Genomic DNA, 57,671 nt, shown 5'->3' with positions numbered 1-57,671 from the left:
GAACAGCGCCCCGTAAAACGCCAATGACGGTTCAAGCATGACAGCAACACGGTCGCCCTTACCAACACCACGCCCGGCAAGATAGTGGGCGAACTGCGATGAAAGTTTCGCCAGCTCGGCAAAGGTGATGACTTCATCGCGGCCCTCGGAATGCGCAACACGTACAGCAACATTGTCGCCGTCAACGTGACGATCGACGCATTCATGCGCGATGTTGAAATCATCACGCGTTCCATCAAAAAGCGCCCAAAGGGCATCTCTTGAAAAATGCTTCTGGGCATCCCCGTAGGATCGAAAATCCGTCAAGCGGGTCATGTCCGGTCTCCTCCCGAATTGTTGTCCGGTTCGCCATCAGCGCCCCGAAGTGATCGTTGACAACGGTAGTGAGATCAGAACATCATTGTCAATATGATTCATTCATTGTATATAGACAACAAATTCACTGTATTTGAGACTGGACATGACTGACTCAGAAAAAGCTGCACCGAACAAAAGACAGGTCCCCGCCGTAACGCGTGCCTTGGCTATCCTGCGTTTTTTGGCAAAATCGAACGATCCGATCGGCGTTAATCCGATTGCACGCGAGCTGGGTCTTGTTCCCAGCACATGTCTGCACATCCTGCGCGTTCTTCAGGATGAGGGACTCGTTGAGTTTGAAGAGAAAACCAAACGTTATTCGATTGGCATCGGCATTCTGCCACTTGCCAGATCGGCCCTTCAGAAGAACACTTTCTCGGTTCTCGTACAGCCGCATCTGTCCGAACTTTCCAAGGAATTCGGGGTTACCGGCATTGCCACACAGATTTCCGAGCCCGGTCAGATGGTCGTGGTTGCCCTGTCGCAATCAAGCTTGCCATTCCGCTTGCAGGTCGACCTTGGCAGTCGTTTTCCCCTTTTGATTTCGGCAACGGGCCGTTGCTATGCGGCCTTCAACAATCCCGATCCGAAAGAGTTGCGAACAAAGTTCGACAAACTGGCCTGGGATCACCCGCCAAGCTTTGACGAATGGCAAAATGAAGTCGCAGATGTCCGCCACAACGGATATGCCGTCGATCAGGGGGCCTATATTTCCGGGGTTACCGTTGTTGCCGTCCCGGTCTTTGGATCGGATGGCAAAATGCTGCGATCACTTGTCGCAATCGGCATCAGTGAACGCCTTAGAAACGCGGAAATCCCCAAACTTGCCAACGCGCTTATAAAAATCCGCGATGATGTAAACAGCGTCCAAATCTAATCAGGGTAGTGCTTCAATGACAGGAAACGTATCAAGCCGGCATGATTGGCGAAAAGTCCCGATAGAGGGCTATGTCGATCTTATTGGACCGCTTCTTTCGCGCCGGGAAGAAGGCCGGAAAATCTATGGATTACACACCGGTCAGCAGCATCAAAATGCGCTGGGTTCTGTTCATGGCGGCGTCATTACCGGTCTGCTTGACCAGGTGATCGCGATGGAAGCCTGGAAGGCCGCTGACCGTCAGCCGACCGTAACGGTTCAGATGGATACCCGATTTGTCAGTGTGGCAAAGTCAGGCGATCTGATCGAAGCCCACGCCACCATCCGGCATGGCAGCGGATCAATGATGTTTGTCGATGCCGATCTTGTGTCGGGCGACCGGCTTGTTGCCACGGCAACGGCTGTCATGAAAATCGTGCGGAAGGCAGATTGATATGACGATGCAAAATCAAACCGAACATCGTTCAGGCCCGCTTTCGGGGGTCAAGGTTCTGGACTTTTCACGCATCCTGTCTGGCCCCTATGCCAGCATGGTGCTGTCCGATCTGGGGGCTGACATTATCAAGGTTGAACCGATTGAAAAAGGCGATGAAACACGCAACTTTCCGCCTTTTCATGGCCCGCTCAGTCACTATTTCATCGCGCTTAACCGCAATAAAAAAAGCATCAGTCTTGATCTGAAATCGGAACAGGGCATCGAGATCGCCAAAAAACTGGCCGCACAAAGCGACATCGTTCTGGAAAACTTCCGGCCCGGCGTTATGAACCGGCTTGGTCTTGGTTATGAAACCCTGAAAAAAGATCATTCGCGACTGATCTATTGTTCGATTACCGGCTTTGGCAAAAACAGCCCGCACGGCAACAAACCGGCATTCGATATTGTTGCCCAGGCCCTTTCGGGTGTGATGAGCATCAACCGTGAACCGGGACAAGCCCCGAACAAGCTTGGCCTGCCTTTGGGGGATATGGCGGGCAGTATTTTTTCATTATTTGGCGTGCTTGCCGCCCTGCATGAACGCAATCAGACCGGTCATGGACGCCACGTTGAAATCGCCATGCTTGATAGTCTGATTGCGATGCAGGGGTATCTTTCCCAGATTTACTTTGTCTCGGGCAAAAGCCCTGAACCGGTCGGTACCCGCCATCCCAGCATTGTGCCATATGGCTCGTTCCCGACATCGGACGGCTATGTGATTGTCGCCTGTTTGACCGAACGGTTCTGGCACAATTTTGCCCGTTGTCTGGATAGAGAAGATCTGATCACTGACCCACGTTTTGCACTTTATCAGGACCGGCTAACAAACCGCGATGAACTCGAACCGGTGATCCGTACTCGAATGCAGGAACACAGCACCGATTACTGGCTCGACCGGCTGAGTGAATTTGATGTGCCCAATGCTCCGATCCTGAGCATCGGCGACGCGCTTGATCAGGAACATGTCATCCGCCATGAACTGATTGAAACCGTCACCCACCCGGTTGCCGGTGACATGCGGGTCGTTCGCGGTCCGATCCGCTTTGACGGACAGGGCCCGGACAAATCAACACCGCCTGCGCTGCTGGGCGAACATACCAGCGACATCCTTAAAAACACGCTGGGCTACAATGACAGTGAAATCGAAAAAATGATCGCAACCGGCGCAGTCGCCAGCAGCAATTAGATCAGCACAACCAAAACATTTGCGGTCGGTCCGGCACCAAACCGACCGACCGCCCATGTGTTTTGCTGGCAGTTTCACCTCATCCGGACCCTACTGCCCGATAGCCGACATTGGCATCACACGGCGCATTTCACACATCCATTAACAATTTTGAATAGACCTGCCGGTCATTCAATTTCCCCGCGCACCTCAAGAATGGTACCCAAAATTATGCCTCTGCCCTGAACATCATTGGACAGAGCAGCACGAACATGGTTGCGGCGATCAAGACGTCGTCAAACGCAATTAGACAAAACAAATTGGCTTTCGTGGCACCGGCCGTCGTCGGACCCGGCATGCAAAGCCCCCAATCGTTGCGTAACACTCGGGAGGAAAATGATGTTTCGCAAATTACTGATTGCCGGTGTCATGACATCGGCACTTGCTGTCTCGTTCAATCAGGCACAGGCCGCCGACTATACCCTGCGCTTTTCGCATCAATGGCCGCCGGTTGCAGGCATGCAAAAGGACCTGTTCCAGGTCTGGGCCGACACCATCGCCAAGGAATCCGATGGCCGGATCGAAGTTGAAATGTATCCGTCCGCGACCCTTGCCGCACCGCCCGCACAATATGAAGCGGTCGAAGACGGCATTGCCGATGTTGCCGCCGCCATTCAGGGCTATACCGCCAACCGCTTTCCGTTGACCCAGGTGGTGGAGCTTCCGGGCCTGATCAAGAATGCCGCCCATGGTTCCTGCATCATCCAGAGCCTGTATGACGAAGGCCTGATTTCCGATGAATACAAGGGCACCCGGCCACTGTTCCTGTTCACCCACGGTCAGGGTCTTTTGCATACCGGGGACAAGCTGATTGCCACCCCGGATGATTTGGCCGGGCTTCGCATTCGCCGTCCGACATCTGTGGTTGCCAATATCCTTGAAGCAGCAGGTGCGCAACCGCTTGGCATGCCGGCCCCGGAATCCTATCAGGCCATGCAGCTTGAAGTGATTGACGGTGTTGCCCTTCCATGGGAAGGCGCATTGGCTTTCCGTCTTAATGAACTGGCCAAGGCCCATACCAGCGTCGGGGACCTATACACCCTGTCCTTCCTTGTCACCATGAACGAAGACAGCTTTGAAGACCTTCCCGAAGATCTTCAGGACGTGATTACGAAAAATTCGGGCATGGCATGGTCGGAAAAGGCCGGGAACCTGTTTGACACCCTTGATGCCAAGGGCCTGAAACAGGCACAGGATGCCGGTCACACCTTCCTGACGGTTGAAGGCGGCGTTGACAACCCGGCCTGGAAACCGGTTCTGGACAAAGCAACGGAAACCTATCTGGCCGATCTTGAAAGCCGCGGTCTTCCGGCCCGCAAAGTCTATGCCCGCGCCAAGGAACTTGCCGCGACATGCAAGTAAGCTCGACCACAGAGCCTGCCCGCAAGGCTTTCTTCCTTCTTGACCTGACCGACCGCATCGCCAAGGCGATGCGGATCGGTAGCGGGGTTCTTCTGGTCTTTATCATGACAGTCACGCTTGTCGATGTCATCGCACGCACGATCTTTGCCGCGACGAATGGCGGCATTGATGTCACCTTTACCGGGGCGGTCGAACTGGTCAGCTATGGCATGATGGCGATGGTTCTTCTGGCCTTCCCCTATGGCGTCGACAAGGGACAGGTGATTGTCGATCTGTTTACCGACAATCTGCGCCGCCGCACCAAAATGATCCTTGAAGCCGTTTACATGTTCGGCTTTGCCGCCCTGTCATCTGGCATGACGGTTCGGTTTTTCGAAGTTGCCGGTCGCATGCGACGGTCCGGTGAATCCAGTCAGGATCTTCTGATCCCCCTTCACATTGTCTACAGCCTTGCATCCTGCGCGCTGGCGTTCCTTGCCCTGCGCTGCACCCTGCTTGCAATTGACTATCTTGTTTCAGGAGCTAAACGACCATGAGCGCGCCCCTGATTGGTCTTATCTGCGTTGCGGTCATGCTGTTGCTGATTGCGTTTCGCTGCCCGATTTCACTGGCGATGTCGGCGGTCGGCTTTGTCGGCTTTGGCTTTATTGTCGCATTCAAACCGGCCTTTGCCCTGCTTGAAAAGGGACCGTTTGAAACCCTGACCGCTTATGGTTTCAGTCCGGTCCCGATGTTCATCCTTCTGGGTGTTTTTGCCTCCAAAGCCCGCATGTCGGCCGAACTGTTTAACGGTGCGAAGACATTCTTTGGCGGCTGGCGCGGCGGCATGGGATTGGCTGCTGTCACGTCCTGTGGCGTGTTTTCCGCCATTTCCGGATCGTCGCTGGCCACCGCGGCCAGCATGGCACGCGTTGCCCTGCCCGAAATGAAAAAGAACGGGTATGTGCCATCCTTTGCCGCCGGGACGCTTGCCGCGGGCGGCACCCTTGGCATCATGATCCCGCCATCAATTGCGCTTTTGCTATATGCGCTGATTACCGAGCATTCGGTTGGCCAGATGTTCATGGCCGGGATCATTCCGGGCTTGCTGGGTCTTGTGTTTTATTGCGCAACCATTGCTGCCATCGTGTTTTTCAAACCCGACGTTGCCAAACCCGGCCAGCCGACAACAATCATGGAAAAGATTATCGGCCTTAAGGGGCTTTTGCCGTTTGCGGTGATCTTTGCCTTTATCATTGGCGGGATTTATGGCGGGTTCTTTACCCCGACCGAAGCGGCGGCTGTCGGGGCGTTCTTTACCATGATCCTTGCCTTTGTCCGCGGCATGACCGGCACCCAGTTCATCGAGGCAATTGGCGAAACCCTGACCCTGTCGATCATGATTTTCTTCATGCTGGTCGGGGCGGAAATATTTGGCTATTTCCTGTCGGTGTCGCGCATTTCCCATTCGCTGGTCGAACTGGTAGCACAGCTTGACATGCCGCCTTATGCGGTTCTGTTCTGTGTGCTGGCCCTTTATGTCGTGCTGGGCTGTGTCATGGACAGTATTGCCATGCTGCTTTTGACCGTGCCGGTGGTTTACCCGATTGTCATTGCCGCCGGGTTTGATCCGGTCTGGTTTGGCATTCTGACCGTGATTACGGTCGAACTTGGCCTGATCACACCGCCTGTGGGCATGAATGCCTTTGTCATCAAGTCGGTCGCGCCCGACATCCCGATTGGTCAGATTTTCCGTGGTGTGATGCCGTTTGTCATTTCAGACATCGTGCGTCTTGCCGTGCTGATTGCTTTCCCGTCGCTGGTTTATGCACTTCTGTAACGCCGCGATCCGATAACGCCCATACTGAAAGGAAACGGACATGTCTGAACCCTGTTTTGATGTTGCCCATCTCGGTCATGTCGAGTTGCTGACCAACAAATTCAAAGAAAGCCTGGATTTCTTCGTCAATGTTTATGGTCTGACCGAAAGCGGTCGTGATGAAAATTCTGTCTATCTGCGCGCCTGGGACGATTACGAGTTCCACAGCCTGAAACTGACCAAATCCGACACCACCGGCGTTGGCCATATCGGCTATCGCGCAAGTTCCGAAGCCGCCCTGATGCGCCGCGTCAAAGTGATCGAGGAAATGGGATGCGGCATTGGCTGGGTCGATGGCGACATGGGCCATGGACGGGCATATCGCTTTACCGATCCGGATGGCCATGTGTTTGAACTTTATTACGACACGGTCAAATACCAGGCCCCGGAATCAGAAAAGCCGGCACTGAAAAACATTGCACAACGTTATCACGGCCGTGGTGTTGCCGTGCGCCGTATTGACCACCTGAACCTTCTGGCCACCAATGTCGAAGCCATTCGTGACTTCATGCAAAAGGCACTGGGATCACGCGTGACCGAACAGATCATGCTTGATAGCGGCGTGCTTGCCGGGTGCTGGTTTACGGTCAATAACAAGACATACGACATTGCCTATACCAAGGATGCGACCGGCACGCCGGGCCGTTTCCACCATGTGACCTATGCACTTGATCAGCGCGAAGATGTCCTGCGCGCGGCCGACATCTTCCTTGAAAACGATGTTTTCATCGAAACCGGCCCGCACAAGCACGCCGTTCAGGGCACGTTCTTCCTGTATGTCTATGAACCGGCCGGCAACCGGGTCGAGGTTTGTAACGCCGGCGCGCGTTTGATCCTGCAACCCGATTGGGAAACCGTCACCTGGACCGAAAGCGACCGCAAAAAGGGGCAGGCATGGGGACTGAAAACCATTCCGTCCTTCCATACCCATGGCACCCCGCCGGTGCCGGACGCCGCAGAGTAATCATCGGTAATCAGTGATCTGTAGTCTGCAAGCTTCATCCAGATACGACAAAGGCAGGGTGCGAACCCTGCCTTTTACATTTCCGGTCAAACTCAGAACGGATTTACTTCTTTGCCATCGCCTCAAGGATCATATCGGCCCGTTCGCGATAGCCAAGATCCCCGGCATCAAGCTTCAATTCACCAATGGTTCGCTGCCAATCGACAGTGGCCTTGGCCATACCGTTATTAAGGCCAAGTTCCTCGACCGTCAGTGCGACTTCTTCCATTTCGGCTGCACGACGAATGCCATGCGTCATGGACCGTTCAAGCATATAGGCGGCCTTTTCCATGAAGTCGAACCCCGGATAGGTTTTATCAAGCGATGCCAGCACGGTTTCATCAACACCGGCACGACGCCCGGCCAGAACACATTCAGCAAACAGTGCTTCGAGCCCTTTCATCATCACCGATCGCACCATCTTGATCGCCGATCCGGCACCGACGGTGTCACCGGCAATACCCGGCTCCATGCCAAGAGATTCCAGAACCGGTTTTGCAGCCTCGGCATGCGGACCGCTTAGCAGGATCGGGGTTTTGTGCAATTTCGGATAAACAGGTGCCATCACTGCCATATCAACATATTTCGCGCCTGCTGCTTCGATCAGTTCGGCATTTCGGCGTTTGGTGCCTGGCGCACATGAATTGCAATCAAAGAAAAACGCCCCCGGTTCAATCGATGCCGCGGCGTCACGGGCAACCGTTGCTGCCTGATCCGCCGTCACCAGCGAGAAAACAAGTTCCGCGCCCGAAAGGGCAACCTGGCCACTGACCGCACCGGTGACACCGGCAGCGACATAATCGGCATTCTTGGCTTCGCGGATGGCGGTATCGGCACTTGTTGTCTTGATGTCAAAAGCCCGTGTGACCGGCACGATGTCATGGCCCCAACCTTTTACAAAGGCCTGTGCAGCTTCGCCGAACCCCAGAAAGGCGATGGTATTGATGGTGACTGTCATGTTCTTGAAGTTCCCGATCTGATTTTTTGTTGTGATGGGCCGCCATAAGGCGGCAGATGTGAAGTCATTGCCTCACTGCTATCATTTCGTGGCTGTCAGGGAAAATTGATTGCCCGAAATCGGCATTCAAAATGCAAATAGGTCCGTTTTCCGGATCGGGCGTGCCTACCACAAAGTAGCAATGTTTTTGCTGATCGCTTCCAGGCGCTCTATCAGGTTTTGCTGTATCGATGTTGGCGACCAGCCTTTGCGCACTGTAAGCCCGATTGGACGTTCGGTATCGGGAAGATCAATCGGCAACATGGTCAGTTCACCGTATTTTTCTTCCTGCATGATCTGATGGCGCGAAATGATGGTCAGCTTGTCACTGGTCGACAGCATCCGCCGGATCAGGATCAATGACCCGGTTTCAACGATGCTTTGCGGGCGCAGACCACCATCAACCGGGAACATGGTTTCGAAATAATCCCGGGTCGGAGCCCCCCGTAACGGCACCGCCCAGCCATACGCGGCAAGATCGGCAGGTGTCAGCTTTTTCTGGCGAAGCAACGGATGATGAACCCGCCCGACAATTGCCAATGGATCATCAAACAATTTGTGCTGAACCACATCATCGACCGGCACCGGATCGCGCAGGGCACCGATCAGAAGATCGATGTCACCGTGCCGCAACCCGAATAACAAATCCTGATAAGGTCCGTCGACCACCCGCAATCGGGTATCGGGGAATTCTTCCATGATGGCATTGATCGCGTTGGGCAGGATCGCACTGCGCGCCAGCGGCATGCTGCCAATCACGATGCGGCCACCTCGCCCGCCCTTCCAGGATGCAATTTCGTCTTCGGCCTGCCCCAGTTCGACCAGTGCCAGTTTGGCAAACATCACGAATGTTTCGGCCTGTTTGGTCAAAAGGATGCCGGTACTGGCCTTTTCAAACAGCGGCACGGCACAAAGCTGTTCAAGTTCGCGTGCCGCCCGGTGCAAGGACGGCTGCGACACACCGACATTGCGTGCCGCCAGACTGAAACTGCCCGCCTCGGAAATGGCGATCAATGCGCGCAATTGCACGCCGGTAACCAGTTGATGCAATTTGACCTGATGACCGCGATTGCGCCGCCCGATGCGCATGATCTCGGCGGTCGCCTGAACAAGGTAATCCTGCAAACGTTCAACACGGCGAACAAATATCTTTCCCGGTTCGGTCACAAACACGCCTTCGGGCCTGCGATCAAACAGTTCCACCCCCAGAAGACGTTCGACTTTTGCCACTGCCTGCGTCACGGCGGGCTGGGACATGTAAACGTCTTCGGCAGCGGCACTGATGCTTTGACGGCGGGCCACTGCAAGACAGGCACGCAGATGTTTAAGGTTCGGATTTTGCAGGCTCATTAAGGACGTTCTCCCTGTGATCGCGCACACATTATAGAAAGAACTTATAGCAAATACCATTGGTTCTATTTCACCTGACGCGGCTTGGCACCTAGCATGATTTCACAAAACCAAACCAAGCTAGGGAGTCAGAAACGTGACCACCACCAAACCGACCGCACTGGTCATCAGTGCGCATTCTGCGGATTTTGTCTGGCGCTGCGGCGGCGCGATCGCGCTGCATGCCAAGAAGGGTTACGACGTCACGGTCGTTTGCCTTTCTTATGGCGAACGCGGTGAATCCGCCAAGCTGTGGAAGCAGGAAGGCTGCACGATGGAGCGGGTCAAAACCGAACGTCGCAAGGAAGCCGAAAACGCTGCCAAGGCGCTTAACGTTCATGACATCAAGTTCATGGATGTCGGTGATTACCCGCTTGAACTTTCCCGTGATCAGAAATTCGAACTGGTCGACACCATTCGTGCTGTTCAGCCGAAATTCATGCTGAGCCACAGCTTTGTCGACAATTACAATACCGACCATTCCTATGCGACGCGTGTGGCGATTGAATGCCGCATGATCGCACAGGCCTGGGGCCACAACCCGGGTGAAAAGGTTCTGGGTGCGCCGCAGCTTTATCTGTTTGAACCCCACCAGACCGAACAGATGGAATGGAAGCCTGATCATTTCCTCGATATCACCGATGTCTGGGATCAGAAATGGGCGGCGATCCAGTGCATGGAAGGCCAGGAACATCTTTGGCACTATTATGAAAATGTTGCTGAAAACCGCGGCAACCATTTCCGCCGCAATTCGGGCGGTCAGGCCGGTGGTCGTAACGCGAGATATGCCGAAGGTTTCCAGTCGGTCTATCCGCGCACCGTGGATGAACTGTAATGGGTGGCGTCGTTGTGCAAAATATTACCCGTACCGATCTTTCGATTGTGGACGGTCTGGGTAAATGCGGTGTTGCCACCGTTCACGAAGCACAGGGCCGGACCGGGCTTTTGCAGTCGCATATGCGCCCGATCTATCCGGGCGCACGCATTGCCGGAAATGCCGTAACGGTTTCCATCGCACCGGCCGATAACTGGATGATCCATGTTGCGGTTGAACAGTGTCAGGAAGGCGACATTCTGGTCGTATCGCCGACCTCGCCCTGTGATGCCGGGTATTTTGGTGAACTTCTTGCCCGGTCGCTGATGCATCGCAAGGTCCGCGGCCTGATCATCGAGGCCGGTGTGCGTGATGTGCTTGATCTTACCGAAATCAAATTCCCGGTCTGGTCCAAGGCCGTTTCGGCGCAGGGCACGGTCAAGGAAACGGTTGGTTCGGTCAATGTGCCGGTGACGATTGCTGGTGCCTTGGCAAATCCCGGCGATGTCATTGTCGCCGATGATGACGGCGTTTGTGTCGTCCCCAATGCCAATGCGGAAAATGTCCTGAAACAGTCGATCGCACGCGAAGAAAAAGAAGCCAAGACACGTGCCCGCCTGATGGCCGGGGAATTGGGTCTGGATATTTATGACATGCGCCCGCGCCTGGCTGCAAAAGGCCTGAAATATGTCTAGGGGGATCACGCAAACCGGCGGCATCCGCTGCATGTGGATGCGTGGCGGCACGTCAAAGGGCGGCTATTTTCTGGCAGAAGATGTGCCAAATGACATTGCAGAACGCGACGCGGTTTTGCTGCGTGTCATGGGATCGCCCGATGCCAAACAAATTGACGGGATGGGGGGCGCAGACCCCCTGACCTCGAAAGTTGCCATTGTCAAAAAATCTGACCGCACGGGCATTGATGTCGATTATCTGTTCTTGCAGGTTTTCGTTGATCGCGCCGTTGTGACCGATCAACAGAATTGCGGCAATATCCTTGCCGGGGTTGGGCCGTTTGCCATTGAACGGGGACTGGTTGCAGCTACATCCGGGCAAACCAAAGTTTCCATCTTCATGGAAAACACCGGACAGACGGCAACCGCAACCATCGAAACGCCAAATGGCAAACCGGTTTATGGCGGGGACGCCCGCATTGACGGCGTTCCCGGCACGTCTGCACCGATCCCGCTTTTGTTCAGTGACACTGCCGGCACGACCTGTGGTGCGTTGCTTCCGACCGGAAACGAAGTTGATGTGATCGACGGCGTTCCCGTCACCATGATCGATAACGGTATGCCGGTTGTTGTCCTGCGTGCGTCCGACATGGGAATTACCGGGCAAGAAAACCGGGAAGACCTGGAAGGCAATGCTGCCCTTCGCACCAAACTTGAAAGCATCCGCCTGAAATGCGGGCCGTTGATGAATCTTGGCGATGTCAGCGACGCATCCGTTCCCAAAATGACCATGGTTTCGCCCGCCCGAAATGGCGGTGCCATTTCCACACGGACCTTCATCCCGCATCGTTGCCATGCCTCGATCGGGGTATTGGGCGCGGTCAGTGTGGCAACGGCCTGTCTGCTTCCGGGATCACCGGCCGCAAGCGTTGCTGTTGGCAATATCGCCGATCTCAGCACGATTTCGGTCGAACACCCGTCCGGGGAAATGAGCGTGATCATCGAAAAGACCAAAGACGGTGCGGTCGAAAAGGCCGGCCTGCTGCGTACAGCACGCAAACTGTTTGACGGAACCGTTTTCATCGATTGATGACGATGCCCCGCCAAAAGCAAAAAACAATAATAACAAGAACAAACAAGGAAGTAGGAGGAAGCCCATGACGCGGAACCCGCGTGTGGCAAAACACACCAGCGCATTGTTTTCCGATGCGCGTCTGGCGACGATCCATTGCCTTTTGATCCCGCATCACGCCGGGGTCATGCCGATATGCGCAAAAGCGGGGGCACGGCCATGATCCATTCGGAATCCCTGCGCAATCATCTGATTACCGTGCTGGCATCAAGCATGGTGGTTGCCTGTATTCTTTGGAACCTTGAAGCACCGATCCGCTTGGGCTTTGCTGTCTTGCCACAACAATATATGGCCTTCCAGCTTGGCATGGCTTTGACCATCGCCTATCTGAAGTTCAATTTCCGCGGCGAGGAAAAGCAAACCATCGGCTGGTTCCACGGCACGGTTGCCGCGATCATATTTGCGGTTCTGATGTATGCGGCACTTGATTTTGTCTGGCTGCTGCAAGAACAGGCTTATCGTCCCTGGCAGATTACCCTGATTGGTGCAGTGGTAACACTTGGTGTGGTCGAAGGGATCCGTCGGCGGACCGGCTGGATGCTTTTTGCCATCGTCCTTGTTTTCATGGTCTATTCGTTGTTCGCCGACAAGGTGCCCGGTCAGTTGATCGGCAAGGCGCTGACCATTGAACGGATGGTCCAATATATCGGCTTTGACCCGAATGCAGTGTTTTCCACCCCGCTTGCGGTCGGCACGATCATCGTCATGCTGTTCGTCTTTTTTGGCAAATTGCTGTTTGCTGCGGGTGGCGGGAACTTCTTTACCGATCTTGCCATGGCGGCCACCGGTCGATCACGGGGTGGCAGTGCCAAAATCTCGGTTGTTGGATCGGCATTGTTCGGATCGATTTCAGGCAGTGCGGTATCGAACGTCGTCACCACCGGGGTGGTGACCATCCCGCTGATGCAGCGCGGCGGCTATACCAAGCGCGATGCCGGTGCGATTGAAGCCGTGGCGTCAACCGGCGGGCAGCTTACCCCGCCAATCATGGGGGCGGCGGCCTTTTTGATGGCCGAGTTCCTTGATATTTCCTATTTCACGGTCGCGGGTGCCGCACTTATTCCGGCCATCCTTTATTATCTGAGCGTCTTCACCCAGGTCGATCTGATTGCCGGACGCGATAATATTCAGCCTGCCGATACGGACACCATGACGGTTCGCGAGGTTCTGAAAGAAGGCTGGCACTTTATCATCCCGTTTGCTGTCCTTCTGGCTGCCCTGTTCTGGTGGCGAATGGATCCCGAAGATTCCGCACTTCTGGCGGCGGTTGCAATTGTCATTGTCGGTTTCGTGCGCGGGTATCGCGGATATCGACTGACACCCCGAATGCTGGGCCGGACCTTTGTTGAAACCGGAACGGGCATGGTTGACCTGATCCTTGTGGTGGCGGCGGCCGGGTTCGTGATCGGGATCCTCAACATCACCGGGCTTGGCTTTGCCCTGACACTGGTTCTGGTCGATGCGGTTGGATCAAACGCCTTCTTGCTGCTTGCCGTATCGGCAGTGATTTGTGTGATCCTTGGCATGGGCATGCCGACATCGGGCGTTTATGTCCTGTTGGCTGCATTGGTTGCACCATCCCTGGTCGAAGCCGGAATTGATCCGATCGCGGCACATCTGTTCATCCTGTATTTCGGGATGATGTCGATGATTACCCCGCCGGTCGCCCTTGCGGCCTTTGCCGCGGCAACAATCACCGAGGATGACCCGCTCGCCACCGGGATTGCGTCCATGCGCATTGGCTGGGCGGCCTTTATCCTGCCCTTCATCTTTGTCGAAACCCCGGCAATTCTGATGCAGGGAAGCTGGATCGATATTGCCCTTAACCTTGGTCTTGCGATCATCGGGGTGATTGCCGTAACCGCCGGGATTGTCGGGTATTGGTCGCGTGGTCTTGGGCCGATGTTGCGCATCGCCTTTACCATTCTTGGCTTTGCAGCCTTGCCGCTGGGCTTCCTGCCCGCCGCATTCAGCATTCAACTTCACATCATCGCCGCAATCGCAGCCATTTTGCTGGCTGTCGGCCTGCGGTTTCAGGGAACACACCAAAAGAACGAAGTGAAATCAGGAGGAAACTGAAAATGAACAAACTTACCAAGGCATTGTCTGCCGGGCTGATTGGCCTTGCAATCAGTGCAAGTGCCGTATCCGCCCAGGTCGTCACGGTCGCCACCGGCGCACAAGGATCACTTGCCTATAATTCCGGTCAGGCCGTTGCAAAAGTCGCCAATGATGCGGGCATCATCGCGCGGACCCAGCCGCTGGTCGGGTATTTGCCGCTGATCAATTCGGGCGAGGTTGATTTCGGTTTCTCCAACGGTGTCGAAGCGGAATATGCCTATCCCGGGACCGGCAACTATGACCGCGCCAATGGCAATATGCGTCTGGTCGGAACGATGTTCCCGCTGACCACCGGCCTGATGGCGCCTTGTGATCTCAACCTTAAATCGGTTGATGACCTTAAGGAACGGGCATCCGATCTTCGCATTGCCTCGGAATATACGTCATCGACCATCATCCCCTATTACATCATGGGTGGTCTCGCCAATGCCGGGCTGAAATACGAAGATTTCCAGATGGTTCCGGTTGCCAATTTTGTTGCCGGGATCAACGCCCTTGGTGACGGTCTGGTGGATATCGCACTTGTCAGCCTGAATGCCGGTGCCGGTCAGCAGGCCAGCGTGAAACTTCAGGACCGTGGCGGTCTTTGCTATATCTCGCTGGATAATTCCGTGATCGGCACGTCACTGTTCAAGGGCTTTTTACCCGCCGGCGATATCGTTTCGATGAAACAGAACGAAAAGATCAATGGCCTTCAGAACTATGACGTCAACCTGATGCAGATCCCGTGGGTTCTGATGACCAATGCAGATGTCAGCGACGATCTGGTTTACAAATTGACCAAGGCAATCGCCGAAGGACGCGATGCGCTTAAGGCAACCTTTGGTGCCTTTGCCCGTGCCCAACCAGAAAAGATGGCCCCGAAAAACCTGATGCCCTATCACCCGGGCTCGATCAAATATTATGAAGAAGCCGGCATTCCGGTCGGCAAATAACCGCGATCTATCATGCGTTACCGGTCTGATTTGCCGGTAACGCATTGACCATCACAGGCACAAGACAACAGGAACACATAACATGATGAAGACCATTACCGCATCGGATGGCCATTCGCTGAATTGCTGGTTTGAACCGGCCGTTGGCGAACGTCGCGGCGGGATTGTTATCCTTCAGGAAATCTTCGGCGTGACCGACCAGCTCAAAGGAGTTGCGGCCAAATATGCAGCCCTTGGCTATGAAGTTGCGATCCCGGCCCTGTTTGACCGTCAGGAACGCGATGCGGTAATTCCGTTTGATCAGGCCCCGCGTGGCCGCGACATGATGCTGGCATCGGATCTTGAGAAAACCGTTGCCGATATCGATGCCGCGGTCAAAGCACTTGCTGCCAACGGGGGCAAAGTCGGTGTGATCGGTTTTTGCTGGGGTGGCGGACTGGCCCTGCGCGCGGCACAGGATCTTGATATTGCGGCAGGTGTTGCGTTTTACGGCACGCGTTTGCCGCAATATCTTGACCGACCGCTCAAGGCTGCATTCCTTGGCCATTTCGGCAGCAAGGATGACCATGTTCCCGCCGAAATGCTTGATCAGGCCAAGGCATATTTGCCGGATATGGAAATTCACATGTATGACGCCGGTCATGCCTTTGCCAATGATGCGCGCCCGTCCTATGTCGCGGATGCAGCAGATGTGGCACATGCCCGCACGGCCGATTTCCTTGCAAAACATGTCGGGTGATCCGGCCCGACCAAGTTTTGGCTTTACCACCACTTGCCTTGATCCTGCGTCCCAGCACGGCCGCCAAATATGGCGCTGCCTGCCGGGCGCCTGACGATATTTACGAGGATACCCATGCCCCCATCGCCAGATTATCTGCCCTTCCATCCCAACCCGTCCAAACCGAAATTCACCCTGCCCGAAGGAACCTGGGATGCCCATTGCCATGTCTTCGGGCCAGAGGCAGATTTTCCGTTTGCACCGGAACGGAAATACACCCCGGTCGATGCCGGCAAGGACAAACTGTTTGAGTTGCACAAATATCTGGGCGTTGATCGATCCGTCATCGTTCAGGCGACCTGTCATGGTGCGGATAACCGCGCGCTTGTCGATGCACTTCTGGCATCAAATGGTCGCTATCGCGGCATTGCCACCGTCCGCCCGGATGTCAGCAAGGAACATCTTGATGAACTTGATGCGGCTGGCGTGCGGGGTGTGCGGTTCAATTTCGTCAAACGACTGGTTGATGATACGCCGCGCGACCATTTCCTCAAGATCGTTGAAAAGATCAAACCCTATGGCTGGCACATAGTTGTCTATTTCGAAGCCGCTGACCTGCCGGGGCTTGAGCAGTTCCTGATCGATATGCCGGTAACGGTGGTGATTGATCATCTGGGCCGCCCCGATGTGACCAAGGGCGTTGATCACCCGGACTTTGAGCGTTTCCGCAAACTGGTGCGCGAAAATGACCATATCTGGGTCAAGGTCACCTGCCCGGAACGCCTGACGGTTGCTGGCCCGCCCTATGACGATGTTGTGACCTTTGGCAAGGCGATCGTCGAAGACATTCCCGATCGCGTGATCTGGGGCACGGACTGGCCGCATCCCAACATGAAAAGCCACGTGCCAGACGATGGCAAACTGGTTGACCATATTGCACGCGTCGCCCCCAAACCCGAACAGCAACGCGCCCTTTTGATCGACAATCCGACCCGTCTTTACGATCCGAAATAACGCCGTCGACCCGGATCAAATGCAAACACCCGACAACCGCAACACCATGTGCGCGATTGTCGGGTGTTTGTTTGCAGGGCCTGTTATTCGGCCAGTTCGCGCATCACCGAAATCAGATCGGATTTGCCTTCAAACCCGATGCCGGGCAGTTCCGGCATGGTGATATAGCCCTGTTCGACCTTTACGCTATCAGGGAAACCGCCATAAGGCTGGAACAGATCGGGATAGCTCTCATTGCCACCAAGTCCCAGACCGGCTGCGATATTAAGCGACATCTGATGCCCGCCATGCGGAATGCAGCGTTTCGGCGACCAGCCGTGAACCTTAAGGACGTCAAGCGTGCGCAGATATTCAACAAGCCCGTATGAAAGCGCGCAGTCAAACTGCAACCAGTCCCGATCCGGGCGCATGCCGCCATGACGCAACAGGTTTCTGGCATCCTGATGGGAAAACAGGTTTTCCCCTGTTGCCATCGGGCCCGGATAAAAATCGGCAAGGGCAGCCTGAAGCTGATAATCCAGCGGATCGCCGGCTTCCTCGTACCAGAACAGCGGATATTCACGCAGCATCTTGGCATAGGCAATTGCGGTTTCCAGATCAAAGCGACCATTGGCATCGACCGCAAGCTGGGCCTCGTTACCGATTTCTTCCAGAACAGCTTCGATCCGGCGGCGGTCCTCGTCAATCGATGCCCCGCCGATCTTCATTTTAACAACCGTATAGCCGCGATTAAGGTATCCGCGCATTTCAGCACGCAATGCCGAAAGATCCTTGCCCGGATAGTAATAACCGCCCGCGGCATAAACAAAGACCTTGGGATCGGCTTCGACCCCGTACGTTTCGGCAAGCAGACGGAAAAGCGGCTTTCCGGCAATTTTCGCCACCGCATCCCAGACCGCCATATCCATGGTCCCGACCGCAACCGATCGTTCGCCATGCCCGCCGGGCTTTTCATTTTGCATCATCGCCGCCCAGATGCGATGCGGATCAAGGTTATCGCCCGCATCATTGATCAGGCTTTTCGGATCGGCCGACAACACGCGATCCCGGAACCGTTCACGGATCAGGCCGCCCTGTCCGTAACGTCCGTTGGAATTAAAACCATATCCGACCACCCGGCGGCCATCCCGCACCTGATCGGTGACAACCGCCACCAAGCTGGCCGTCATTTTCGAAAAATCGATATAGGCATTGCGGATCGGGGATGCGATGGGTTTTGTAACTTCGACGATATCGACGATTTGCATGACCAGCTCTCTGTAATGGGCGTCGGTAAATATGATGAGTGACCACATATTAAGGCTTGCAAAGCCCATGCATCCAATGTGAACTGGGTCTATGTTTATACAGATTTGGCATAACCAGAATGGAATTGCGCTGGCTTGAAGATTTCATCGCATTGTGTGAGACGCTTAATTTTTCACGCGCGGCCGAAATAAGAAACATCACCCAACCGGCATTCAGCCGCCGTATCCGGGCACTTGAAACCTGGGTCGGGGCGTCCCTGGTTGAACGCACCACGCATTCTGTTTCCCTGACCCCGTCCGGGGAACATTTCCTGTCCCATGCACGGGCAATCTGCTTTTCCCTGACACAGGCCAAGCGCGAGGCCGCCGAACTTGCGAAAACAGCCAGTGCGTCGCTGAATATTGCAGCAACCCATGCGCTGTCCTTTACCTTCATCCCGGAATGGCTGCGCCGCCAGAATGAAGACATCGCACTGGGCCCGCTTAATCTGGTGTCGGACAGCATGCAGGCCTGTGAAAGCCGTATGCTCAAGGGTGAGACAGATTTTCTGATTGCCCATGCCCGGCCAGATGGACCCGATGCCTCCAATACGCCCGATGGTTTGCAGCCATCGCTGTTTCAAAGCTGTGTGATCGGGCATGACAGACTGATGGCCGTGATCAGTCCATCACTTGCCGCAAGCGCGCACGCAACAAGGACGCCCGTGCCCTATCTGGCCTATAGCATGGAATCCGGACTTGGCCGGATCATTGCCGCCAGCGATCAAAACGGCGAAATCGCACCACAAGGCACCGCCAATTTCACATCCCATCTGGCGGCGACATTGCATTCGATGGTCAGAAATGGTGCCGGCTTCGCATGGCTTCCGGAAAGCCTGATCGCGCGTGATCTTGAAACAGGACAGCTACAGCCCTTCGAGATATCCGAGTCATTTGAGCCCTTTGTCGCGGGCACGAACACGGGCACAAACCCGACCCCGTCGATCCCGCTTGAAATCCGCATTACCCGTCCGCGCCATCGCCGAAGTGCGCTTGCCGAACGGTTGTGGGCCCATGTCACCGGCCATAAAGAAACCCGATCACCGCAATAAGCCGTGATCGGGTCAGGACATAAGGGAAACTGTTCTTATCGTTTCTTGGGGAGGTTAGCCTTGTTCGCGAACCGCATCGGCAATTGCCTTGCCACAGGTGACCGTATTTGCCGTACCGCCAAGATCGGCCGTCCGCAATTCGGTCGACAACAGGACCTTTTCAATTGCGCGCATGATGCCGTCATGGGCATCGGTATGGCCCAAATGATCAAGCATCATCGCACCTGACCAGATCTGGCCGATCGGGTTGGCAATGCCCTTGCCGGCGATATCCGGGGCAGAACCATGCACCGGTTCGAACAGCGACGGAAATTTGCGTTCCGGGTTGATGTTGCCCGACGGCGCAATACCGATGGTCCCGGTACAGGCCGGACCAAGATCGGACAGGATATCGCCAAACAGGTTCGATGCGACCACGACGTCAAAGCGATCCGGGTTCATGACGAACTGTGCGGTAAGAATATCGATGTGATATTTGTCCCAAGTTACATCCGGATAGGACTTTGCCATTTCCAGAACACGTTCATCCCAATAAGGCATGGTGATCGAAATGCCGTTGGATTTGGTCGCCGATGTCAGATGTTTGCGCGGGCGTTTTTGGGCCAGCTCGAACGCATATTTCAGGATACGGTCAACACCGATCCGCGACATGACGGTTTCCTGAATAACGATCTCGCGATCCGTGCCGGGATACATTTTCCCGCCAACCGACGAATATTCGCCTTCGGTATTTTCACGAACCACATAGAAATCAATGTCGCCCGGCTTGCGACCGGCAAGGGGTGATGGCACACCGGGCATCAGCTTTGCCGGGCGCAGGCTGACATACTGGTCAAAATCGCGCCGGAACTGGATCAGCGATCCCCACAGCGAAATATGATCGGGCACCGTATCGGGCCAACCAACCGCCCCAAAGAAAATGGCATCGTGATTACCGATCTGTGCCTTCCAGTCATCGGGCATCATCTGGCCATGTTTGAGATAATAGTCGCAGGACCCGAATTCGAACGTATCAAACGCAAGATCGATCCCATAGACCTCGGCGGCTGCTTCAAGGACGCGAACACCTTCGGGCATGACTTCTGTGCCAATGCCGTCCCCGGCGATCACCGCGATCTTATGTTGTTTACCAGCCATTTCAGCCATTTCCTCCTTGTGGGACTAATTCAGATATCAATTAATCAATATTGCACGAAAATCATTCACATTCGTCAAAGTCGGCCCGGTAATCACCGCATCGCCAAGCAGCTCAAAGAAACTGTGTCCGTCATTGTTTGCAAGATATTCTTGCGCCTTGATCCCGGCACCAATTGCGCGATCAAGGGTATCGGGTGTGATCTGACCACCGGCAATTTCTTCGAGCCCGTCAACACCATCGGTATCCCCGGCAATCGCATAGACCCCGGACAAACCATTAAGCGCAACCGCCAACCCCAGCAGGAATTCCACATTGCGCCCGCCGCGCCCGTTGCCCTTTACCGTGACGGTTGTTTCGCCACCGGACAATAACAGACAAGGGCGCGCAAACGGCTGCCCGCGCAGCACGATCTGACGTGCGATACCCGCCATCACCGTTCCGACGTCAGATGCTTCACCTTCGATCGCATCGCCAAGGATATGGGCGGTAATTCCCATATCACGCGCCTTTTGCGCGGCAGCTTCCAGCGCCATTTGCGGTGTTGCAATCAGAACGGCCTCACATTTTGCAATGCGCGGATCGTCATGCTTGATGCTTTCGGTTTCGCCATTTTCAAGCATGGCCCGCACAGCATCGGGAAGCGCGATGTCATATCGGTCAATAATTGCCAGCGCGTCCGTACAGCTTGTCGGATCAGCAACAGTCGGCCCCGATGCCACATCCAGAAGACTGTCACCCGGCACATCGGAAATCGCCAGGGTCACAACACGTGCCGGATGGCACATCGCGGCCAGACGACCGCCTTTGACGTTTGAAATATGCCTGCGAACACAATTCATCTCGTCAATTGCCGCACCGGATTTCAAAAGCGCAAGGTTGATGTCGCGCAACCCGGCAAGATCCAGCGGCGCAACCGGATCAACCAGTAACGCCGATCCTCCGCCCGATATCAGACAAATGACCAGATCATCCTCACGCAGATCGCGCACAAGTTCTGTGATCTTCCGTGTTGCCGCCAGTCCCGCAGCATCGGGGACCGGGTGGGATGCCTCTATGATTTCAATATGGTCGGTCGGTACCGCATGTCCGTATCGCGTGACCACACATCCCGACAATGGCCCTGACCAGTTCTGTTCGAGTGCGCGCGCCATCTTTGCCGATGCCTTGCCCGCACCGATCACAATCGTGCGTCCGTCTGGCGGCGCAGGCAGATGCGCCGGCACACAGATATCGGGATCAGCAGCACGCACAGCCGTTTCGAAAAGTTCCATCAGGAACCTTTTGATCGCCGTGCTATCGCCAATGCCAGACATCATGTCATCCCCTGTCATCTGCCTGCCCACGATCAAACGTTATCGCCGTGGATTGCCGCAATCACGGCATCGGTCACCTGACGGGTGGTGGCTTTACCACCCAGATCGGGCGTATGCAGGGACGGATCAGCGGTAACGCGTTCCACCGCACGCATCAAACGATCCGATGCCGCCTTTTCCCCCAGATGATCGAGCATCATCACCGCACTCCAGAATGTAGCGACCGGGTTGGCGATGCCTTTGCCCGTAATATCAAAAGCCGACCCATGGATCGGTTCGAACATCGACGGGAAATTGCGTTCGGGATTAAGGTTTGCCGTCGGTGCAATGCCAAGCGATCCGGCAAGGGCAGCGGCAAGATCAGACAAAATGTCGGCATGCAGGTTGGTAGCAACGATGGTATCAATGGTTTCCGGGCGCAGGGTCATGCGCATGGTCATTGCATCAACCAGCATTTTGTCCCATTCGACATCCGGATATTCGGCCGCCACTTCCTTGGCGATTTCATCCCACATCACCATGCCGTTGCGCTGGGCGTTGCTTTTGGTGACCACGGTCAGTTTCTTGCGCGGGCGTGACCGGGCAAGGTCAAAGGCAAACCGCATGATGCGCGTGACACCGGCACGGGTGAAAATCGAAACTTCGGTTGCGACCTCTTCGGGAAGACCGACATGCGATCGACCGCCCTGCCCGGCATATTCGCCTTCGGAGTTTTCGCGCACGATCACCCAGTCAAGTTCGCCCTGTTTGACATTGCGAAGCGGGCTTTCAATACCCGGCAAAATACGGGTCGGGCGCACATTGGCGTATTGATCAAACGGCTGACAGATCGCAAGACGCAACCCCCAAAGGGTCACATGATCGGGAACATCGGGCGCACCCACGGCACCGAAATAGATCGCATCATGATCCTTGATCTGATCGCGACCATCGGCTGGCATCATGATGCCGTGTTTTTTGTAGTAATCCGATCCCCAGTCAAAGCTGTCGAAGCTCATGGTGAAGCCACCATCCCGCTTTGCCAGGACATCAAGTACTTCTACACCGGCCGCAACAACCTCTTTACCAATTCCGTCACCCGGAATGGCAGCAATACGATAGTTCTTCATCACAAGTCTCTTCAGTTTGCAGATTAATTTTATACGGGTTTGACGCGTGTCCTAGAAAAGCGCGCCGGTTGGCATTCTGATCAGCAGCACTTCGGCCATCAGAAGATAAAGCCCCCCGACAATCACAAGCCCGCCGACCGCTTCGCCAAGGATGCGCTTGGCCGACATATGCTCGTAACAGGCAACGCGTCCCAAAATCAGGAAGGCCAGAATGGCAGCAATGCCAAAGCCGACCATCGGGATCACCGCCACCCAGACAATCATGGCAATGACCAAAGCAACCCGGCGTGCGTTTGAACTATTGTCAGCAACGCCCCCTTGCTCCGGACCTGCCGGTTTACGCAAAATATTGAGCCCCAGAAGCATCAGTGACATGACAATGATCGCCACCGAAATCGTGCTGGGGAAGACCGACCCCATCGGGGTCATGGCAGATGTTTCCGCAAATGCCCAGACAGCCACACCAATCAGCAATACAGACAGGAACATGCCCGCATGATCACGTGGTTTTGCCAGCTGTTTTTTCAATCCTGCCAGGGGTGCAAAACCGCTTTTCGCAACCGGCTCGACGTCACCCACGGTGGTTGATCCCTGACTGTCGGCATAGCTGCGTGCCGCAGCAAGCGCGCGCTTCTTGGCGTTTTCCTTGCGCTTGGAAAAGACAAGCGGATAAAGCAGGGTAAAGGCGGCAAGGGCGACAATCGCCAGACTGATCGGACGCCCAAAGAACATACCGACAAGATTATGGGTCGCATTGCCGATCAGATAGGACTGCACAAATCCCTGTTCGGCGATCTGCCCCAGCACCAGACCAAGCACAATCGGCGACGGCGCAAAACCGCACCGGTTCAAAAGCCAGCCAATCACGCCAAGCGCCAGCATCATCTGCACATCATGCAGGTTGCTGTGGATGGCAAAGCTGCCGACAACGGTCAAAAAGGCAATGGTCGGAACCAGAAGGGTCTTGGGGATTGATGCAATCGACTTATAGGCATAGCGCCCGATCAGCAAACCGGCCGGCAACATCAAGGCCGTTGCAATCAAAAGACCAAAGATAAAGGTGTAAACAATATCGCCCTGCTGGGAAAACAGCGTCGGACCAATCTTGATCCCCTGTACCAGCAACGCACCAAGAATGACCGCATCGGGTGGCGTACCGGGAATACCCAGGACCAGGGTCGGGATGAAACCACCACCAACTGTTGCGTTATTGGCAGATTCCGTTGCGATAATGCCATCGGGTGCGCCATTGCCGAATGTTTCGGGCTTTTTCGATGACCGGCGTGCTTCGGAATAGGAAACCAGTCCGGCAATCGATCCACCCGCACCGGGCAAAACCCCGATCACAGTCCCGATGATCGAGCTGCGCAGAACGTTGAATTTGCTTTCCCAGGCGATGCCGAATGCTTCGCGCAAGCGAATGCCACGGTTGCCCTGCTCTACCTTCAAATGCGGGTCCGGCGTTGCAACCAGATCAATCAGAACCGGGATGCAATAAAGTCCGATCAGTGCCGATACGATATCAAACCCGCCCAGCAACATATGGGTGCCCATCGTAAAGCGGATATCACCGCCCACCACAGCAACGCCCACCATCGCCAGCATCAGACCAATACAGCCGCCCAGCAATCCCTTGATGGTATTGCCAACCGACAGGGCCGAAATCAAAGTCAGTCCGAAAATCGCCAACCAGAAATATTCCGGCGGGCCAAAGGCAAGTGCCACCTTGGCCAGCGGTGGTGACAGCAGCAACAGGAACACACCCCCGACGAGCCCGCCTACAACAGAAGCAAGCGTCGCCAGTGTTACTGCAAGACTGCCATCACCACGTTTGGCCATCGGGAAACCGTCAAAGGTCGTGGCGATCGCTGACGGGGTTCCCGGTGTGTTGACCAGAATGGCGGCAAAGGCACCGCCATAAATGGCGCCGGTATAGATCGCACCCAGTGCAATCAATCCGGTCGCCGGATCCATGGTAAAGGTAAACGGGACCAGAACGGCCACCGCCATGGTTGCCGAGAGTCCCGGCAAAGCACCGATTACAGTGCCCAGAATGACGCCACCAAGTGCCATAAGAATATTTAGTGGCGTCAAGGCATTAACAAGATAACCCAAGAGCTCCATGACGATGGACCTTTCCAATCCCAATCTTTTTATTGTCGCAGTTTCAAATGTTTCAGACCGGGCACTTACCGGTTGGCAATGCCCAGTTTTTCTGCGATTTTGCGGTATTCTTCGGATTTGGCCGCGACAAAGTCATTGATGAAGTCATAGGAAATGTCGGTCAGAACAAAGCCCGCATCTTCCATTTTTTTCTGGAATTCCGGGTTGTTGTTCACATCGGTGATCAGCTGCGAAATCTTTTCGCGGATCGGTTCCGGGGTTGAACTTGGAACGGCAACACCACGGAATGCACCACCGACAATGTTGTAACCCAGCTCCTTGAAGGTCGGAACATCCGGGAATGCCTTGACGCGCTGTTCGGACGCAACAGCAAGCATACGCATGCCATCACCGTTATTCACGCCAGACGTGACATAGTTGAAACCACCGGTGGTCTGGCTGCCAAGGATCGCGGTAACCGCCGGACCGGTGCCGCTGAACGGGACATAAGTGGTCGTGATACCGGCCAGTTCATCAAACTGAACCTGACCCAGGTGGTTGGCCGAATTCGATCCCGAACCGCTCAGCGTGACAAGACCCGGATTGGCTTTTGCATATTCCACAAGTTCACCAAGCGACTGGAATTCACTGTCCTTTGGAACGAACAGGGCGTTCGGGGTGTAATGGAAGAAGTTGATATAGGTAAGGTCCTTGGTTTCGTACCCAACGTCCTTTTCCATCGGCTGAAGGATCGTATGGGGCAGGTTGATGCCCATGATCGTATAGCCGTCACCTTCCATGCCGTTAAGCTGTGACCAGGCCTGTGCACCGCCGGCACCGGCCATGTACTGGATCACAAAGGACTGGCCAGCCAGTTCTTCCAGATAGGGCTGCTGGAAACGTGCGGAAACATCAGACTCGCCACCCGCGTTGAACGGAATGATGTAATTGATCGTCTTTTCCGGATATTCGGCAAATGCCTGTGTTGAAACCAGGGTTGCAGCCATGGCTGCCGCGATTGCGAGCTTACGCATTGGTATTCCTCCCGTAGAATGAACAGCACCAACTTTGTTGGCACCGGCTGGTCACGAAGGGACGGCAAAGCACACCCGGCCCCGTCACCAGCTGTTTCCCTGATGTCATTGCGGGCTTTTGTGGCGCAGTAGGACACGCGTATTTGGCTAGAATCATTTGCCCGAATGACTCTTGCAGTGTAGATTTTTTAGTTATTCATTATAATTTCTGATTATTCATTTCATTGTGTCGCACAGGTTAAGAATGTCATCAGACAGTGATCTCGGATTTTTCGTTCTTCTGGTCCGCAAGGGCAGCCTGAGTGCAGCCGCCCAGGAGCTGAACCTGTCACCGCCTGCGGTCAGCAAACGGCTGGCCAAGCTTGAAGATCGACTTGGGGTGCGTTTGTTGAACCGGACCACCCGCCGGATCAGCATGACCAGCGAGGGCGAGGCCTATTACCAAAGCGCGATCCAGATCATGCGTGAAATCGAAGAACTCGAAGAACGGGTTTCCCATGCCAGCGAAACCCCGAGCGGGCTTTTGCGCATCAATGCAACATTCGGGTTCGGGCGCGAGTATGTGGCCCCGGTGATTTCGGAATTTTCCCACCTTTATCCCGAGGTCGAGGTCCAGCTTCTTTTGACCGATGCACCGATGAACATGGTCGAAGAAGGCATTGATCTTGGTATCCGGTTCGGGGGATTGCCCAATTCGCGTATCACAGCGCGCAAGCTGCTCGCCAACAGACGGTTTTTATGTGCGGCCCCGTCCTATATCGAAAGGCACGGCATGCCGCGCAGTCTTTCGGACCTGATCAACCACAATTGCATCATCCTGCGTCAGGACAATGATGTTTATGATGTCTGGAAATTACAGCGGGGTCAGCATTCCGAAACGGTCAAGGTGCACGGCACACTCAGCAGTAATGACGGTGAAATTGCGCTGGGTTGGGTGATGGACGGGCTTGGCATCATGTTGCGGTCCGAATGGGATATTGCCCGCCACGTCAAGGCAGGCCGCCTGCAACTCGTGCTGCCGCAATATGCCCATGTCGATGCCGATATTTATGCCGTGTATCCGGAACGTCACAACCTGTCGGCCAAAGTGCGCATTTTCATCGATTTCCTGCATCGCAAATTGCGCAAGCACACCAGCGACAACACCTAGGAATAGGAACAGGCACCACAGCGATGTTCTTGGGTACCTGTTGGCGTTCGGCGCAATCAGCTATGTGCGCCGGCACCAAGACGGCGGGAAATATCCTTTGTCACTGCGATCAGACGTTCACGGCATTCTTCGACCGATGCCACCGACGTTCCCGACAGGCGCTGGATAAACGGTACGGTCAATGCTGCCACGACCTTGCCCGAAAAATCAAAGATCGGCGCCGAAAGGTTCAAGACTCCCGCAATGGTCAGCGACTGTGATTCACAATATCCCGCTTCCTTGACCTTGGGCAGGTCATCAAGAAATGCCTGATACTTGTCTGCCGGTTCGGTCCCGACATCCTTCATCAGATTATCAAGCCCATCCTGATCCATCCACGCCGCCAGCACCCGACCCGATGCCGTGTCAAAAATATTGATCTGCGCGCCCAGACGAACAGCGGTGATGTTGTTGTCCTGACAATCGACCTGCGCAATCACAAGCACCTTGCCCGAATGAATGATCGCCAGATGCATCGACTGGTTCACTTCATTGGCAAGACGCTGCATCGCATCACCCGCGATCGAGGTCAGACGACGGATCGGCGGATGGCGGTGTGCAACTTCAAACATCTTGGTCGTCAGTTGATAACGGTCGTCTTCTTCGCGCTGTTCGATATAGCCGCGCTGACACAACACCATCAGCATCCGGAAGATTTCCGATGTGTTGCGGTTCAGCTGCTTGGCAATGGCGATTTGCGACAATCCGTCCACTTCAGAGGCAAGCAGTTCAAGGATATCGAGCCCCTTTGACAATGCCGGGGCACGGTATTTTTCCTGATCAATCTGGTCGTCGGTCTTGCCGTTCATATGTCCTCGCAGGCGGATAAAAACCGGTTGATTTCGGTCGGCGGAGTATATGCGTGCCAGCCTCATTGTGGCAACTGACCCCGTGATGCGCAAATCATAATATCAAATATAAAACATTCTTTCATTTATAAATGTTCAGCATTAAACTGCGGCAAGGAGGAAACGCAAGAATGACTGAACACAAGAAAATCAGGGGCATGACCTGGTCTGATCCGCGGGGATATGACCCGCTTGTCGCGGCCAGCCAAACATTCCGCGACCGGCATCCCGATGCGGATATTGTCTGGGACAAACGATCGCTTCAGGGGTTTGAAAGCACCCCGGTCGAAGAACTGGCAGAAACCTATGACCTGATCATCATTGATCATCCCCATGTCGGGGCTGTTGTTGAAAAAAACTGCCTGTTGCCGATCGACAGGTTTGCCGAAAAAACTGCGCTTGAACGTCTGTTTGCCGAAACCGTGGGCAAAAGCTATCAAAGCTATGCCTATGACGGTCATCAATGGGCCTTGCCGGTTGATGCCGCCTGCCAGGTGCAGGCCATCCGCCCGGACCTTGTTTCTGCGCCCGTCAAAACATTTTCCGATGTGATTGCGCTGGCCAAAGACGGCCGGGTCGTATGGCCGCTTCTTGCCCCCCATGTTCTGATGTCATTCTTCAGCTTGCTGGCAAATTCCGGCGCGCCTTTTCCGGTGACCCGTGGCACGGCAATCAATCACACCGCCGCCCTTGATGTGATCGGGGCGATGGCAACGCTTGCTGATCTTGTCGATCCTGCCTGCCTGACAATGGATCCGATTGCAGCACTTGATGCCCTGTGTGAGGACAATACATTTGCCCTGTGCCCGTATGTCTATTTGTACGCGCCCTACGCGCGGGCCAATTACCGGGCCAATCGCATTGTCTTCCACGATATGCCGTCGCTTGGCGCGTCCGGCCCGCTTGGTTCCGCCCTTGGTGGCACCGGGATTGCGGTGTCATCACAAACCAAACATCCCGATCTTTGCGTTGAATTTGCCCTTTGGGTTGCGTCGGCCGATATCCAGCGCGGCCTTTATGCCACCCATAATGGTCAACCGGGCAACGCGGTTGCCTGGGGGGATGCGGCGGTCAATGCGCCGGTCGGGTCCTGTTACAGCAATACCCGCATGACCCACGAAGCCGCGTGGCTGCGCCCGCGCCATGACGGCTATATGGCGTTTCAGGAAGACGCATCGCACATCCTTCTCGATGCGCTGACCGGAAAAACCGATCCTAAATCGGCCCTTTTGGCCCTTGAGACACGTTTTGACGAAAGCTTTGACCATGAATGACATGCTGCCGCTTAAGGGACTTAAGGTTCTTGATTTCTCGCAGTTTCTAGCCGGCCCCTATTGCGCGCTGAAACTGGCGGACCTTGGCGCGGATGTGGTCAAGGTCGAACGATCCGGCCTTGGCGATCTGTCACGTTATCTGTATCTGACCGACACCAGGATTGCCGGTGAAAGCACGATCTTTCACGCGATCAACCGCAACAAACGTTCGGTTGCGGTCGACCTTAAATCCGATGATGACAAGGCCCGCCTGACCCAACTGGTCCGTGATGCCGACGTCATCTTGCAGAACTTCCGTCCCGGCGTGATGGAACGCCTTGGCTTTGGCTATGAGGCCGTCAAAAAGATCAATCCAACGGTCGTCTATGGCACCGTAACCGGATATGGATCGGATGGCCCGTGGGTGGACCTTCCGGGGCAGGATTTGCTGGCACAGGCACGATCAGGGGTCATGTGGTTGTCGGGCGGTCGTGACCATGGTCCGGTTGCCATGGGCCTTCCGATTGCCGATGTTTTGGCCGGATCGGCCCTGGCGCACGGGATTCTGGCACTTTTGTATCGCAAGGCGACGCAAAATATCGGCGGCTATGTCGAGACATCCCTGATCGAAGTTCTGGCCGATCTGCAATTTGAATTGCTGACCACCTGGTTTAACGACGGCAACCGCACCCCGGAACGGTCAAAAAACAATCCGGCCCATGCCTATCTGGCAGCACCGTACGGAGTTTATGAAACTGCTGACGGGCATATCGCCATTGCGATGGGCAAGCTTGACCTTCTGGCAACGATCACCGGCCTTGCGCCCGAAATCGCCGGACTGGATGCCTTCAAACAGCGCGATGAAATCAAGGCCGGTCTTGCCGCACAGCTTAAAACCAGAACCAGCGCAAGCTGGATGGATGATTTCGTTGCCAATGATATCTGGGCGGCCCCGGTGATGGATTGGGACGGCGTGGTTGCAAGCGGTGTCTTGCAGACACTTGATATGGTTCAGAATATCGAACGCGGTGATGTTGCAATGAAAACCACCAAATTGCCGTTGCGCATTGATGGTGTGCGCCCGTCATCATCCCGTGCTGCACCGGAACTTGGCGATGCGAACGGGTTGCTTGAAACCGGCTGGTAAACCAAAATCCACGAAACAAAAAAGCGCGGCATCATCACAATGCCGCGCTTTTTATTTATCATACAATTGGATCAGTCGTCGTTCACGCAGACCTGACGCTGGGTGCCCAGACCATCAATGCCCAGTTCGACCACATCACCGGCCTTAAGGTAACGCGGCGGGTTGAAACCAAGACCGACACCCGGGGGAGTGCCCGTCGAAATGATGTCACCCGGATGCAGGGTAAAGAACTGAGACAAATAGGAAATCAGGTGCGGCACACGATAAACCATGGTCGCGGTCGAACCGTCCTGAACCCGTTCGCCGTTCACATCAAGCCACATGCCAAGATTGTCAAAATCGCCCACCTCGTCGGGGGTCACAAGCCACGGACCGGTCGGACCGAAATTGTCTGATGATTTGCCTTTGGACCACTGACCGGCACGTTCGATCTGATAGGCACGTTCGGAAACGTCATTGATCAGACAGAAACCGGCAACATGATCAAGTGCATCGGCTTCGGACACGTATTTGGCTTTTTTGCCAATAACGAAACCAAGTTCGACTTCCCAGTCGGTCTTTTCCGAGCCGCGCGGAATAATGATCGGATCATTCGGACCACAAATTGCCGAGGTATATTTGGCAAAAATCACCGGCTCCGGCGGGACTTCCATACCGGATTCTGCGGCGTGATCGGCATAGTTCAAACCGATGCAGATGAATTTGCCGGTCTGACCGACACAGGCACCAAGACGCGGATTGCCTTCGACAAGCGGCAGGCTTTCCGGATCGATTGATTTCAGATCATCAAGGCGGGTCAGAATGTCACCCGCGATATCATCGACATGGGCCGAAAGGTCGCGCAGATTGCCATTGGCATCGACCAGTGCGGGCTTTTCTGCACCGCGTTCTCCGTAACGTGCGAACTTCATATTACGTCCAATCCTTTGTTCAAATTCCGATCAGGCGGTCCAGCCACCATCAACAACATGCACAGCACCGGTGGTAAAGCCGCTTTCATCTGATGCGAGATACGCAACCAGTGCTGCAATTTCGTCCGGCTTGCCGATACGGCCCATCGGCTGGCGCGCGATAAATGCCTTAAGCGCGCCTTCGTAATCCCCCGTCGCCCGCAGACGTTCATGCAGACTGGGGCTGTCCACGGTTCCCGGTGCAATCGCGTTGCACCGAATGCCCTGGGTAACGTGATCATTGGCAATTGCTTTGGTCATGCCCGCAACCGCCGCCTTTGACGCCGAATAGATCAGACGGTTGACCGGCCCTGTTACCGGCCCCGCAACCGAGGCCATATTGATAATCGAACCTTTGCCTTTTTCAAGCATACCGGGCAGGACCGCACGGATCATGCGGAACTGGGATTTGACATTCAATTCAAACGCAAAGTCCCATTCTTCTTCGGTTGCTTCAAGAATGGTGCCGTTGTGAACAATCCCGGCACAGTTAAACAGCACATCAACCGGACCAATGTCATTGATCAATGCCGTGATCGCATCCTTGTCGGTGACATCAAGTTTGCGGGCCTCGATGCCGTCAATGGCACTAAGTTCGGCAAGGGCAGCGTCATTGACGTCTGTTGCAATCACACGACCGCCTTCGGCCGCAAGCCGTTCGGCCGATGCCCGGCCAATGCCCTGACCGGCAGCGGTGACCAAACACAGTTTTCCTTCTAGTCTTTTCATAATTCCTCCTCAGACCGTTGGCAGGCACGACGGCCCGATCGGATCAAATGATTTGTAAGTCAGAATGAATTCCCGATGCCCAAGGGCCTCGGATTTGGTTTGCGCCCCCTTGGCGACATTAACGACCAGATCGCGGATTTCCTGTCCGACCTCGGCAATGGATCGCTTGCCTTCGATGATGTCACCGGCATTGACATCCATGTCGCCTTCAAGGGCGCGATAGGTATCGGGGTTTGCGCAAATCTTGATAACCGGGGATATGGCCGATCCGACAACCGATCCGCGCCCCGTGACAAACAGGGTCATATGTGCGCCACTTGCGATCATCTCGACGATTTCGGCATTGTCCGAAATATTGGGGAAGCCAAACCGGACTTCGCCATCGGGCACCACATCCATCAGATAAAGCCCGCCGCGTGGCGGCACGTCCCCCGGTTTGATCAGACCGGAAATCTGACTGTCCCCGGATTTGACATAGGCACCCAGACTTTTTTCCTCGATCGTGGAAAGACCGCCCGCGGCATTGCCAGCCGCAAATGATCCATAGCCAAGCGTTGCGTAATACCGTTCGGCCTTTTGCACCGCGGCGCGCAATTCTTCGCCCAGTTCCGGCGTTTTGGCACGTTCTGCCATGATGTCTTCGCAACTGATCAGTTCGCCGGTTTCTTCAAAGATACAAGCAGCCCCCTCGGCGATCAGAAGGTCAAACGCCTTCCCCGCCGCCGGGTTGCCGGAAATGCCAGACGTCCCGTCAGACCCGCCGCAAATCGTGCCAATGATCAATTCATCGACCCCCATCGGGGCACGTTCGACCTTGGCGACTTCATCAAGTGCGGAACGCACCCAGGCGCGACCGGTTTCAACCGTTTTTGCCGTACCGCCGGATCGCTGAATGACAAGGGTTTCAACCGGACGCCCGGTGTTTGCAACGGTTCCCTTTGCGCGCACCTTGTCAAAGCTTTCGCAGCCAAGCGACACGAACAGAACCGCACCAACATTGGGATGGGTGCAAAGCTGCCCCATCACACGGGCGGCGTATTCATTGGGGAAACATCCGGGAAACCCGATCAGTTGCACGTCTTCATCATCAAAACCGGCAACGATTTTCGAGGCGACGAAATGCGCACATTCAACCAGATAGGCAACAACGACTGTATTGCGGATCCCCTTGCGCCCGTCAGAACGCAAATAGCCTTGGAATTTTTCTGTCATTTGGGCGTCTCCGGGCTCTGCCCATCCGCATCCTGGAGCGCATGGGTCGGGGTATAGGCAGAACGGATATTGTGGATGTGAACATGCGTGCCTGCGGCGATATCAGCCGTCGCAATACCGATCGGCATCCCGTATTTCAGAATGCGTTCACCCGCCGCGATATCGCGAAAGGCAATCTTGTGGGCAAGCGGGATGGCATGGGCAAGCGTAACCGTGCAGTCAGCCAGTTTGACTTCCGTCCCGGCCGGGGCAGATGCCCGGGCCACCAGCACATTGTCATCGGGATGAAGATGCAGGAACGGTGCGGTCATGGCTTCATCTCCACCATATAGATGTGATCAGCCACAAGCGCGGTTTCGCCATTCTGCTTGGTGACGGTCAAACGTTCGGTCACCCGTCCGTAACCCGGGCGTTTTTCCATCACTTCCTTGGCGATGATTTCGACCCGCGATTTGATCGTATCACCGATAAAGACCGGTTTGACGAACCGCATACGGTCATAACCATATGAAAACGCCACTGGATTGATAATCGTCGCAGTCAAACCGACCCCGATGGTAAAGACCATCGTGCCATGGGCGATCCGTTGTCCGAACGGCAAGGTTTTGCAGAATTCTTCATCAAGATGATGCGGGAAAAAATCCCCGGAATGACCGGCATGAACCACAAAGTCCGTTTCCGTGATCGTACGGCCAACCGTGTCGCGCCCTTCGCCGATTTCGTAATCTTCGTAATATTTGGTTTGCTCAAGCATCGGGTGCCTCCTTGATCGGATGCATCGGAAGGGCCGAACTTTCATAAGCGGCCTCGACCAGTGCCATGGTATGCCATGCGTCCTCGGCCGAACCTTCAAGCGCATCATCCATCCCGGCCGCAAAACGCTGTACCTGGGCAAAGCGCCCGTGGAAGGCTTCGATGAACCAGTTGCCGACCAGATCAATCTGGCGCCATTCACCATCGGTGTTCAGCCAAAGTTCGTCGGGCTCGCCTTTTGGGTAATCAAGGTTGACGCCCATTTTCATATAGGCCGCCCCCTTGGTGCCGCAGATCCGGAATTCGCAGGCCTGGAATTTGCGCCCAAAGGCATGATTATGATTGATCGACAGATTGCAGCGAACGTCACGACCGTAATCAAGCATGATCGCGCTTCGGGTATTGGAAACCGTTGATGACGGATGGCCAATGGTGCGCGCATGAACACCCGCCGGATTGCCCAGCAAGTCGCGGACGAAATCCAGATAATGGATCGAATGCAACAGGATCTCGACCCGTGGCAAATCAGCAAGAAACGCCCAAAGATGCCACGGCGTATCAAGGGCTAGCCATGCATCGAAATCAACGATATCGCCAAGCAGACCCTTGGCTATGGCATCCTTGATCGCCAGTGAATTCGGCGCAAAACGAAGCTGGAAATTGACCGCGGCCTTGATGTTTTTGCGACGCAGGACCGAGATGATCCGGTCCGCTTCCCCCAGATCGGAACCAAGCGGCTTCTGGATCACGGCAATCGCACCATCGGGCAATGCTTCGAGCAATTCCGGAATGGCTGCGGGCGGCACGGCAAGATCAAAGACGACACCAGCCTGACTTGCGGCCTGTTCAAGCGTTTCAAAGGCAACTGTGCCCCATGCGCCTGCAACTTTCTGTGCCTTGGCGAGATCGGGATCATAAATCCCGGCCACCGGCACCTTCAAATCGCGATAGGCCGGAAGATGAGCATCGGTGACGATGGACCCCGACCCGAAAATCACAACCGGTGTGACTTTTGCGGGCATTTCGACGGTTTGGCGCAGATCAGTCATGGTGGAAGACCTCCGGCATTTCGGCCCACCATTCGCCTTCGGCCCGACTGTCCAGCGGACGCTGAAGCGGCATGCAATGAGACCACCATCGCTGGGTTTCCGGGTCGGCGGCCATTTTCGCCATGTCGGCTTCGAAATCAGTGCCTACATATTCGAAATAGGCAAACAGCAGGTTTTCCGGTTCTTTGAGGAAAATCGAATAATTGCGGATATTGCAATCAGTTATCTTGGCAAGCACGCCAGGCCATACATCGGCATGCAGCCGTTTATATTCGGCAATGGCGTCCGCGCCGATCCCGATCAATTGTCCATGACGGGTCATTGATGTGCCTCCGTAATTTCGAATGCGCTTCCTGCGACCGTTAGTGCGGCAAGTTTGTCGTGATCCCATTCGATCCCGAGGCCCGGCGTCATCGGTGCAAGGGCATTACCGCCGTCGCGTGCCATCGGGGCTGCGATGTCTTCAAGCTGGGGGATGTATTCAAGCCAGGGCGCATTGGGCACCGCGCAGACAAGACTTACATGCAGTTCCATAAGGAAATGCGGGCAGATCGCGATGTTATGGGCTTCGGCCAGATGCGCGACCTTAAGCCATGGCGTAATCCCGCCAACCCGGGCCACATCGGCCTGCACAATCTCACAGGCATCCTGTGCGATGTAATCGGCAAACTGACCGGGGCTATACATGCTTTCGCCGACAGCGACCGGCACGCGTGACTGGGACTGCAACCGGGCATGGCCCGCAATATCATCAGCCGGAAGCGGTTCTTCAAACCATGCGATATTCAGGCGTTCAAGCATCGGTAGCCGACGCTTGGCCTCACCCGATGTCATCGACTGGTTGGCATCGGTCATGATTTCATAATCATAACCAAGTGCGTTGCGGACCGCCTCCAGACGCTCGCAATCCTGTGCCACGGTCGGCTTGCCGATCTTTACCTTGGAGCCAAGAAAACCGGCTTCTTTTGAGGCAATGGCATCTTCGACCAGTGCATCGGGTGACAGATGAAGCCACCCGCCTTCGGTCGTGTACATCGGCACCGACGATTTCGCCCCGCCCGCCAGAATATGAAGCGGCAAGCCGGTTTTAACCCCGCGCATGCCCCAAAGGGCCGTGTCAATTGCTGCAAGGGCAAGCGACATGATCGGTCCGACCGCCGTGGCATGCGAACAGAACAACAGATCCCGCCAGATGGCTTCGATCCGATCGGCATCCTGCCCCATCAGTCGCGGCAACAGCGTTTCTTTCAACAGCGACAGGATCGCGGGCCCGCCATCACCGATGGTGTAGCTGTATCCCATGCCCTTGGCGCCATCCGCATCACGCAAAACAACAAAGATCGTTTCCTGTGAATTGAATGACTGGATAGCATCCGTGCGCACGACCTTGGGTTCAAGATCGACCATAAAGGCATTTGCAGATGTAATGCGCGCCATTGATCAACCTCACGTACGAAGGGTTGCGCCGGTTTCGGCATCAAACAGATGGCATTTGTCGAGCATGATCTGGAACGTCATGCGCTCGCCACTTTGGACTGGACGGGGATTTAGCATCTTGGCCTGAACTTCGGTTCCGGCAAGGGTCGCAAATAGAAGGGTCTCGGTACCAAGCGGCTCTGTCAGGTCAACTGCCATTTCGACCTCCGCCATATGTTCACCACGTGGCAGGGCATGACCAACCGGCATGATATTGTCGGCCCGCACGCCAAAGGTCACAGCCTGACCGTCCTGTATTGCATAGCCTGGTGGAACCGGCAGACGGGTACCGTCGGCAAATTCAAGCTCATTGCCTTTCACCACACCATCGAGAAGATTCATCGGCGGGGAGCCAATGAAAGTCCCGACAAAGGTGTTTACCGGGTTTTCAAACACATCAAGGGGCGTGCCGACCTGTTCGATATGGCCATCGCGCATGATCACAATCCGGTCGGCCAGCGTCATGGCTTCGACCTGATCGTGGGTGACATAGATGATGGTGGATTTCAGTTTCTGATGAAGCTTTTTGATCTCGACGCGCATCTGGGTACGCAGCTTGGCATCAAGGTTTGAAAGCGGTTCATCAAACAGGAAGACTTCCGGGTGACGGACAATTGCACGCCCCATGGCAACGCGCTGGCGCTGACCACCGGACAATGCGCCCGGCTTGCGATCAAGCAACGGCGTCAGGGACAGGATTTCGGCGGCTTCGTCAACGGCCCTGTCGATTTCGGCCTGTGACTGTTTGGCAATCTTGAGCGAGAAACCAAGATTTTCACGCACCGTCATATGTGGATAAAGCGCGTAGTTCTGAAACACCATCGAGATGTTGCGTTCACGCGGCGGCAGATCGTTTACAACACGTCCGCCAATTTGCACTTCACCGCCGGAAATGCCTTCAAGACCGGCAACCATGCGCAGTGTCGTCGACTTGCCACAGCCCGATGGACCGACCAGTACGACAAATTCGCCATCCGCGATATCAAGATTGATGGAATGAACAACTTCAAGCGGGCCGTATTTTTTGACGACATCGCGAAGGTGGACCTGAGCCATTTTATTATCCTTTCACACCGCCAAAAGTAAGGCCGGCAATGAGATGTTTCTGCACGAGGAATGTCAGGATCAGCGCGGGGATAATCATCAACACCGCAAGCGCACACATCCCGCCCCAATTCAGGGTAAATTCAGACGTAAAATCGAGAAGCCCGACCGGCATGGTCTTTGACGTGGTCGAACGGGTCAGCTGGGATGCCAGCGCATATTCGTTCCACGATGTCAGGAAGGCAAAGATGCCCGCCGATGCAATACCGGCACGAGCCACCGGAAATTCGACACGCCAGAATGCCTGCCAACGGGTACAACCATCGATCTCGGCGGCCTCGGCAAGTTCCGGCGGCACCTGTCGGAAGAACCCGTCAATCAGCCAGATCGTGAACGGAATGTTCAATGCGACATACGCCAGGATCAGACCAAAATGGGTATCGATGATCCCGATCCGCGCAAACAGGATGAATAACGGCAGCGAAAGCGCCACACCGGGAACAGCCCGCGTTACCATCAGACCGACAAACATGCCGCCCTTGAAATTGAACTTGTAGCGCGCAAAGGCATAGCCGCCTGCCATCCCGATCAAAATGGCAATCACGGTTGAGGTAACCGAAATAACCAGCGAGTTGGCAAAATAGGTCAGAACCGGCACCCCGCCCTCGCCGATACCGCTGAACATGGCGCGGTAATGATCAAGGTTAAGCTCGTTGGGGATCCAGACCGGTGGTTTGGCCATGATTTCGACCGTCGGGCGGAAAGAATTCAGAACAATCCACAGGCCCGGCACGCACAGCACCATCATGGCGCTGAAAAGGCCAAAGAAATGCAGGACCTTAAGGGTATAGCGGCGCATGCGATGATTAAGGTTACTCGCCATGATTTACGCCCCCATCCCGAGTTCTTTGCGCGACTGCGTCAGTTTCTTGAAGAAATAGATGGTGAAGAAAATCGCCAGAAAGATCGAAATATAGCCCATGGCATTGGCGTACCCCATGCGGGCATCGACATAGCCGGTCCGCCCGATCAGGGTCCAAAGCAGTTCGGTACGACGTGCCGGGCCACCATTGGTCATGATCTGCACGATGTCATAGGCACGTGCGACATCAAGGGACCGGATCGCCATCGCGATATAGATAAAGGGCATCAGGAACGGCAGGGTCACATAACGGAACGACTGCCATGCGGTGCATCCATCGACCTTTGCAGCTTCCAGCGGATCACGCGGGATCGCATACAGACCGGCAAGAATAAGAATTCCAAAGACCGAGGTTGCGGTCCAGATCTCGGCAAAGATGATTGAAAACATCGCCAATTGCCCGTCAACCAGCCACGGGATCGCCTGATCGGTGATGCCAAGTGACTGAAGCGCGTTATTCACCAGACCGACATTGTCATTGAAGATGAATTTGAACTGAAAGCCGACCAGGATCGGCGAAAACATCATCGGGAACATCATCATGGTGCGCAAAAGACGTTGTCCCTGCGTCACCTTGGACACCATCAAAGCCAGCCCCAGACCAAACAGCATCTCAAGATTGAGTGCCACGGTCAGCAACAGAACTGTTCGCCCGAAAGCCGCCCAGAACTTCACATCCGTCAGGGCCTTTTCATAGTTGAAAAAGCCCACCCAGTTGAAAATGCTGTCAGGCCGGGTCAGCCGATACGAGGTGAAACTCGAATATAATGACAGGACGAGCGGGATCAGCACGACGGCCGATAGAATAATGATGGCTGGCAACAAAAGAACCAACCACGGTGGAAGCTTCAAGCGATTCATCGGGATGTCCCATTGATCGGCACGGACCTGTGCCCGCGCATTTGGGTCAGAGGATGGTCAGGCGGCGCAACACCCGAAATTGCGAATTGCGCCGCCGCAAGTCTGGCTTAGTAGACGCCTTCTTCCTGCATCAGATCGTCAACGGCCTCGGACGCATCCGCAAGCGCATCATCAACCGATTTATCACCAAGAATGGCGGCCTGAAGTTCAGGATAGATCAGGTTGGTTGCTTCGATCCAAAGCGGGGTCGGCGGGACGGCAAATGCAGTTGCCGCAGTTTCCTTGAATGCCGCCAGCACTTCACGACGATACGGATCGTCTTTGGCCTGTTCGGAAATGTAATCCCAAACTGCGGTGCGGGTCGGAAGCGGTCCGGCGGCACTTTCAAGTTTCTGGCTGTCTTCGTTGGTCAGGAATTCGACCAGCGACGCCGCAGCTTCCTTGTTCGCGCAATCTTCGGTCACGGAAAAACCGTGGAAGCCCGACCAGCCGGTGCGCACACCTGCCGATCCTTTGGGTGCCGGCGCGACACCGACATTGCCAGCCACTTTCGAAGATGACGGATCATTAAAGAAACCGGCCCAGCCCGGCCAATCCAGGTTCAGCGCAATGGTGCCCGACGCAAAGCCGTTGCCCAGGTCATCCCAGAGATAGTTGGTCGTGCCGGCCGGAACGGCTTTGGCATTATAAAGATCGACAAACCACTGAAGGGCGCGCTTGCCTTCTTCGGAATCAAAAGCCGGCGAGAAATCGTCATTAAACAGTTTGCCGCCTTCGGCAACGACCATTTCATAGTAACGACCGACAATTGCCTCATCCTTGCCCGCATACTGGGTGCCATAGAAGTTCGGCGGATCGGCAAAGAAAGTCGCCTGATCCTTTACCTGCTCCCAGGTTTCCGGCACGGCAAGCGGATAGCCGAACTTGGCTTCGAATGCCTTGGCCTTTTCGGCATCGTCATACAGGTCTTTTTGATAATAAAGTGCCGACACATCGAACTGTGCACGCGGCAACATCACAAGTTTGCCGTCAAAGGTCGCGGCCTTGATATTGGCCTGCACGAACTCGGCCACCACACCCTTGTCCACCAGACCGGTCAGGTCGGTATAAAGCGTCGGGTACTGGGATGCGAAAGACGAATGGTTCGATCCGACGCACCAGTCGGTGGTTCCGGCTGCGATGTCGGATTTGAATTCCTTGTCCAGCTCGAAATGGTTCTTTTTCGAGATGATATTTACCTTGGCACCAGTGGCGGCTTCCCATTCGGGAATGCGGGCATAAAGTGCTTCATATTGCTGACCACCGATAAGCTTTGCCTCGATGGTTACGCCGTCAAATTCACCCGCCTGCGCGGTGCCGAATGCAGAAATTGCTGCCGTCAAAGATGCCGTCGCAAGCACGGCACGGGACGCACCGCTCAATAACGTTTTCATTCTATCCTCCCTGAAGGAACGGTCTTTCCCGACCGACTATCACTTCCGAGGTCATTCTTGCTGTGACTTTCATATTCGGAAGCATCTTTTATATTTAAACTTGACTTGATCGGTGAGTCAAGTTGAACTCCACAAGAAATCACCTTACAGCTGAAAAAACATAAGATCGCCGGGACGCAAGGTAGCACCACCTGCCGCGTGACAACCGGGAAACGCCGAACCAAAGAGGAAACGCCATGTTCATCGACACGCATCTTCACCTCGTTGCACGCGACCGGATCACCTATCCCTGGCTTAAGGATGTCGCTGCTTTGGATCGTGACTGGACGTTTCAGGATTATGAAACCACTGCACGCCGGATCGGGATCGAGGGCGTTTTGCACATGGAAGTCGATTGCGCGCCAACCGATATCGCCGCCGAAAACACCTTTGTCGGGGAATTGATGGCACGGCCTGGCAACCTCATGCGCGGCGCAATTTCGTCTGCAAGACCGGAATCCGGGGATTGTGAAGCATTCCTCGATACGCTTGATCTTGATATCGTCAAGGGCATTCGCCGGGTGCTGCATGTCGTGCCCGACGACCTGTCACAAGGATCCCTGTTCCGCGAGAATGTCCGACGGATCGGCAAAAAGGGGCTTCCTTTTGATATATGTGTTCTGCAACGCCAGTTGCCGCTGGCCCGCGATCTTGTCGATGCCTGCCCTGATACGGTGTTTGTTCTTGATCATTGCGGTGTTCCCGATATTGCCGGGGACGGCTTTGCCGATTGGGCACAATCCATTTCAGCACTTGCCAAACGCCCGCATGTGAATGCAAAGATTTCCGGCATCACGGCCTATGCCAAACCCGACTGGACACTCGAAACCCTGCGTCCCTATGTCGAACATATCATTGAATGCTTTGGCTGGGATCGCGTGGTTTGGGGATCAGACAGCCCGGTTTGCACCCTGAACTCATCACTGGACCAATGGATGGCGGTAACACAGGCCCTGATCGCCGGTGCCTCAGAAACCGAACGCGCATCCCTGACCCACCGCAACGCCCAACGCATCTGGTCGATCTGAACCGATAAGATACCATGATGTGCGCCCCGCAAGCGATGCGATGTTAAGGCCGCACATCAAATAATCCACTGAAACAATTACCATAAACACGCATGGTGTAAGTTTTCTTACACATAGCGCAAGCAGTGACTACCTGTTCGCCCGGATCGGGCCTCGATAATGTTTATCCAACAAACAAGGGCAGCAAGCTCTTTGGATAACAATTTGACAGGCGAAGGGTAGTAACTCCATGCAAAGCAAGGTCGTAGCAAGTGCGGTCCAACACCAACCCGTAGAGTTGGGTGGTATTGATGAAAATCTTGCTTTCATCCTTAATCAGATGCAGCTCGAAGCATCGAACGGTAGCGATCTTGTCGTCTTTCCAGAAGCCAATCTGACCAGCTTTTTCAAACATGAAGAAGGCGGCTTGAAACGGCTTTGGAATGAGGGATCGGTTGATGTTGACGGCCCGGAACTCAATGCGATTGTCGAAGCGGCAAAAACCCTTGGCATCTATACCGTCGTCGGTTTCAACGAACGTTCGTCGATGGTTGGCACCATCTATAACAGCGCGGCCCTGATCGGTCCGGAAGGCATCGTTGGTGTCACCCGCAAATGCTTCTTCCCGGGCATTGAAAAGCTGTATTACACGCCGGACTACAATCGCACGACCTTTGACTGCGCACTGGGCAAAATCGGCATTGTGATCTGCTATGAGACCCTGTTCCCTGAAATTGCACTCGAACATTTCAGACAGGGTGTAGAAATTCTTGCAGTCACCTCTTCATTCTGGTCTGGCGGCATCAAAGGCGGCGCAGGTGACCCCGTAACCAAAAAGAAATTCTGGGAAACTGTCCCGACCGTTACCGCAATTCAAAACCAGGCGTTTGTCGTGTCATGCAACGCTTGCGGCTTCCTTGACCTTGGCAAAAAAGTCGGGACCTGGGAACGCCTTGGCCTGAGCCAGATTGTTTCCCCAAACAGCGGCATTCTTGCCCAAGCCGGACAGTTCGCAGCTGAAACCATTCGGGCCGAACTGAATGTCGATGATCTCATCGAAGCCCGCACCAACTACCCCCTGATGGCAGATCGTCTTCGGGGTCGAAAACTGGTCGAACAACCAGCAACAATCAGATAATTACTATCAGTACGGAGGCATCAATGAACAGCAAGTTCAAATTTGCGGCATTAACTGCAATCGCTTTGGCCGGTTTCAACGGACCAGCCATGGCACAGGAATTCACCTTTACCTTCGGGCATGTTCTTATGGAAGACACGCCCAATGGCAAGGCAGCACGCGCATTCGAAAAAGAAGTCGAAGAAAAATCCAATGGCCGCATCGAGATCAATGTGATCCCGGCTGGTGGCCTTGGTGGTGATGTCGACATTATCGAGCAGCTGCAAAACGATCTGGTACAGATTGCAATTCCGCCGACCGCGACCCTGGGCAACTTCGAGCCGAAGCTTCAGGTTCTTGATCTTCCTTTCATCCTTCCGAGCGAAGAAATGATGGTCAAGGTTCTTGACGGCGAAGTCGGTCGTTCGATCCTTGATACCCTTGACCAGCACGGCATGCATGGCGTCAACTTCTGGGGTGCCGGTTTCCGTAACATCACCAACAATGTGCGTGAAATCATCTCGGTCGAAGACCTTGCCGGCATCAAAATGCGCACCATGCAGGCACCGGTCATCCTGACCCAGTACAATGAATGGGGTGCAAACCCGACCGCGATGGCCTTTGCCGAAGTTTACGGCGGCCTTCAGGCCGGTGTCGTTGACGGGCAGGAAAACCCGATCGCCAACATCGTTGCGATGAAGTTCTATGAAGTTCAGAAATACATGACCCTGTCGTCGCATGCCTATCACGGCTATGCCGCAGTCATGAGCGAAAATGCCTGGAACTCGCTTCCGGATGATCTGCGCGCCATTGTTGTTACCGCATTCGACAATGCCCGTGATCTGGCCCGCGAACTCACCAATGAATATGAAGCAGAAGAACTGGCAAAAATCAGCTCGGACATTGCCGTCCATCGCCTGACCGATGCTGAAAAAGAAGCCTTCATCAAAGGCAGTTTCGCTGTCCATGAAGCCTTCGCCGATGTAGTTACACCGGAACTGATCAATTCCATTTATGCAGTTACCGGCGCAGGCCCCAAGTAATCTGCACATTTTGAAATGATGGACCGACTTGCAGGAACGCATTCTTGCAAGTCGGTTTTTTGACAATGGGACGGCAACATGTTCGAAAAATTTGACAAGGCTCTTGCCCGGCTCGAAGACGGATCCATGATCTTTCTGATGGCCGTCGCAATTTGCCTGACATTTCTTCAGGTGGTCATGCGCTATGTCTTCAGCGCACCGCTTTACTGGGCCGAAGAAGTTGTACTCTATTCGATCATCGTAATGAGCTTTGTCGGCATCAGTATCGGCATCCGGCTTGGCAGCCACATCTCGGTCGACCTTCTTGATGCGCTTGTTCCGGAAAAACACATCCCCGTTCTTCGAATGATTGCCATTGTTCTCGGAATACTTTTTGCCGGTGCACTGGTCTATTTCGGCGGGAAACTTTTCCTCAATACGCTTGATCGTGGCCAGCTGTCGCCTGCCTTGCGCATCCCGGTCGCAGCAATCTACGCAATCATTCCCGTTTCCGGGCTCCTATCGCTGTTTCGCTATGGCTATGCGTTCGTGCAATTGCGCCAGGGCAAGCAGATCGTAGCATCAGAAGAAAACCTTCGCGCCATGTAAGCTGCTTTTCGCGAAGCTGATTCCCGGTTTTTAACAGGGCAAAAGAATAATGTTATCAGGACTATTGCTTTCATTCGGCGGCCTTTTGCTATTTGGGTTGCCAATCTTTGCGGCACTGGCCTTTGCCGTTGTTGTTGCCGTCGGTTTCTGGGGACCATTTGATCCGGTAATTGTTCCGATGCGCATGTTCGCAGGCATGAACAATTTCTCGTTGATGGCCATTCCGTTCTTCATTCTTGCATCCGAACTGATGCGCATTGGCGGCCTGTCGCAACGACTGGTCGATCTTGCCACCGTTCTGGTTGGCTGGATCCCGGGCGGTATTGCTGCGGCAACCGTTCTGTCCTGTCTGTTTTTCGGGGCGATTTCGGGATCAAGTCCGGCAACGGTCATTGCCATTGGCAGCATCATGTTCCCGGCACTGGTGGCCGCGGGCTATGACCGCTTCTTTGCTATCGGTCTGATCACGGTGGCCGGAACGCTTGGCCCGATTGTTCCGCCAAGTATCGGCTTGATCATTTATGGCTCTGTGACCGGGGCATCGGTCGGCAAACTGTTTGCCGGCGGTGTTGGCCCGGCCCTTCTGATTGGCGCGCTTTTGATTGCAGCCTGTGTGATTTTTGCTATCCGTCGCGGCTATCCGCGCCAAGATTTCCCGACACGCGCGGCCTTCCTTCTGGCCATTCGTCGCTCGGCATGGGGTCTTGGTCTACCCTTCCTGCTTTTGGGCGGCATTTATTCCGGTATCTTTACCCCCACGGAATCCGCGGCAGTTGCCTGCATGTATGGCTGGTTTGTCGGGGCCGTCATCTATAAGCAGATTGGCGTTGACGAGCTTAAAAGCATCTTGAAATCGTCGGGCGCCATTGCCGCGACATTGCTTTTGATCACAGCCGGGGCATCGGCCTTTTCGTGGCTTCTGACGATAACCGGGGCGCCTGGGAACCTGTCATCACAGGTTTTGAGCAACACAAGCGATCCCTTCACCATCGCGGCCCTGTTCAATGTTGTCATGCTGGTGACCGGCTTTTTCCTTGATAGTGCATCGGCCATCATCGTTCTTGCCCCGTTGCTTCAACCGATTGCCGCCCAGGTCGGTATTGATCCGGTGCATTTTGGCCTGATCACGGTTGTGAACTTCTCGGTCGGCATGCTGACACCGCCGGTCGGCCTGAACCTGTTTGTCGCGATGGGGGTGTCGAAGATGTCGCTGCGCGATGTCTTGCGCGGCTGTCTGCCATTTATTGCGATCATGATTGTTGCCCTGATCCTGATCACCTATGTGCCATGGATTACCTTGTGGCTTCCTGACCTGATCTACGCGCAATAAGGTAAAACGATCCGAACAGTTGGCGGGGCCGGAGAAATCCGGTCCCGCTAATTTCCTTCAAAGAACAGTCGCCGGTCTTTTTGACAGGTTTCGAGCAGAAATTTCCAAACGGACATCAAACCGGGAAACCGATGAAGGTCGCTCGACGAGGAAATCCAGTATTTGCGCTCGAATGCAATTTCCGGACAGACCCGCACCAGATCAAATTCCGAAATCAGATAGATCGGGAAAATCCCCAGTCCCAGCCCGGCAGCCGTGGCAAATAATTGCGACACCATGCTGGTTCCGCGGAACGCATATTTCAGGTTTGGTGAAAGTTCTTCGTGGTAATTCAGGGTCTGGGAGAAAATATGATCCCGGACATATCCGACCCACATATGGTCAAGAACGTCCTGCGATCCCTTAAGCGGGCCGTGTTCGGCAATATAGCCTTCGCTGGCATAGATGCCCAATGTGTAGGGTGTGAGAACCTTTTTGATGATGTTTTCACCTTCGGGTTCTTCCAGGGTTACACAGATATCAGCTTCTCTGTTCGTGATCCGGGCCTGCTTGGGCAGTGAAACCAGTTCAAAATCAATATTCTGTCCACGAAGCCACCAGGAAATCTTTTCACCGAGATACCCGTTCCCGATGCCTTCTACAACACCGACGCGGATTTTCAGGCGCGGGGCTGCGGGACTGTTCTGCTGCGCAAAAGCAAGCCGTAATTGACGTTCACATTCAAGCGCATAGCTGGCCAGATCGCGCCCGTCCCGGGTCAGTTTATAGCCGGTCTTGTCCTGTGAAAACAGACGGACCCCCATACTGTTTTCAAGGTTGGATATCCGCGCCTTGACCGTTACGCGCGACGTATCAAGAACCCTTGCTGCTGCGGACAGGGTGCCTTCGCGTGACAATACCAGAAGATGCTTTAAGTCATCCCAGTTCAGATCAAAATGGGGTTCTTGCAACCGTCAAAATTCCTGTGGATTTGCAAAGGTTAAATACACCTGCTGCCAAGCAGGCCTGTCCTTTTTCTGACGTTGTGAGCATACCGGAAATGGCAGTTTGTTGAAACGACTTCTGCCCGGTTTCAGCAGGAAAATCGCGTTTGCTTACCCGCGCAATTGACCGAAATTCATTACACGCTATGATTGCATTGTGGCGCACGGTTGAAACAATCGGGCTAATTTCGGTTGTGATGTTTAAATCCTTCTCAACAAACACAATCTATAGGCGAAGCCACCCAAACAAAGTCGCCCACATAAGGTGACTTGAGGAACCAATGCATGCGCAGCTTCGTGACAGGGAATGTGAAGGATACATCTCGGTGGCTTTTGCCGATATGCATTTTGTGTTTGCTGTCCGCTGCTTCGGGCTTCATTTTCTTTTACGAAAAGTCGGTTGAACAGGAAGTTTTCAGCGACACCAATCAGGACCTGCAACAGCTTCTTGCGCAGGGGCGTTCGGTTCTGTTCAACGATCTTTACCGGTTTCGCGACAATCTGAGCTTCCTGCACGCGACCCCGCCAATTTCGGGGCTGACGCGGGCGGAAAGCAACGGCGGCATTGACCCGTTTGATGGCACCAGTTTTGACCAGTGGAAGCTTCGTCTTGAGACGATTTTCATCGCGATGCTTCACAACAATGCATCGATCGATCAATTGCGGATCATCCGGACCAATGATGCCGGATCCGAACTTGTCCGGGTGAATCGCAGGGGCGGCAATATTTATGCCGTGCCTGATCAAATGCTTCAGGACAAGGGCACAACCGACTATTTCGCCCATTCCGCCGCCCTCAAACCGGACGAGCTGTTTGTTTCACGCATCAATTTGAACCAGGAATTCGGCCAGATTGAATATCCGATCCGGCCAACCTTGCGGTTGTCGCTGCCGATCTTTAACGAAGACGGCACCCGATTTGGCTTTCTGATCATGAATATCAACGCGCAGAACCTTCTGACGCGTCTGCAAAAAGAAGTCACCGGCGATTTCGAAATCATCCTGACCGATGATGACGGATTTTATATTGCCCATCCGCTTGAAGAATACCGGTTCAGCCGGGATTTGCTGCCGGAACATCGCTGGGACAAAGATTACGACACCCGCGAAAACGAACAAACCGGCCTGATTACCGCGACGGAACTCAGTTCGAACCGTCGATTTTATATTCAGGCATCCACCATTCAGTTTGCGTCAAACCCGGCATCGGTATTGCACCTGTATGCCGCAATTGCATCGCAACGGGTCGCCGACGTGATCTGGAAACGGCGCCTGTCGACTTACGGGTTTGCGGCGGTTTCCATTATCATCATGACCATCACCCTTTTGCTTTTGCTGCGTGGCTACAGAAACAGCATTCATCTTGCCGATGCCCGCGCAGAACACGAAGCAATCATCCGCAGTTCTTCTGACGGGGTGATCGGGCTCAAGCGATCCGGAACGGTTTCCAGCGTCAATGAAACCGCCGAAAAGCTTTTTGAAATCAAACGCGGCACGGCGATCGGGCGCAATATCGCCGATCTCAACATCCTGCCGGATGTCGATTTTGTCGAAAAAATCAAACAGGTCACAACGTCAAAAACACCTGTGTCCTTTGATGCTACATTTGTTTCGGCCAGCACCGACAAAAAAGAACTTCTTTTGACCTGTTCCCCGATCATTAGCGACGGTCGCGGGATCACCGGGGCTGCGGTAATTGCCCGTGATGTGACCCAGGAAAGGATCGCCGAACGCCAGATCCGCCGCGCCAATGCCGAGCTTGAGGAAAAAGTCGCCAAACGCACCGCCGAACTTGCCGAAGCCCACAAAAAGGCGCTGCAGGCAAGCGACATGAAAAGTGCCTTTATCTCGAATGTCAGTCACGAAATGCGCACCCCGTTAAACGGCATGGTCGGTGCCCACAAACTGATCGAGCGCGATCCACTGACCGAAAATCAGCGCAAATACCTGCTGATGGCCGAAACCAGCTGTTCGACCCTGATGACATTGATCAACGACATCCTTGATCTGTCAAAGATAGAAGCCGGAAAACTGGAATTTGAAAGCAAGCCGTTCAATCCCCTGCAACTGTTTGAAGCCATTGCAAGTTCATCGGTCATTCGATCACGTGAAAAGGGTCTGGATCTGATCCTTGATACGGTCGGTCTTGATCATATTGAACTGTATGGCGATGCCACACGCTTGAAACAGGTGCTCAATAATCTTCTGAGCAATGCCATAAAATTCACCGACGAGGGATATGTCGGTATTTTTGTGGCAAGCAAAGTTGAAGGCGAACGCATTCGGCTTGATGTTTCCGTCGAAGATAGCGGTATTGGCATTTCAGAAGAAAACAAACACAAGCTTTTCACCGCGTTCACCCAGGAAGACACATCCATTTCATCCGAATTCGGTGGCACCGGCCTTGGATTGTCGATCTGTCGGCAGCTTTGCGGACTGATGCATGGCGACATCAATTTTGATTCCACCAAAGGAACCGGAAGCCGCTTTTTCTTCCATGTGTATTTCGATGCCAAAACCGCCAAAAAACGTTCCGTTCCGGCACTTCTGAAAGACAAGTATGTCTTGCTTGATCTTGCGCATGAACAAGCTGTCATTGCGGTATCGCGCCTGATCAAACGACTTGGCGGTGATGTCATCAACATGAAGACAGACGCAGTATCAGACAAAATACGGCCGCTGCCCGATGTTGCAATTACCGATCACACCGATCGCGAACTTGAAAAGTTCTGTGCGTTTCTAAGCACCCTGACAACCGATGGCGATACACCACCGCACTTGCTGATCGTGCAGAACTTCCGGCGCAATCCGTTAAAATATTCGGGCAAGACAAACTGGCTGTCCGAACCGGTCAGCTATTCCGAACTGGTTGCCAATCTTGATCCGGATCATCGCCAGCAACCTGCCCCGCATATGCGGTCCGCGACAAAGGCCCCGCAAGCGATCACTGACGACGCCCCCCGAACCAGCACCGCTGATGCCAATGCGGCATCTGACAAACTGGCGACCATTCTTATTGTCGATGACAATGCCATCAATATCGAAGTCGCCAAGGGATTGCTGTCGGGAATGGATTTCACCCTGCTGACCGCAACCAACGGTGCCGAGGCACTCGAAACCATGCGTCATGCTTCCGAGCCGATTCACGCGGTCTTGATGGATTGTCAGATGCCGGGCATGGACGGGTTCGAAGCAACCAAACAGATCAGAAGCGGCATTCTTGGCCCTGTCATGTCAAACATTCCGATCATCGCCATGACCGCCAATGCAATGTCGGGTGAAAAGGAAAAATGCCTGGATGCCGGAATGAATGACTATATCACCAAGCCGATCGAACCCGACCGGCTGGTGAACAAGGTCATGCACTGGGTCCAGAAGCAGCTTGCCAAAAACCAATAGGCGCTTATGCAATCCGTCCCCCCTGCCAGAAAAGGCTTTGCATCATCGCCCGATGCAAATCATCGGCATTGATTGTTCTTCTTCAAAGCCTGTTTTGATTGATTTGTGATTGATTACCCGATCTCACGCCAAAACGTACGGATCTGATTTTTGATCTCAATAATATTAAGGGGCTTTTTCATCCAGCCAATCGGCGGCGATGTCGTGCTAGCTTCATCGTTATAAGATGACAGGTTGGCAGAACATATAATGACCGCCGTTCGGTGAAAGTTTGGCAAGTTGCGCAATTCCTGCAACAGCTGATCGCCGCTTGTATCTGACAAATTCATGTCAATCACCAGCAATTGGGGACCGGATGTTTCTTCAAGCGCATTGATCACTTCTGCGCCGGAATGAAAGAGCTTCAGCTCGAATTCCTGATCTTCTCCAATTGCAGCAAACCAAACCTCATGCATCAACGGGTCATCATCAACGACCCACACATGCCTTAACGGATTGACACTGAACATATAAGTCACTCATTCGCCGCTAATGGTTTAACTTTTTTATGATGTTAAACCATTGGTTGCCATCATTTCAATGTAACCTTTTATCTTTCGTGCAATGCGCCATCGAAACTTTTGATGATCGGGGATGCAAGATATTTGAACAGGGTTTTCTCGCCGGTGATGATATCGACCAGAACAGTCATGCCCGGACTGACCAGGAATTTGTCCTCTTCACCTACGATATAGCTGTTCATGGCGATGTCCGCCTTGAAGAACGGGGTTCCGTCTTCGTCAAAGAATGTCGATGGCGAAACACGCTGTACCGTGCCCTCGATTGTTCCATAGCGGGTATAGTCATATGTCAGAACTTTGATCTTGGCACTTTGACCGACGGTCACATGTCCGACATCATTTGTCGACAGACGGGCTTCAACGATCAGTTCGCTGTCATCAGGCACTATTTCCATGATCTGCGCACCCGGGGTAATCACCCCGCCGATCGTTTCAATATCGATCCCTTTGACGTATCCCGAAACCGGGGACGTGATATCCAGACGTTTGACACGATCAACCGCACGTTTGATTGCCAGACGAAGTTCAGCGGCCTCGGTGGCAAGCGCACTGAGTTCGGCTGTCAGTTCGGCATGGAACGTCATTTCCATTTCGATCATACGCTGGCGTGCCTCGACAACACGTTCATTGATACGGTCCGCATCCAGGATCAATGCCATGCGTTCGCTTTGAAGACGGGCAAGTTCACGCTGATCCTGAATGAAGTCCAGACGCGGGAAAAGTCCCTTGTCGACCAGAATCTGACGCCCGTCGACCTGATTCTGCATCAGATCGATTTGTTGGCCCAGCGCATTGGACTGGTGGGTGATCGTTGTCAGTTCAGCCTTGCGTTCGCGTTCCTGCTGACGAAGAACATCAAGCTGGCTTACCAGACGCTGTTTGCGACTGTTCAACGCTTTCAATGCCGTTTCCGCAATTTCGGAATAGACACCGGTCTGCATCAGTTCGGCGGGTGTCGTTCCCTCGGCGGCGGATTTCAGCAACCCGTATTTCATGGTGACGGCCATCAAACGGGTTTCAAGCTGTTCAAGTTCGGACTGCGCGATATCGGGGGCCAGGCTGACAAGCAACTGCCCCTCGGTAACGTGCTGACCATCCTTGACCGCAAGATGCGACAAAATTCCGCCTTCGAGATGCTGGATACGCTGGATCGCGCCAACCGGCACAATTTCGCCGGAACTGACCGAAATCTCGGCCATCGGTGTCTGGGTTGACCAGACAGTTGCACCAAGGAAGAAGACCAGCATGAAGACCACCGTAAACATGGCCGGCCGGTGGGTGGATTTTTTGTCAAACAGCTGGATCGCTGTCACCGGGGCGTCGACCGTAAACTTGCTGTTGTTTGTTTTCCCGGTATCGCCCTGTGGGATGGCGTACTTGTTCTTGCTCATGATCAAGCTCCCCGCTTCTGGGACAGTTCGCTTGGTGCACAGTTGCGCACCAGCATTCCCTGATTAAGAACCAGCACGCGGTCGGCAACACGAAGATATTCCGGCTCGTGCGTGGTGAAAATGGTTGTCGATTTGCCGCGTCTTTCTTCGATTTCCGACATGAAAAGATGACGCGACTGAATGCTGGCGGCATCGGGTTCATCAAGAAGAAGCAACCCGCGACGGCAATAGAACGCACGCGCCATCGAAAGAATGCGACCAAGGCTGCTTCGTGGGTCCAGATCGCAAAGCGACGTGTTATAGCGGTTTGGCAACCGCTGAACTTCGAATTCAAGGCCCATCTGCTTGCAGATCAGTTCTGCCGAGATCGTCTTGTCGAACGGGTCGGCATGTTCGAGATATTCACGAATGGTCAGGGGCAGATGAATCGTATCCCGTGACATATAGGACATCGATTGACGCAACACGTTCGGCGGCACATGGCTAGGCGATACGCCATCAATCGTGATTGTGCCGATCTGCGGGGCGGTTGTCCCGGCAATCACATCAAGCAGAACCGACTTGCCCGAACCGCTATGGCCGGTAATGGCAATGGTTTCGCCCGCGGTGATTTCAAGTGACACATTGCGAAGTGCCGGGGAAATACCGCGCTGGAAGGTAATGGTCACACCGCTGAGCGAAATGTTGCCATTGATGCCCTTGATCTGGTTGCCCGTGCCGTCGGCCGCCGAATTGTCAAACATCATGTCGGCATTGGCCTGCGAGACATCCATCGAATTTTTGGTGTCGTTCCAGCGCAGCTTGGCTTCAAGCATTGATGGCACCGGGGACATGATCCGCCAGACCAGCGCAACCGATGCAATCAGCGCACCGACTGTCAAATTCTGGTCCAGAACGGCAATTGTGCCAAATCCAAGCGTTGCTGTGACGGCAAGCGAACCAAGACCCGACGAAATGATGCGCGCAAGATGCAATTTGCTTTGACGCAGACGGTCTGCTTCTGACAGGCGGGCTGATGCATCACGGAACCTGTTGAGCCAGTTCTGCGTACGTGCCGCCAGTTTGATGGTCAAAAGACGACGGGCAATTTCATGACAGACAAGATTGAAATCATCGGCCTTCTGGATCGTCAGCATGTTGCGCGATGACGGCGGCGCCAGCAGCACCAGAATAAGCATCACGCCACCACCAACCACAAGTGCCGGCACCGCCGCAAGCCACCCACCCAACACAGCAAGTGCAATGAAATAGATGATGCTGACCGGGCCTTCGATCAGCGCCATGCCGACCGGACCGGTGATGAAGTTACGCACGGTTTCAACATCACGCATCCTGGTCAGGCCAAGGCGGCTGTCAAACATCCGGGATTCGGTGTGCGAGATTTTGAGCAAACGGCTGAAAATCCGGGTATTGCCCCGGAATTCGGTATTGGCGGAAACCTTGGCCAATATCCAGGCACGGATCATCCGTGCGCAAAACTCGCCAACCACGGCAAGCATGAAACCGACAATCACATAGGCAAGGATTGTTGTATTTTCGGCGGCAAGAACCTGGTCATAAATGGCAAGTGTGAATAGCGGCAATGCCAGACCAAGGGTACTTGATACCAGCGTCAAAAACGCAATCAGCGGCCCGTGCCCGTCAAGATATTGCGAAATCTGTTCAAAAATGGTGGCCCGGATTGAACCGGCATTGCTGCGATTGTTTTCGGCAACCGAAAACACCAATGCACGCCCGATCGAATCAAGTGCCGGCATTTCTGTTTCCAGACCATTATCGATCCGCAAACAGATGGGCGGGCCATCCCCGTTCGGGGTAATGGCAATCAGATTGCCTTCGCGGGTTTCGAAAACACACAGCAACCCGAAGAACAGCGTATCGCGCAACGATCCGTTCACCAGTTCCGGGGATGCGCCAAGGCTTAGCGAGAATTTGGCAATATCTTCAAGCTGCAAACGCTCATAATTCTGCGTGATGGTTGCAAGGTCTGCTGTCGTAACAGCCAAACCTGCCTTGACGAACAGCCTGTGCAGCCCTTCGAAGCGAAGTTCCTCGAACGGATCCTTGGCATTCTCGGTTGTCGTGCGGCCTGCTGTGGTAACTGGAGTAAGCGTCATTTTGCTCTCGCCTCCACGGTTCTGATTTCTTGTAAGTGGCCTTCGGACAGCTTGAAGCGCCGCGACGAGACAGCCTTAAGGGTTTCACGGTCGCTGAAAATCAGGACAGTTGCCTTGCCCGACAGGGCCTTGATCAACCGCGACAGACGGATTTCGGTGTTGGCATCAAGACCGAATGTTGTATCATCAAGAATGATGAATTTCTTCTTCACCGCCAGGGCACGTACGATTGCGATCTTTTGCAGGAAGCCGGTCGGCAGTGCGGTATTGGTTGAACCGATTTCGGTTGCATATCCCTTGGGCAGACGCTTGACCGCCTGATCAAGCCCGATCAGATGGCTCAGATAGCGCACATCGGCATAGTTATCCTGGTTGCCCATGGTCAGCGCATCAATCACCGTTCCTTCCGGCAACTGGGGCGATGTCCCGATATAGGTTGTGTTGCTGCGAATGAGTTCGGCCGAACTGCCTTCAAGGCGGATACCATTGATGGTGATATTACCGACGATCGGGCACAGCCCCAGAAGCGCTCGCGAAAATGTGGTTTTGCCATCACCGCGGCCGCCTTCGATGCTGACGATCGTGCCCGGTTCGATATCAACCGTGATGTCTTCAAGGCAGGCCTGATCTTCACCAACCCGGCAGACGCTGACCTGATAAAGCGAAAGTTTCGGCGCGGCACTCCAACGCGGCAACTTGACAGCTGACGGTGCCGCATCGGTCGCACGGCCCAGCTTCAGCTTAAGGATTTCACGCTGTTTGTTCAGACGGTGCAGCTGGAACTGCATCAGGAACTGATAGCAGGTTTTAAGCGGCTCGATCGAACGACCTGTCAAAAGCGTGCACGCCGCCAGACCACCATATGTCATATTGCCCGACAAAACCGAAAGCGCACCAACCACGATCACCGACCCGATCAGGGCCTGGGTGACAAAGGTAAAGATCTCGACACTGGATGCTGACAGGAACTTCATCCGGCGCAGGCTTTCGGAATGCGCGCCCTGAATGTTCACAAACTTGTCGGAAAGCGCGACCTCGCATGCCAGCGATTTGGCATGGCCCAGATTGTCAAAAACACCCGACAGAAAATGCTGACGCGCATCTTCGCTATCGAAGTAGCTTTTTGACGCCCGCGTATGAAGAACGGCCAAAATCGAAATGACAATTGCAAACAGCATCAGCAACGTCACCGGCATCATGACCAGCCAGCCACCAATCAGCCCGACAATCGCAAGAATGCCGATCAGAAATGGCAAATCCGCAACCAGCTGTGCCCGCAACAAGGTAAATTCGCGTTTGCTGTTGGCGATATTGAAGGTCGAACTCAGAACACCGAACGGAATGCGTGCCGCCGTCGGGAAACTTTGACGCAACAGGCGCGAAAATGTCTTTTCACGCAGGGAATAATCAAGCCGGGCGGAAACCTTGGCCAGAATGGCCTGCCGCGAGAACCGCAACAGCATGTCGCACGCCACCACGATGACGATGCCGATCAGCAAGACTGTCAATGTCGGGATAGAGGAGCTCGGCAATACCCGGTCATAAACCAGAAGGATCGCAACCGGCATCGCCAGAGCCAGCAGGTTCAGCATTGCAGACGCAGCAAACAGGGTTAGCGCTTCATTCAAACGAATGCCGCGTGTCTTTCCTGCTGCCTGCAAAACCTGTGTTTGGCTCGTCGTTGACTCTGACATGAAATTTCCCTGGTTGCGAATTGCCAGCTCAGTTCATGCTCGGAGTTTAGTACGAAGCGGAAACACCTTTCAGTTTTGGGTCTGTAGCGAATTGTTACGCGATTGTTTTTGCCGATACATCCGGCGAACGGTCAATTGTCACCGGAACTGCTGAAAACATATCCCTTGCCGCGCACCGTCTGGATGAATTCCGGCTCGGCAGGTTCGCGTTCAATCCGTTTGCGCAGACGCGCAATCAGGATATCGATACTGCGGTCCATATATTCCCATTCCCGGCCACTCACCGCGACAGAAAGGTCATTGCGCGACAGAACCTGACCGCTATTGCTTGCCAGGAAATACAGCAATTCTGCCTCGTTTGCCGACAGCGTAAACTCGTCACCATTGTCATGCGTCAGACGATGTGTCTGGGCATCAAGTGACCACTCGGCAAACCGGATGTGCTTGTCGCCGGCTGCGGGTGCAGCAGGTTGGGCGGCATTGTTCAGATTGGTTCGGCGCAACAAACTTCTTATGCGTGCCAACAGGTTACGTGGTTCCAGCGGCTTTGTGACATAATCATCCGCGCCAAGCTCAAGACCGACAATCTGGTCGATGCTGTCACTTTTGCGCGAAAGAATGATCAGCGGCGAAGTCAGCGTTTCGCGCAACTTCCGCGTCAGGTCGAAACCGTCTCCGTCCGGCAACATGATATCAAGCAGTATCAGGTCAATTGTCTGGCTATCCAACAATTCCCACATTGCCTGGGCTGTATGGGCAACAACGACCTCATACCCTTCTTCGGATAAATAAACCTCAAGAAGATTTGTGATATCAGGATCGTCATCCACGATCATGATGGTCAGGCTTTGTGTCAAAAAAGACCCCATTTCAATTGTACACTAGGCATTACAATTCAATAACATTTTGCAACCAAAAGTGCATTTCTTTGTTGCGCCCGCTTCTCCAGAATTCATCGGAATAACGACAAATCTATGGGCGAAATCCTGTTCGCCGACGGAATTCTTGGAGACGAATGATGGCTGACATACGTGATCAGGGACAAGTCAACACACCGAAAGTTCAGGCTGACGATGGCCAGAGCCTTCAGGTGTCTCTGCGACAGGATACCTCGCTTTCCAGCGTTCATACGGGAAGCCGTCAGTGGTATGACCCCCGTATCGAAGCGGCCCCGGATGAAGGCTACACGCAGTCACCCGATATTTCGAACTCCTCCGAAAACTACAATGAATCTGTCCTTCAGGATGGCGACAGCTCTGTTTCAAACATAGAGTTGGGCGGGTCCGGAAACAATGCCTCCTCGACCAAAATCGTAAACAATCAGGCCCCGATCGCAGGAAACGGGCAGGAAATTATCGAAACCAACAGCCCGCCTCTGCAACCGGTTACCCAGCCTGACACCGGCGACACCTTCGGCAACGGCTTTGGCGGCGGGGGTGGCGCTGGTGGCACATCGGGTTCTGGCGGCTCATCTGCGGCTGCCCGCTCGGTGGGCGGCGGCGGGGGTGGTGGTGGCACTACAACCATTGCTGGTGCAAGTGTTGATGATAC

General features: G+C 54.4%; 53 protein-coding genes (1 of these 53 running past the window's edge). 25 read left to right on the top strand and 28 right to left on the bottom strand.

Annotated elements, in window-relative coordinates; genetic code table 11:
* A protein-coding gene (locus AUQ42_RS12750) for an acyl-CoA synthetase (protein ID WP_068519473.1) crosses the window boundary here: on the bottom strand, positions 1-315 show its 5' portion. It extends 1,242 nt beyond the left edge of the window; the window shows 315 of its 1,557 coding nt (coding positions 1-315); its start codon is at positions 313-315; its stop codon lies beyond the left edge, outside the window.
* 145 nt (positions 316-460) lie between these two features.
* Here AUQ42_RS12750 and AUQ42_RS12745 point away from each other — a divergent pair, with 145 nt between their 5' ends.
* From AUQ42_RS12745 to AUQ42_RS12715, 7 genes are all read left to right on the top strand, one after another.
* Positions 461-1,234 (top strand): IclR family transcriptional regulator, encoded by a 774-nt coding sequence (locus AUQ42_RS12745; RefSeq protein WP_068519472.1) that lies wholly within the window; start codon positions 461-463, stop codon positions 1,232-1,234.
* A gap of 16 nt (positions 1,235-1,250) precedes the next feature.
* Positions 1,251-1,667: a PaaI family thioesterase gene (locus AUQ42_RS12740; RefSeq protein WP_068519471.1), complete on the top strand. Its 417-nt coding sequence runs from the start codon at positions 1,251-1,253 to the stop codon at positions 1,665-1,667.
* A 1-nt stretch (position 1,668) separates the two neighbouring features.
* Positions 1,669-2,895 (top strand): CaiB/BaiF CoA-transferase family protein, encoded by a 1,227-nt coding sequence (locus AUQ42_RS12735; RefSeq protein ID WP_068519470.1) that lies wholly within the window; start codon positions 1,669-1,671, stop codon positions 2,893-2,895.
* 378 nt (positions 2,896-3,273) lie between these two features.
* The gene (locus tag AUQ42_RS12730; protein ID WP_068519711.1) at positions 3,274-4,296 is read left to right on the top strand and encodes a TRAP transporter substrate-binding protein; all 1,023 of its coding nucleotides are present in this window, start codon (positions 3,274-3,276) and stop codon (positions 4,294-4,296) included.
* Positions 4,287-4,832: a TRAP transporter small permease gene (locus tag AUQ42_RS12725; RefSeq protein WP_068519469.1), complete on the top strand. Its 546-nt coding sequence runs from the start codon at positions 4,287-4,289 to the stop codon at positions 4,830-4,832. The genes AUQ42_RS12730 and AUQ42_RS12725 overlap by 10 nt, the downstream gene beginning before the upstream one ends.
* Positions 4,829-6,115 (top strand): TRAP transporter large permease, encoded by a 1,287-nt coding sequence (locus tag AUQ42_RS12720; protein ID WP_068519468.1) that lies wholly within the window; start codon positions 4,829-4,831, stop codon positions 6,113-6,115. Before AUQ42_RS12725 ends, AUQ42_RS12720 begins: the two co-directional genes overlap by 4 nt.
* 40 nt (positions 6,116-6,155) lie before the next feature.
* Positions 6,156-7,118 (top strand): catechol 2,3-dioxygenase, encoded by a 963-nt coding sequence (locus tag AUQ42_RS12715; protein WP_068519467.1) that lies wholly within the window; start codon positions 6,156-6,158, stop codon positions 7,116-7,118.
* A gap of 103 nt (positions 7,119-7,221) precedes the next feature.
* Here AUQ42_RS12715 and AUQ42_RS12710 read toward each other — a convergent pair whose 3' ends face one another.
* Complete coding sequence (locus AUQ42_RS12710; RefSeq protein WP_197460848.1) at positions 7,222-8,115, bottom strand: NAD(P)-dependent oxidoreductase; 894 nt, start codon at positions 8,113-8,115, stop codon at positions 7,222-7,224.
* 165 nt (positions 8,116-8,280) lie between these two features.
* Entirely contained in the window at positions 8,281-9,504 is a 1,224-nt protein-coding gene (locus AUQ42_RS12705) for a LysR family transcriptional regulator (RefSeq protein WP_068519466.1), read from the bottom strand.
* Between the two features lie 136 nt (positions 9,505-9,640).
* On the opposite strand from AUQ42_RS12705, the gene AUQ42_RS12700 reads away from it, so the two are divergent.
* From AUQ42_RS12700 to AUQ42_RS12670, 7 genes are all read left to right on the top strand, one after another.
* A complete protein-coding gene (locus AUQ42_RS12700) occupies positions 9,641-10,378 on the top strand; it encodes a PIG-L deacetylase family protein (protein WP_068519465.1) in 738 nt (245 codons plus the stop codon).
* On the top strand, positions 10,378-11,052 hold the full coding sequence (locus AUQ42_RS12695; RefSeq protein WP_068519464.1) for a 4-carboxy-4-hydroxy-2-oxoadipate aldolase/oxaloacetate decarboxylase: 675 nt from the start codon (positions 10,378-10,380) through the stop codon (positions 11,050-11,052). The genes AUQ42_RS12700 and AUQ42_RS12695 overlap by 1 nt, the downstream gene beginning before the upstream one ends.
* On the top strand, positions 11,045-12,121 hold the full coding sequence (locus tag AUQ42_RS12690) for a 4-oxalomesaconate tautomerase (protein WP_068519463.1): 1,077 nt from the start codon (positions 11,045-11,047) through the stop codon (positions 12,119-12,121). The genes AUQ42_RS12695 and AUQ42_RS12690 overlap by 8 nt, the downstream gene beginning before the upstream one ends.
* 177 nt (positions 12,122-12,298) lie before the next feature.
* Entirely contained in the window at positions 12,299-14,242 is a 1,944-nt protein-coding gene (locus tag AUQ42_RS12685; RefSeq protein ID WP_082817848.1) for a TRAP transporter fused permease subunit, read from the top strand.
* 2 nt (positions 14,243-14,244) lie between these two features.
* Positions 14,245-15,219: a TAXI family TRAP transporter solute-binding subunit gene (locus AUQ42_RS12680; protein WP_068519461.1), complete on the top strand. Its 975-nt coding sequence runs from the start codon at positions 14,245-14,247 to the stop codon at positions 15,217-15,219.
* A gap of 82 nt (positions 15,220-15,301) precedes the next feature.
* The gene (locus tag AUQ42_RS12675) at positions 15,302-15,958 is read left to right on the top strand and encodes a dienelactone hydrolase family protein (protein ID WP_068519460.1); all 657 of its coding nucleotides are present in this window, start codon (positions 15,302-15,304) and stop codon (positions 15,956-15,958) included.
* Positions 15,959-16,072: 114 nt separating this feature from the next.
* Entirely contained in the window at positions 16,073-16,951 is an 879-nt protein-coding gene (locus tag AUQ42_RS12670) for an amidohydrolase family protein (protein WP_068519459.1), read from the top strand.
* 83 nt (positions 16,952-17,034) lie between these two features.
* Here the strand turns inward: AUQ42_RS12670 and AUQ42_RS12665 are convergent, their stop codons facing one another.
* Positions 17,035-18,198: a mandelate racemase/muconate lactonizing enzyme family protein gene (locus AUQ42_RS12665; RefSeq protein WP_068519458.1), complete on the bottom strand. Its 1,164-nt coding sequence runs from the start codon at positions 18,196-18,198 to the stop codon at positions 17,035-17,037.
* 119 nt (positions 18,199-18,317) lie between these two features.
* Here AUQ42_RS12665 and AUQ42_RS12660 point away from each other — a divergent pair, with 119 nt between their 5' ends.
* Positions 18,318-19,289 carry a LysR family transcriptional regulator gene (locus AUQ42_RS12660; protein WP_068519457.1) on the top strand — a complete coding sequence of 324 codons (972 nt, stop codon included), beginning with the start codon at positions 18,318-18,320 and terminating at the stop codon, positions 19,287-19,289.
* Positions 19,290-19,343: 54 nt separating this feature from the next.
* Here the strand turns inward: AUQ42_RS12660 and AUQ42_RS12655 are convergent, their stop codons facing one another.
* From AUQ42_RS12655 to AUQ42_RS12635, 5 genes are all read right to left on the bottom strand, one after another.
* Positions 19,344-20,426, bottom strand: coding sequence for a tartrate dehydrogenase (locus AUQ42_RS12655; protein ID WP_068519456.1), 1,083 nt, complete (start codon positions 20,424-20,426; stop codon positions 19,344-19,346).
* 36 nt (positions 20,427-20,462) lie between these two features.
* Complete coding sequence (locus AUQ42_RS12650) at positions 20,463-21,743, bottom strand: glycerate kinase (RefSeq protein ID WP_369813525.1); 1,281 nt, start codon at positions 21,741-21,743, stop codon at positions 20,463-20,465.
* 29 nt (positions 21,744-21,772) lie between these two features.
* Entirely contained in the window at positions 21,773-22,849 is a 1,077-nt protein-coding gene (locus AUQ42_RS12645) for a tartrate dehydrogenase (protein ID WP_068519455.1), read from the bottom strand.
* A 51-nt stretch (positions 22,850-22,900) separates the two neighbouring features.
* On the bottom strand, positions 22,901-24,973 hold the full coding sequence (locus AUQ42_RS12640) for a tripartite tricarboxylate transporter permease (protein ID WP_068519454.1): 2,073 nt from the start codon (positions 24,971-24,973) through the stop codon (positions 22,901-22,903).
* 65 nt (positions 24,974-25,038) lie between these two features.
* Positions 25,039-25,986, bottom strand: coding sequence for a tripartite tricarboxylate transporter substrate binding protein (locus AUQ42_RS12635; RefSeq protein ID WP_156480884.1), 948 nt, complete (start codon positions 25,984-25,986; stop codon positions 25,039-25,041).
* A 244-nt stretch (positions 25,987-26,230) separates the two neighbouring features.
* On the opposite strand from AUQ42_RS12635, the gene AUQ42_RS12630 reads away from it, so the two are divergent.
* Positions 26,231-27,136 (top strand): LysR family transcriptional regulator, encoded by a 906-nt coding sequence (locus AUQ42_RS12630; protein ID WP_068519452.1) that lies wholly within the window; start codon positions 26,231-26,233, stop codon positions 27,134-27,136.
* Positions 27,137-27,192: 56 nt separating this feature from the next.
* On the opposite strand, the gene AUQ42_RS12625 is transcribed toward AUQ42_RS12630, so the two are convergent.
* Complete coding sequence (locus AUQ42_RS12625) at positions 27,193-27,984, bottom strand: IclR family transcriptional regulator (protein ID WP_068519451.1); 792 nt, start codon at positions 27,982-27,984, stop codon at positions 27,193-27,195.
* A 170-nt stretch (positions 27,985-28,154) separates the two neighbouring features.
* Here AUQ42_RS12625 and AUQ42_RS12620 point away from each other — a divergent pair, with 170 nt between their 5' ends.
* Both AUQ42_RS12620 and AUQ42_RS12615 read left to right on the top strand, forming a co-directional pair.
* Positions 28,155-29,297 carry an ABC transporter substrate-binding protein gene (locus tag AUQ42_RS12620; RefSeq protein WP_082817847.1) on the top strand — a complete coding sequence of 381 codons (1,143 nt, stop codon included), beginning with the start codon at positions 28,155-28,157 and terminating at the stop codon, positions 29,295-29,297.
* A complete protein-coding gene (locus AUQ42_RS12615) occupies positions 29,290-30,423 on the top strand; it encodes a CaiB/BaiF CoA-transferase family protein (RefSeq protein WP_068519450.1) in 1,134 nt (377 codons plus the stop codon). Before AUQ42_RS12620 ends, AUQ42_RS12615 begins: the two co-directional genes overlap by 8 nt.
* A gap of 71 nt (positions 30,424-30,494) precedes the next feature.
* Here AUQ42_RS12615 and AUQ42_RS12610 read toward each other — a convergent pair whose 3' ends face one another.
* The 12 genes from AUQ42_RS12610 to AUQ42_RS12555 form a co-directional block, all read right to left on the bottom strand.
* Positions 30,495-31,334: a fumarylacetoacetate hydrolase family protein gene (locus AUQ42_RS12610; protein ID WP_068519449.1), complete on the bottom strand. Its 840-nt coding sequence runs from the start codon at positions 31,332-31,334 to the stop codon at positions 30,495-30,497.
* 30 nt (positions 31,335-31,364) lie between these two features.
* A complete protein-coding gene (locus tag AUQ42_RS12605) occupies positions 31,365-32,102 on the bottom strand; it encodes an SDR family oxidoreductase (RefSeq protein ID WP_068519448.1) in 738 nt (245 codons plus the stop codon).
* A 9-nt stretch (positions 32,103-32,111) separates the two neighbouring features.
* Positions 32,112-33,314 (bottom strand): UxaA family hydrolase, encoded by a 1,203-nt coding sequence (locus tag AUQ42_RS12600; protein ID WP_068519447.1) that lies wholly within the window; start codon positions 33,312-33,314, stop codon positions 32,112-32,114.
* The gene (locus AUQ42_RS12595; RefSeq protein ID WP_068519446.1) at positions 33,311-33,625 is read right to left on the bottom strand and encodes a UxaA family hydrolase; all 315 of its coding nucleotides are present in this window, start codon (positions 33,623-33,625) and stop codon (positions 33,311-33,313) included. Before AUQ42_RS12595 ends, AUQ42_RS12600 begins: the two co-directional genes overlap by 4 nt.
* The gene (locus AUQ42_RS12590; protein ID WP_068519445.1) at positions 33,622-34,068 is read right to left on the bottom strand and encodes a MaoC/PaaZ C-terminal domain-containing protein; all 447 of its coding nucleotides are present in this window, start codon (positions 34,066-34,068) and stop codon (positions 33,622-33,624) included. Before AUQ42_RS12590 ends, AUQ42_RS12595 begins: the two co-directional genes overlap by 4 nt.
* On the bottom strand, positions 34,061-35,116 hold the full coding sequence (locus AUQ42_RS12585) for a Gfo/Idh/MocA family protein (RefSeq protein ID WP_068519444.1): 1,056 nt from the start codon (positions 35,114-35,116) through the stop codon (positions 34,061-34,063). Before AUQ42_RS12585 ends, AUQ42_RS12590 begins: the two co-directional genes overlap by 8 nt.
* Complete coding sequence (locus AUQ42_RS12580) at positions 35,109-35,438, bottom strand: L-rhamnose mutarotase (RefSeq protein ID WP_068519443.1); 330 nt, start codon at positions 35,436-35,438, stop codon at positions 35,109-35,111. The genes AUQ42_RS12585 and AUQ42_RS12580 overlap by 8 nt, the downstream gene beginning before the upstream one ends.
* Entirely contained in the window at positions 35,435-36,553 is a 1,119-nt protein-coding gene (locus tag AUQ42_RS12575; protein WP_068519442.1) for a mandelate racemase/muconate lactonizing enzyme family protein, read from the bottom strand. The genes AUQ42_RS12580 and AUQ42_RS12575 overlap by 4 nt, the downstream gene beginning before the upstream one ends.
* Positions 36,554-36,562: 9 nt before the next feature.
* Positions 36,563-37,648 carry an ABC transporter ATP-binding protein gene (locus tag AUQ42_RS12570; RefSeq protein ID WP_068519441.1) on the bottom strand — a complete coding sequence of 362 codons (1,086 nt, stop codon included), beginning with the start codon at positions 37,646-37,648 and terminating at the stop codon, positions 36,563-36,565.
* 4 nt (positions 37,649-37,652) lie between these two features.
* Positions 37,653-38,519 carry a carbohydrate ABC transporter permease gene (locus AUQ42_RS12565; protein WP_068519440.1) on the bottom strand — a complete coding sequence of 289 codons (867 nt, stop codon included), beginning with the start codon at positions 38,517-38,519 and terminating at the stop codon, positions 37,653-37,655.
* Between the two features lie 3 nt (positions 38,520-38,522).
* Positions 38,523-39,419 (bottom strand): carbohydrate ABC transporter permease, encoded by an 897-nt coding sequence (locus tag AUQ42_RS12560; RefSeq protein WP_068519439.1) that lies wholly within the window; start codon positions 39,417-39,419, stop codon positions 38,523-38,525.
* Positions 39,420-39,526: 107 nt separating this feature from the next.
* Positions 39,527-40,852: a sugar ABC transporter substrate-binding protein gene (locus AUQ42_RS12555; RefSeq protein WP_068519438.1), complete on the bottom strand. Its 1,326-nt coding sequence runs from the start codon at positions 40,850-40,852 to the stop codon at positions 39,527-39,529.
* 236 nt (positions 40,853-41,088) lie between these two features.
* Between AUQ42_RS12555 and AUQ42_RS12550 the strand changes: the two genes are divergently transcribed.
* From AUQ42_RS12550 to AUQ42_RS12530, 5 genes are all read left to right on the top strand, one after another.
* Complete coding sequence (locus AUQ42_RS12550; RefSeq protein ID WP_068519437.1) at positions 41,089-41,919, top strand: amidohydrolase; 831 nt, start codon at positions 41,089-41,091, stop codon at positions 41,917-41,919.
* A 229-nt stretch (positions 41,920-42,148) separates the two neighbouring features.
* Entirely contained in the window at positions 42,149-43,036 is an 888-nt protein-coding gene (locus AUQ42_RS12545; RefSeq protein WP_082817846.1) for a carbon-nitrogen hydrolase family protein, read from the top strand.
* A gap of 23 nt (positions 43,037-43,059) precedes the next feature.
* The gene (locus AUQ42_RS12540; protein WP_068519435.1) at positions 43,060-44,058 is read left to right on the top strand and encodes a TRAP transporter substrate-binding protein; all 999 of its coding nucleotides are present in this window, start codon (positions 43,060-43,062) and stop codon (positions 44,056-44,058) included.
* A gap of 78 nt (positions 44,059-44,136) precedes the next feature.
* Positions 44,137-44,646, top strand: coding sequence for a TRAP transporter small permease (locus AUQ42_RS12535; RefSeq protein ID WP_068519434.1), 510 nt, complete (start codon positions 44,137-44,139; stop codon positions 44,644-44,646).
* A gap of 49 nt (positions 44,647-44,695) precedes the next feature.
* A complete protein-coding gene (locus tag AUQ42_RS12530; protein WP_068519433.1) occupies positions 44,696-45,976 on the top strand; it encodes a TRAP transporter large permease in 1,281 nt (426 codons plus the stop codon).
* A gap of 47 nt (positions 45,977-46,023) precedes the next feature.
* On the opposite strand, the gene AUQ42_RS12525 is transcribed toward AUQ42_RS12530, so the two are convergent.
* Entirely contained in the window at positions 46,024-46,926 is a 903-nt protein-coding gene (locus AUQ42_RS12525) for a LysR family transcriptional regulator (protein ID WP_068519432.1), read from the bottom strand.
* Positions 46,927-47,307: 381 nt separating this feature from the next.
* Here AUQ42_RS12525 and AUQ42_RS12520 point away from each other — a divergent pair, with 381 nt between their 5' ends.
* Positions 47,308-50,358: a response regulator gene (locus AUQ42_RS12520; RefSeq protein ID WP_197460846.1), complete on the top strand. Its 3,051-nt coding sequence runs from the start codon at positions 47,308-47,310 to the stop codon at positions 50,356-50,358.
* 113 nt (positions 50,359-50,471) lie between these two features.
* Here the strand turns inward: AUQ42_RS12520 and AUQ42_RS12515 are convergent, their stop codons facing one another.
* The 5 genes from AUQ42_RS12515 to AUQ42_RS12495 all read right to left on the bottom strand — a co-directional run bounded on the left by AUQ42_RS12515 (position 50,472) and on the right by AUQ42_RS12495 (position 56,977).
* On the bottom strand, positions 50,472-50,867 hold the full coding sequence (locus tag AUQ42_RS12515) for a response regulator (protein ID WP_068519430.1): 396 nt from the start codon (positions 50,865-50,867) through the stop codon (positions 50,472-50,474).
* Between the two features lie 80 nt (positions 50,868-50,947).
* Positions 50,948-52,309: an HlyD family type I secretion periplasmic adaptor subunit gene (locus AUQ42_RS12510; RefSeq protein WP_068519429.1), complete on the bottom strand. Its 1,362-nt coding sequence runs from the start codon at positions 52,307-52,309 to the stop codon at positions 50,948-50,950.
* Between the two features lie 2 nt (positions 52,310-52,311).
* Positions 52,312-54,426: an ATP-binding cassette domain-containing protein gene (locus tag AUQ42_RS12505; protein WP_068519428.1), complete on the bottom strand. Its 2,115-nt coding sequence runs from the start codon at positions 54,424-54,426 to the stop codon at positions 52,312-52,314.
* On the bottom strand, positions 54,423-56,120 hold the full coding sequence (locus AUQ42_RS12500) for an ABC transporter transmembrane domain-containing protein (RefSeq protein WP_082817845.1): 1,698 nt from the start codon (positions 56,118-56,120) through the stop codon (positions 54,423-54,425). Before AUQ42_RS12500 ends, AUQ42_RS12505 begins: the two co-directional genes overlap by 4 nt.
* A gap of 131 nt (positions 56,121-56,251) precedes the next feature.
* On the bottom strand, positions 56,252-56,977 hold the full coding sequence (locus tag AUQ42_RS12495) for a response regulator (RefSeq protein WP_170310100.1): 726 nt from the start codon (positions 56,975-56,977) through the stop codon (positions 56,252-56,254).
* Positions 56,978-57,138: 161 nt separating this feature from the next.
* Between AUQ42_RS12495 and AUQ42_RS15810 the strand changes: the two genes are divergently transcribed.
* The coding region (locus AUQ42_RS15810; protein WP_197460845.1) for a hypothetical protein at positions 57,139-57,671 on the top strand (533 nt) is incomplete at its 3' end.

It is taken from the genome of Thalassospira sp. MCCC 1A02491, from assembly GCF_001613785.1.
Taxonomy (GTDB): domain Bacteria; phylum Pseudomonadota; class Alphaproteobacteria; order Rhodospirillales; family Thalassospiraceae; genus Thalassospira; species Thalassospira povalilytica.
The sequence above is the reverse complement of the archived record's forward strand: the minus strand, read 5'-3'. Positions and strand labels throughout refer to the sequence as shown.

Coding starts and splice junctions, on each gene's coding strand:
- AUQ42_RS12745 (WP_068519472.1), top strand. CDS start 461: ATGACTGACTCAGAAAAAGCTGCACCGAACAAAAGACAGGTCCCCGCC.
- AUQ42_RS12740 (WP_068519471.1), top strand. CDS start 1,251: ATGACAGGAAACGTATCAAGCCGGCATGATTGGCGAAAAGTCCCGATA.
- AUQ42_RS12735 (WP_068519470.1), top strand. CDS start 1,669: ATGACGATGCAAAATCAAACCGAACATCGTTCAGGCCCGCTTTCGGGG.
- AUQ42_RS12730 (WP_068519711.1), top strand. CDS start 3,274: ATGTTTCGCAAATTACTGATTGCCGGTGTCATGACATCGGCACTTGCT.
- AUQ42_RS12725 (WP_068519469.1), top strand. CDS start 4,287: ATGCAAGTAAGCTCGACCACAGAGCCTGCCCGCAAGGCTTTCTTCCTT.
- AUQ42_RS12720 (WP_068519468.1), top strand. CDS start 4,829: ATGAGCGCGCCCCTGATTGGTCTTATCTGCGTTGCGGTCATGCTGTTG.
- AUQ42_RS12715 (WP_068519467.1), top strand. CDS start 6,156: ATGTCTGAACCCTGTTTTGATGTTGCCCATCTCGGTCATGTCGAGTTG.
- AUQ42_RS12710 (WP_197460848.1), bottom strand. CDS start 8,115: ATGACAGTCACCATCAATACCATCGCCTTTCTGGGGTTCGGCGAAGCT.
- AUQ42_RS12705 (WP_068519466.1), bottom strand. CDS start 9,504: ATGAGCCTGCAAAATCCGAACCTTAAACATCTGCGTGCCTGTCTTGCA.
- AUQ42_RS12695 (WP_068519464.1), top strand. CDS start 10,378: ATGGGTGGCGTCGTTGTGCAAAATATTACCCGTACCGATCTTTCGATT.
- AUQ42_RS12690 (WP_068519463.1), top strand. CDS start 11,045: ATGTCTAGGGGGATCACGCAAACCGGCGGCATCCGCTGCATGTGGATG.
- AUQ42_RS12685 (WP_082817848.1), top strand. CDS start 12,299: ATGCGCAAAAGCGGGGGCACGGCCATGATCCATTCGGAATCCCTGCGC.
- AUQ42_RS12680 (WP_068519461.1), top strand. CDS start 14,245: ATGAACAAACTTACCAAGGCATTGTCTGCCGGGCTGATTGGCCTTGCA.
- AUQ42_RS12675 (WP_068519460.1), top strand. CDS start 15,302: ATGATGAAGACCATTACCGCATCGGATGGCCATTCGCTGAATTGCTGG.
- AUQ42_RS12670 (WP_068519459.1), top strand. CDS start 16,073: ATGCCCCCATCGCCAGATTATCTGCCCTTCCATCCCAACCCGTCCAAA.
- AUQ42_RS12665 (WP_068519458.1), bottom strand. CDS start 18,198: ATGCAAATCGTCGATATCGTCGAAGTTACAAAACCCATCGCATCCCCG.
- AUQ42_RS12660 (WP_068519457.1), top strand. CDS start 18,318: ATGGAATTGCGCTGGCTTGAAGATTTCATCGCATTGTGTGAGACGCTT.
- AUQ42_RS12655 (WP_068519456.1), bottom strand. CDS start 20,426: ATGGCTGGTAAACAACATAAGATCGCGGTGATCGCCGGGGACGGCATT.
- AUQ42_RS12650 (WP_369813525.1), bottom strand. CDS start 21,743: ATGATGTCTGGCATTGGCGATAGCACGGCGATCAAAAGGTTCCTGATG.
- AUQ42_RS12645 (WP_068519455.1), bottom strand. CDS start 22,849: ATGAAGAACTATCGTATTGCTGCCATTCCGGGTGACGGAATTGGTAAA.
- AUQ42_RS12640 (WP_068519454.1), bottom strand. CDS start 24,973: ATGGAGCTCTTGGGTTATCTTGTTAATGCCTTGACGCCACTAAATATT.
- AUQ42_RS12635 (WP_156480884.1), bottom strand. CDS start 25,986: ATGCGTAAGCTCGCAATCGCGGCAGCCATGGCTGCAACCCTGGTTTCA.
- AUQ42_RS12630 (WP_068519452.1), top strand. CDS start 26,231: ATGTCATCAGACAGTGATCTCGGATTTTTCGTTCTTCTGGTCCGCAAG.
- AUQ42_RS12625 (WP_068519451.1), bottom strand. CDS start 27,984: ATGAACGGCAAGACCGACGACCAGATTGATCAGGAAAAATACCGTGCC.
- AUQ42_RS12620 (WP_082817847.1), top strand. CDS start 28,155: ATGACTGAACACAAGAAAATCAGGGGCATGACCTGGTCTGATCCGCGG.
- AUQ42_RS12615 (WP_068519450.1), top strand. CDS start 29,290: ATGAATGACATGCTGCCGCTTAAGGGACTTAAGGTTCTTGATTTCTCG.
- AUQ42_RS12610 (WP_068519449.1), bottom strand. CDS start 31,334: ATGAAGTTCGCACGTTACGGAGAACGCGGTGCAGAAAAGCCCGCACTG.
- AUQ42_RS12605 (WP_068519448.1), bottom strand. CDS start 32,102: ATGAAAAGACTAGAAGGAAAACTGTGTTTGGTCACCGCTGCCGGTCAG.
- AUQ42_RS12600 (WP_068519447.1), bottom strand. CDS start 33,314: ATGACAGAAAAATTCCAAGGCTATTTGCGTTCTGACGGGCGCAAGGGG.
- AUQ42_RS12595 (WP_068519446.1), bottom strand. CDS start 33,625: ATGACCGCACCGTTCCTGCATCTTCATCCCGATGACAATGTGCTGGTG.
- AUQ42_RS12590 (WP_068519445.1), bottom strand. CDS start 34,068: ATGCTTGAGCAAACCAAATATTACGAAGATTACGAAATCGGCGAAGGG.
- AUQ42_RS12585 (WP_068519444.1), bottom strand. CDS start 35,116: ATGACTGATCTGCGCCAAACCGTCGAAATGCCCGCAAAAGTCACACCG.
- AUQ42_RS12580 (WP_068519443.1), bottom strand. CDS start 35,438: ATGACCCGTCATGGACAATTGATCGGGATCGGCGCGGACGCCATTGCC.
- AUQ42_RS12575 (WP_068519442.1), bottom strand. CDS start 36,553: ATGGCGCGCATTACATCTGCAAATGCCTTTATGGTCGATCTTGAACCC.
- AUQ42_RS12570 (WP_068519441.1), bottom strand. CDS start 37,648: ATGGCTCAGGTCCACCTTCGCGATGTCGTCAAAAAATACGGCCCGCTT.
- AUQ42_RS12565 (WP_068519440.1), bottom strand. CDS start 38,519: ATGGCGAGTAACCTTAATCATCGCATGCGCCGCTATACCCTTAAGGTC.
- AUQ42_RS12560 (WP_068519439.1), bottom strand. CDS start 39,419: ATGAATCGCTTGAAGCTTCCACCGTGGTTGGTTCTTTTGTTGCCAGCC.
- AUQ42_RS12555 (WP_068519438.1), bottom strand. CDS start 40,852: ATGAAAACGTTATTGAGCGGTGCGTCCCGTGCCGTGCTTGCGACGGCA.
- AUQ42_RS12550 (WP_068519437.1), top strand. CDS start 41,089: ATGTTCATCGACACGCATCTTCACCTCGTTGCACGCGACCGGATCACC.
- AUQ42_RS12545 (WP_082817846.1), top strand. CDS start 42,149: ATGCAAAGCAAGGTCGTAGCAAGTGCGGTCCAACACCAACCCGTAGAG.
- AUQ42_RS12540 (WP_068519435.1), top strand. CDS start 43,060: ATGAACAGCAAGTTCAAATTTGCGGCATTAACTGCAATCGCTTTGGCC.
- AUQ42_RS12535 (WP_068519434.1), top strand. CDS start 44,137: ATGTTCGAAAAATTTGACAAGGCTCTTGCCCGGCTCGAAGACGGATCC.
- AUQ42_RS12530 (WP_068519433.1), top strand. CDS start 44,696: ATGTTATCAGGACTATTGCTTTCATTCGGCGGCCTTTTGCTATTTGGG.
- AUQ42_RS12515 (WP_068519430.1), bottom strand. CDS start 50,867: ATGTTCAGTGTCAATCCGTTAAGGCATGTGTGGGTCGTTGATGATGAC.
- AUQ42_RS12510 (WP_068519429.1), bottom strand. CDS start 52,309: ATGAGCAAGAACAAGTACGCCATCCCACAGGGCGATACCGGGAAAACA.
- AUQ42_RS12505 (WP_068519428.1), bottom strand. CDS start 54,426: ATGACGCTTACTCCAGTTACCACAGCAGGCCGCACGACAACCGAGAAT.
- AUQ42_RS12500 (WP_082817845.1), bottom strand. CDS start 56,120: ATGTCAGAGTCAACGACGAGCCAAACACAGGTTTTGCAGGCAGCAGGA.